Below are 57,671 nucleotides of genomic sequence, written 5' to 3'. Positions count from 1 at the left end.
ACCTTTTCTTCTACTTTCTCTTCAATCTGTGGTTTTTCTTCAGTTGGTGCTTTTACTTCTGCTCTTGGTTTGGCAGGTTGTCTTTTAGGCGCTGCTTTTTTTACAGGAGCCTTAGCAGGTTTGTCTGCCGGTTTTTCTTCAGTATCCATGCTGGTTTCTGTGGCGTTGAAATAATCTTTTGCAACTTTAGGGTTAGAAGCCTGAAAGTCAAGAACGGCAAAGATCTTATCATTATCATTGCTGTTTCTAGCAACTTTAACGCCTAAATCTTTTAAGATTTTAGTCAGTTCCGTTACGGATTTTGACCTTAACGTTTCTATGTTAAACATACTTAATGTAAAAATGTAATTAATTGTGAGTAAGAAAAGTAAGTCCGGTGACTTTTGTTTTCAAGTACATATGTATAATGCAAATCTACACTAATTTTTGAATTGTGCAAAATTTATGTTATTTTTGCCAGGTATTTAAGAATCAATGTTACAGAGAATACAGACTATATGGACTCTTTTGGCGGTTTTGGCTGCTGTTTCCCTTTTCGTTACAGGACAGGATGTTGACGTTTTCGGCAATATTCCGGTGATTGATATCAGTTGTATTGCCCTTGTTTTGGCAGGTGCATTAAGTATTTTCAGTTTCAAAAACAGAAAAAGACAAATTATGCTGAATACGTTCAGCATCGTTATAAACGCTTTGTTGATTGGTGTATTGGCGTACTGGTTACTAAACTTATCCGGAGGAATTCAGATTCCTGAGAAGGGTATTGAGCCGGTTTTCCCATTGATTGCAATCATATGTCTGCTTATTGCAAACGTATTGATCCGCAGAGATGAGAGGCTCGTAAAATCTGTAGACCGACTTCGATAGCCTTACAACGATTTTTTGAGTGAGAACAGTTCCGAAAGGAGCTGTTTTTTTTGTAGTCATTATATAAACCGTTTTGATTTTCATAATTAAATTGACACACACTTCGACTCCGCTCAGTGTGACAGAGTCTTTTTTGAAATAGTATCGGTGTGAATATCAACTGAAAGTCTGAAAATGTTTTAAAAATTAAATGATTTACTTAATTTCGCATTAGATCTTAAGTATCTTAATGGTTGAAATGCATTCCTGTCTGATTAATTTATACCATTTCATGCAACATTTCCGTTAAGAATACGACTGATCCTATTAAATTGTATCTATAATGAAAAAACTAACCTACCTTGCCCTGTCCTTCTGCTCCGTATTTACGCTGGCACAGGAAGTTTCAAAAGAAAGAGTAACCACCATCCTTTCTACACTGGCTTCAGACGAAATGAAAGGCCGTGAGATCGGAACTCCGGAAAATGACAAGGCAGCAGAATATATTGCAAAGCTTTTTAAAGAAAATAAACTTGACTACTGTACAGGAAATTCTTACCTGATTCCTTTTGAATATGAAGGAAAGAAAGTCTACAACGTATGCGGGGTTAAAAAAGGGAAAACGGATAAGTATCTGGGATTCTCAGGTCATTTCGATCACATCGGGACAAGTGACAAAACCGGAGATAATATCTATAATGGTGCAGATGATGATGCAAGCGGAATTGCCACTTTAGCAGGTATTGCCGATTATTTCAAAAACAAAAAACCTGAATTCTCAATGGTGTTCATGGCCTTTAATGGAGAAGAAAAAGGAATGCTGGGATCCAAAGCGATTTCTACGGATGCCAATCTGGATAAGATCTATAATAATATGACCGCACTTTTCAACTTTGAAATGGTCGCTACAGAATCTCAATTCGGAAAGAATGCTCTTTTTATGACCGGCGACGAGTTTTCAGATTTTGATGAACTATTTAATCAATATGCCGCCAACGGTTTAAAAATAAACCCGGACCCTTACGCAGCACAAAAATTATTCTACAGATCAGACAATGTAAGTTTTGTGAAGAAGAAAATTATTGCGCATTCATTCTCAACGGTTGATATGACGAAAGCTTCGCATTACCATAATGAAAGTGATGATGTGAGTGTGGTGGATTTTGATAATTTAACCGGTATTATCAACAATGTGGGAAAAACTCTTGAAAAATTAAATCCTAAGAATTTTGCTCCAAAATATAATGACAAAGTAAAATTTTAAAGAAATATAATCATAAAAACCGCCGGAATGGCGGTTTTTTCTTTAGCCTATAATCCCTAAGTGATATAAAATTAAACAAACGTTTGTAACAAAATAGGTCCGATTGAAACATATTAATTAAAGTAAAACAGGATTAAGAACGTCTTTTCCTTTAATTTTACGTAATTTTGCTATCCAATTTTTCATTGAATGAAACCATTACAAAGAATACTTTATTTCGCGAAACCGCATCAAAAATACCTTTTCGGAAGTATGTTTTTCAATATTCTGTACTCCTTACTCAATATCTTATCGGTAGGAACCATGCTTCCTATTTTGGGATTAATGTTCGGTACGATTGAAAAACAGGGTAAAGAGCCGGTATGGAGCGGAGCTTTCGGCGACTATTTCAATTATATAAAAGATAAAGCGTACTATTTTGTACAGATACAGATAGACCAGCACGGTGCCGTTTATGTATTGGCTGTTCTTTGTGCCATCACAGGAGTTTCATTTTTATTAAGAAATATTTTCAGGTACATCGGGTCTTTCCTATTGGTAAATTACCGAGTAGGAATTACAAAGGATCTTCGTACGGCGATGTATAATAAATTTCTTCAACTTCCGGTTTCTTTCTTTACAGAACAGAGAAAGGGAGATATGATGTCAAGAATTTCCAATGACATCGGAGGTGTAGAAGGTGGAATCATGGGGGTTTTGGTAGATATTATCAATGCTCCGTTTATGATCATCTCTTCATTGATCGCACTATTTTTACTGTCTCCTCAGCTTACCTTATTCTCACTACTTGTTTTCCCGATTATGGGCTGGCTGATTTCATGGACCGGAAAAAGTTTGAAAAAACAGGCTCATTTTGCTCAGGCTGAACTTGGAAATCTTTTCTCCTTGGTAGACGAAACATTGAAGTCGTCTAAGGTCATCAAGATCTTTAATGCAGATAAGATCCTTAAAAACAGATTCAACGAAACAACTACCAACTGGCAGAACTATGCGATCGATATGAGTAGAAGAAGAGAATTGGCATCACCTATGAGCGAATTCCTTGGTTCTATTACTATTCTTATCATTACATGGTATGCGGGAACACAAATTTTAGAGGATCAAACGATGAAACCTCAGGCTTTCTTGGTATTCATCGGAATGTTCTTCCAGATTCTTGACCCGGCGAAAAAGCTTTCCAGTGCGATTTCTTCCATCCAGGGAGGTATGGCAAGTTTGGAAAGAGTAGCTGAAGTTCTTGATTATGATCTAAAAGTGGAAGAAATTGCAGAACCTATTTCTATCTCTACCTTAAGCAATCAGATCGAATTCAAAAACATTGGATTCTATTACGATAAAGATAATGTGATCCTTAAAAACTTCTCACTGATCATTCCGAAAGGAAAAACCATCGCCCTTGTAGGCCAGAGTGGAAGTGGAAAAACAACTATTGCTAACCTTTTGGCAAGATTCTATGATGTGAATGAAGGTCAGATTTTAATTGACGGGGTTGACATTAAACATTTAAAATTAAAAGAATACCGTCAGCTTCTGGGAATGGTAACTCAGGAATCTGTACTGTTCAATGATTCAGTATACAACAATATCCTGATGGGTAAACCTGATGCGACGAAAGAAGAAGTAGTCGAAGCGGCAAAAATTGCCAATGCTGACAATTTTATTTCGAATCTTCCTGATGGATACAACTCTAATATCGGTGACGATGGAAATAAACTTTCCGGAGGTCAGAAACAGAGGGTTTCCATCGCCAGAGCAGTATTGAAAAATCCTCCGGTAATGATCCTCGATGAAGCTACTTCTGCACTGGATACGGAATCTGAAAGATTTGTTCAGGACGCCTTGGATAAAATGATGGAAAACAGAACATCCCTGGTGATTGCACACAGACTTTCAACAATCCAAAAAGCAGACTGGATCGTAGTAATGGAGAAAGGAATTGTAGTGGAACAGGGAACACACCACGATCTTATCGCTAAGAAAGGCATGTACCACAAGCTGGTAGAGCTGCAAAATTTTGACTAATCGTTTATTGAATTAAATTCATTTAAATGAATCCCATACAAGAGTACTTCTACAGAATTGACGAGCCTGAAAGAAGTACTCTTTTGTTTTTACGAAAAAAGATCCTCGAATCTGATACGGAACACATTACAGAGACATTAAGTTTCGGACTCCCCTTCTTTAAGTATAAAAAGAAAATGCTGTGTTATCTCTACTATAGCAAAAAGTACAAACAGCATTACGTCAGTTTTTATCATGGTGACAGACTTGATCATCCACTCCTGATCCAGGATGGCAGAAAGAAGTTTAAAATCCTTCTGATCAATATGGAAGAAGATTTGCCAGTCGAAACTATTTTAGAACTCACAGAAGAGGTTAAAAAGCATATAAAATAAAAGCTGCGGCATGGTTTCACCATGCCGCAGCCCATTTTAAGAATTTCTTTTTATTACTGTGTATTAATTCCGCTGAATTCTGCCTGCTTAACTGCCCATGCGATCATATTCGCAAACAGTATAGAGTTTTGCACCTGCATTCCTCCCGCTGAATAGCCATTTCCTGCAGATCCGTAGGTTGCTTTCTGAACAGGGAAATATCCGCCTGAGCTTGGTGCAACAAAAGGCTCAATGGTATTGCTTGAATAAGGATTTCCGTTTGCATTTTCATTACTTAAGAAACCTCCGTCTCCAAACCATATAAAGCTCACGTTACTGCTTCTCAGTCCGGAAATACCGGTTCTTGCTGTAGCATTGTTAATCGGCTGTGCATAACTGTAAGGAATAAATCCGCTGGTAAGGCCTGAAATATTGACCGTTGTAGAAGCGTCTTCACCCCAGTTTTTCCCTCTTACATCTCCGAAAGGACCATTCAATATTGGATCATCCGTATTGGAAAGTGCATAGACCGATCCTGCTCCCGATCCGTTGGACGCTGAAATGGTAGGATCTGAAAATATTCCTCTGAATAAATTCTGTGCGGTTCCCGTATCATCGGTAAGCGCAATGACAATTCCTTTTTTATTGAGATAAGAAGCTATATAACCTGCTTCAGTAGCATTCGGCGTATAATTATATCCAATAATGACAATATCCGGTTTAGCATTCAGAGCTGCCTGAAGTGACGCTGAAGAGGGTGAGTTCCCAAGAGAGGTATGCGTAAAGCCTTCATACTTTACAATACTGGAAGCGGTAGTTCCAAAGTTGGTCGGAGAATCCATAAGACTTCTGGAAGGTCCTGTAAAAGCGCTGTATCCGTAAGCTGATTCCAGGCCTATGTGGAGCACTGTTTTTTTAGGAACCACTACGATGATACTCACATTACATGTTGTAGGAACACCGCCCTGACTGTCTGAAGTAATGGTAATGGTTTTCACCGCAGTAGAAGAAGGCGTTCCCGTTCCGCCCAGGGTTATATTTTGGTTTCCCGTCGAAGTAAATGTACCTGAACCTCTGAATGAAATTCCATCCACCGTATTGGTTGTAATGGTATAACTTCCCAATGAAGAAACATTGATGGGTAATGTAATCGTATTGGAAGAATTAAGAGCTGTTCCCACTTTATACACGCCATTCGCGACAGCACTTCCACAACTCATGGTATAACTTCCTGCAGGGCTTAGAACATTAACAGATACAGCAGGTGTACAGGTCACATCATTTCCGTTAGCTGTCAGCGACACATCATCCGTCTGAACATTCTGAGGAGTGCCTTGTCCGGCAATTTGGATGGTTTGAACGCCCGTATTCAGAAATGTTCCCGTTCCGTAAAAATTGTATCCGTTGATCGTAGTTCCTGAAATGGTGTAATTTCCTATTTTAGTCACATTAACAGAAATATTAAGATAGTTTGAATTAGTTAGCTCTCTTCCTTTCACATACGTCCCCATTACTGTCGTGTTGGAACAGTCAACCGTAAACACGGCTTTTCCCAGCTGTCCGCAGACACTTTTCCATTCATCATCGGCAAGGCTCCAGTAATTAAAACAGTCTTCCGTAGTATTGTAAATAGTAAGACCGTCATCCTGTGGCCGGTTAATGATAATGGCATTTCTCTGGTTTTCCGTGAGACGGGGAATAAGTATTCCTTTATTGTTGTTTCCTGAGACCACATCCAGCACCGAGTTTGAATTGGGTGAAGAAGTATTGATCCCGACTGCGCCGTTCTGAATCTGTGAATAGAACTGTCCAAAAACCAAAATCAGCGCCAGAAGCAAAACTTTGATTTTTGCTGTTGTAGAATTTGTTTCCATCGTTTCGAAATAATTATGTTTGTTATGTTTTAAACTGACTTTTCAGCCAACGCAAAAATATCATCCATAATAGCATTTCAAATAAAAACAGCCTACGCAATACTACGCACGAGTAGTAAAACTCACAATCAATCAACATCTTACAAATAAACACTTAGAATAGACAGGAAACAGATCAGGATGCGGAATTAAGATAAAAAAGACTACAGTTTATACACAGATTTCCATCGGGCAATCGTATTCCGGCTGGTTTTGAAATGATTGGCAGTTTCTGTATTCGTGAGCCTGTTTTTCTTTTGATAATTGAGAATTTCACGGACGGAAGGTTCATCATAAGAACGGAGCCTCTGACTTTTACATTCAATGCTGTAGGTGGCCTGGCCAAAGATCAGGGCATTGAATTTTAAAATATCGGATGCCGTATGAAGAGCATTCAGCTTATTTCTGATCACCGGATTGTTTATTTTCTCCGGAAATTTTTCATTGATTATATCTGTATAAATCAGTTTAAAATCAGGCATGGTTATACTTTCTTAATCCATTTGTAAAGGGTCGTCTTGGGAATCTTGTATTTTGTAAGAACTTCGGTGGCAGTCATCTGTTTGGACAGGATTTTATTCAGTATAAAACATTTTACCTCTTCTGTATAAATACTTTTCCTGAATTCCAGCGTCGAACTCTCCATTTTAATAGCTCTATCTGTTTTTGAGGGAGGTGAATACAAGATAAGATGTCCCGTGTAGATTCTGAAAAAATCAAAGTGCAGAAGCTTACTCCATCTGAGCAGTTTTTTCGTGTCTATACTTTCCTGGCCATACATTTCCTGTATTTCCGCCTCGGTACAGTTAAAAAAATTCATGATCCTGGTATGATGCACTCCAAGTTCTTCTGCTTTCGCTTTTACTAAACTTCCAATATGTATATCTTTTAAATTCATAAGTACAGCAAAAATATTAACAACAGCAATCAATAACAGCTTGTTTTTCTACGCAATACTACGCGTATTGTGAAAAAAATTATATTTTAAGAATAAAACTGTTAATATTCATTTCAGAAGGGATATTCAGTTTTTTCCTGATCCTGTATTTTTTACTTTCCACAGCACGGATACTGCTGTTTGTGCACTGTGCAATTTTTTTAGTATCAAAATCAATCTTCATCAATGCACAGAAATATAATTCCGAATGAATAAGATTTGGATTGATGCTCAAAATCTCCGGAACAAAATGAGGGAAAAACATCTGGAATTTATCATAAAACAAAGGCGAATTACTTTCAGCAAGCTGATAGATCTCTTTGATATTTTCTTCGGTAAGATGATTGATCAGCATCTGCTGTTTCAGAAGTCCGGTATTGGTTTTCTGCAGGTCTACTATCGTGGAATTTTTGATTCTTGTATCTTCAATCAGTCCGTAAATAAGGTCATCTTTTTGGGTTATAAAAGAAATATCCATTAGAAACGAACCAACAGAGAACAGAATATTGAGCAGTTTCACCGTTTTGAAATCTCTGGCTTCAAAAAATTTGCTTTTAGGAAGAAAATCGAAATCTAAATAGAGGCAGGCAATAAAATTGAGACTGATCACAAAGGCAATAATCAGGATGGGAATAGATTCTTCTCTATAATTGAAGAAAAACGGAGTAGCAAATAATAGCGAGAAATAAAAATATTCCACCCCTGCATTTTTGAACGTATAAATATGAAAGAAACTGACAATAAAAGTCAGCAGAACAAATACGAAAATAACACTTGTTTTCAGAGCCTTCCGGTAACGGCCCGTTTTCCCTTTCATAGCCATTAAAAAAAGCCAGAAAAGCGTAATGATGGTCAGAAATATGGAGATCAGTGCATCCCCAAAAAAAATCACGATAAATACAGAATAAAATAAGAACAGCAAAAAAAGGAAGACCAGGTATTTATTAATGAGATTCAGATAGCTGCGCTCATATTCATTATCCAGTTTGTCAGGCTCTTCACTGATCGTTCTGAAGAAAAATTTAAAAATCATCGTATTTGTTTTATTTTTTTTTAATAATGCTCAGGTTGCTTTTTGTACAAATCAAGCCATCTGTATCCATATCAATACTCAATAAAGCATAACAGAAAGTTGCAGAGCACTTAGTTCTGCTGTTTTTTATGTTCAGTGAAAATTGTGAAAAGATGTGTTTTTTTTAATAAGATATTAAGCTCAATGAGACTTAATATACCCGTATAATTTTTCAGCATATTTACATAAAAAAACGATATGCTGCTCATTACAATTGATCAATTGGTTAAAAACTGTTATGCTTTGGATAAAATTGATTAAAAAATTAAATCAAAGTCAGAACATGTAATGGCAAAAATACCGGTCAGATTTGACATATGCTATGAAACCGCTACTCAATAGCACTCGTGCGTGTGAAAAATTGATGTAAAAGGAATTTATAAATGAAGAGTGAAGTATATACAACAAAAAAAGGAGAAAACTTAATTTCTCCTTTCTATATCTGATGATAAATATTCTATTAATCTTTCATTTTGGCGATCACATCCAGACCTCCTTTTGTAATATCTCCGATCTTGCAGATGATTTCTGTGTCTAAAGGCAGAAATACGTCCATTCTAGAACCGAATTTGATAAATCCGAACTCATGTCCGGCTTTTGCCTGATCGCCTTCATTACAGTAGAAAACAATCCTTCTGGCCACATATCCTGCGATCTGTCTGAATACCACTTTATGATTCGTAGCCGTTTCCACTGCTATCGTTGTTCTTTCGTTCTCTGTAGATGACTTTTCATGCCATGCTACCAGATATTTTCCGGGATGGTATTTTTTGTAGATCACCTTTCCTGATACCGGATATCGGCAGATGTGAACATTCAATGGCGACATGAAGATAGAAACCTGAATGGCTTTTCCTTTAATAAATTCAGTTTCATCCACTTCTTTGATCATCACCACCTTTCCGTCTACCGGCGCGATTACGTTTTCTCTGTGCTCCAGAATATCACGTTCGGGAACTCTGAAAAACCAGAATACTAAACTGTAAACAACCAATATTGGCATAATGATCAGTAACGACCACATTTTAAGAAAATAAATAGCCAACACGCTTATGATGATAAACAGTATCGTTGCTACGGTAATCGTTCCTTTTGACTCCTTATGTAGTTTCATGAGATTAAATAAATTTTTCTAAAATAAAGTACAAATATACGACAGGAACGCAAATTAAAAAACTGTCCAGTCTGTCCAGCACGCCTCCATGCCCCGGAATGATGTTTCCGCTGTCTTTTACGCCGAAATTTCTTTTCAGCTGGCTTTCCACAAGATCCCCTAATGGAGCAAATGCAGCTACCAGGAAACCTACTACCATCCAGTTCCCGCGAAGTTCCGGCTGATAATGCTCAATAAAGTAGGATAAAACCAACGTTAGCACTACTCCGCCACCGTAACCTTCCCAGGTCTTTTTTGGAGAGATTTTAGGAGCCATTTTATGTTTTCCGAAAAATTTTCCGGTAAGGTAAGCAAAGGTATCACTGCTCCAGATCAGAATAAACAGGAAAAGAACTTCCAGTGAGAATGTCCCGTCAAAGCTGGAAAACTTAGGCAGTCCCAATGCAAAACTAAAAGGCAATGCTACATAGATGACGGTAAATATCAGCTTTCCGCTGTCGAAATAAAGTTCGTTTGGGTATTTGAATAAAGTAACCACCGCAATCGCAATCAGGGAAATAGCCAGTATTTCATTCAGCCTGAAATCGAAAAAGAAGTCGTGGTGGAAATATCTTTTGGAAAAAACATAATAAATAAAAATCACCAGCGGGAGTACGATCCATTTTTCATAGCCTTTCCCGAATTTCATGATCTTAACGCATTCCCAGGTTCCTACCAGCAGCAAAAGAGTGATCATCCCATGATACAGGTATTCCTGTCTGATAAGGTCCGGATGGATCCTGTTGATCAGCTGGGCACCCAGCGGTGTTGTGCAAAGAATGATAACGGCAACGTAAACAAGCCCGGAAATGGTTCTTTGAATAAGGTTTTTGTCCAAGATGTAAAATTTATAAGTTGATGCTTAATCTTCAAGCAGCAATAAAAACAGTTTTGTATTCGTATTGGAGGAAGTATCTAAACTTGACTGTCCTCCACTGATGGAAGTAAGGTTTTTGATATTCCCGTTTCTTTTTATTTTTCCCATTGCATCATTCAGGTTGTTTACAATCTGCGAAACATTGGCCATGATAATAATCTTACCCGGCAGTCTTGAAGAATGGTAATGCAGGATGTTGTTATGCGAAAGCATAATTCTCCCGTCGTAGGCGATAAGATATTCACAGGTGATGAAGGCGGCATCGTTAGAATGCTCCATTTCTGAGGTATATGGTATTTTCACCACATTCAAAAAGTTCTGAAGCTCTTTGTCCCAGCAGAACACATTGTTTACTCCTTCTATTTTGACAATCTGATTTAAAGTCTGTAGAGCTTCCGCTTCATCTGCACAATAATTAAAAAATCCCCCTGAATGCGTAAATAATTGCGCAAACTTATAGTCAAGATCCGCATTTTTCAGCGAATCCCCGAGCTTCTCCAGACTCTGTTTTTCCTCTTCCTCAGGCTGGTTGGTAAGTTTGCTTACAATCCTCTTGAATAAATTCAACTTAATCTATTTTTAGTCAACTTTATACAAAAATAGAAAATAATTACAATAGATTCTAAAAATGTGGCTTTAAATATGAAAAAACCTGACAATTCTAAGATTGTCAGGTTTTTTTTGATATGTTTTGGAAGTATTTTAAAGTTGAGTCGGGCTTTCCGGAGCCTGAATTTCACTTTCTTCTTCCTTGTCTTTAATGATGATTTGCTCATCCGGTTCTTTCGCCGTAGCAATCGTGCTTGTAACAGGTCTTTCTGTTAACTCAGGATCCCATGCTCTTTTACCGAATATATCTTCAAGATCTTCACGGAATATCACTTCTTTTTCCAGAAGCTTATTCGCCAAAGCATCAAGCTTATCTTTGTTCTCAGTAAGAATCTGAACTGCTCTCTCGTATTGATTTTCGATAATTGATTTAATCTCAACATCAATCTTATTAGCGGTTGCTTCTGAGTATGGCTTTCCGAAATTATATTCAGACTGGCCTGAGCTGTCATAATAAGAAATATTACCAATCGTAGGGCTTAAACCGTAAACAGTAACCATAGCCTGCGCTCTTTTCGTTACTGATTCAAGATCAGATAATGCTCCGGTTGAAATATTGTTAAAGATAACCTGCTCTGCTGCTCTACCACCTAACGTTGCACACAATTCGTCCAGCATCTGTTCAGTAGTGGTCAGCTGTCTTTCTTCCGGAAGGTACCATGCTGCTCCTAAAGAACGTCCTCTCGGAACGATCGTTACTTTTAAAAGTGGTGCTGCGTGTTCTACCAACCATGAAATCGTCGCGTGACCTGCTTCATGATAAGCAACTCTTCTTTTTTCAGAAGGTTTGATGGCCATGTTTTTCTTCTCAAGACCTCCGATGATTCTGTCTACAGCATCAAGGAAATCCTGCTTAGTAACTGAGGTATGGCTGTTTCTAGCCGCGATCAACGCTGCTTCGTTACAAACATTAGCAATATCCGCTCCACTGAATCCAGGGGTTTGTTTTGCTAAGAAATCTCTGTCCACTGTATCGTCTAATTTGATTTTCAACAAGTGAACATCAAAAATTTCTCTTCTTTCATGTAATTCCGGAAGGTCTACATAGATGGAACGGTCAAAACGACCTGCTCTCATTAATGCTTTATCCAGGATATCAGCTCTGTTGGTAGCAGCCATAACAATAACGTTAACGTCTGTTCCAAAACCATCCATTTCTGTAAGAAGCTGGTTCAATGTATTTTCTCTTTCGTCGTTTCCACCGGAGAAGTTATTCTTTCCTCTAGCACGTCCGATAGCGTCAATCTCATCAATAAAGATGATAGCCGGAGATTTAGCTTTTGCCTGAGCAAAAAGGTCTCTAACTCTTGAAGCACCAACTCCAACGAACATTTCCACGAAGTCTGAACCTGAAAGTGAGAAGAACGGTACTTTGGCTTCCCCTGCAACAGCTTTTGCCAATAAGGTTTTACCGGTTCCCGGAGGGCCTACAAGAAGCACACCTTTAGGAATCTTACCACCTAGTTTTGTATATTTTTCAGAATTTTTCAAGAAGTCTACCACTTCCTGTACTTCTTCTTTAGCACCTTCAAGACCTGCAACATCTTTAAATGTCACCTGAATTCTTTCTTTTTCGTCAAAAAGCTTCGCTTTAGATTTCCCGATAGAGAAGATCTGTCCACCAGGGCCTCCGCCACCGCCCATCTTTCTGAAAAGAAGGAAGTAGAAAAGTCCTAAGATGGCGATCCATATCAATGCTGAAACCAGGATGTCCATGAACGGGTTTTTACCTGCTCCGTAATCTTTGGTCGTCTTGATATTAGCGTCTGTAGCTTTTATCTGATCAAATTTTTGAAGGAAAAGCTGAAGGTCTCCGTATTTCACAGAAAAATCTGCTTTTGGAGCCATTTCGAACGCAGAAAGAGGATTGCTTTGGTTGGCCGTTTTGCTGACCATTGCTGTCTTTGCTGCTTTTGTCAGGAAAACATCAGCTTTCTCTGTGTCTTTGTATATGATAACGTTTTGGACCTTTCCTGCCTGCATTTCCCTGAAGAAAGCATCCTCATCAATAGATTTTGCACTATCGCCTCCTAAAAAATTGGAACCGAAAAATAACAAAAGAGCCACGATTGCAATTGGAAAAAACCAGTTGAATCCTTTATTGTTCATTTATACTTTTTAAAATTTAAAATTAATTTTCTATTTTGGTAATGGCTGCATCGCCCCAAAGTTCTTCAATATCGTAATATTCACGAACTTCTTTCTGGAAAATATGCACTACCACTGTTACGTAATCTACCAAAACCCACATGGAGTTTTCGGTACCTTCTACATGCCAAGGTCTATCTTTAAGATCGTTTCTTACTTTTTTCTCCACACTCCCTGCCAATGCAGAAACCTGTGTATTTGAGTTTCCGCTACAAATTATAAAAGTTTCCGCTACAGAATTTTCAATTTTCGAAAGATCGAAAATCATAATATCTTCACCCTTTACATCCTGGATGGCTTCAACAATTTTATCTATTAGTGCCTGCTTTTCTGCTGTTTTATTCATTAAAATATCTATAATCTGCAAATTTATTGTTTTTCTTTTACTTTAGCCTTACTTTTAGCCCTTTAAAGTCTTAAAGTTTTCTTAAATGGATCAATTATTTTATTTAAAAGAGTGCTCTTCTACTAATGACGAAGTTTCAAAGTTTTTACTTTACGAAAATTCAGATTTTATTGGACTCTCTACATTCAATCAAACTAAAGGCCGCGGACAATACGGAAATACATGGGCGGCGGCGGCCGGAAAAAATGTGGCGTATACGCTGGCTGTTAAGGCTCAAAGCTTCCTGCTCTCAGATTTTATATTCAATTACTATACCGCAGTTGTAATCCGGGATTTCCTTGCCAATTTGACTGACAATGTGGTGAAAATAAAATGGCCGAATGATATGATCCTTAAAAATAAAAAAATCGTCGGGATTTTAATCGAAAAGAAAAAAATAAACCAAAATAATTATTTCATCATCGGTGCCGGCTTCAATGTTCTGCAAGATCAGTTTGATGAAATATCGCATGCAGGATCACTTCTGACACTCACCGGGCAGGTTTTTGATCTTGAAGATTTTGTCTTTCAACTCCATCAGTATCTGTCAGAAAAACTGAAAAACATTCCGTCTGAACAGGAGATTATCGATCAGTTTAACCTGAATTTATACCGCAAAGATGAGATCTCTGTCTTCGAAATCGGACAAGAGAGACAAAATGGCATCATCCGTCATGCTGACGAAAAAGGAGAACTGTGGATAGAGCTCGAAAAGGATGGTTTAAAGCCTTTTTATCATAAGGAGATCAAACTCCTCTATTGATTATTGATTCGCTCTTTTCAGGTATAGATATAAAGTAAGCGGGAAGAATACCATATTCGGAAGCCACATAGCTACCGCCGGTGATAAACTTTTGTTCTCCGACACTACTTTTAAAGCTTCAAAAGAGAAAACAAAAACAAACGCCAGGGAAATTCCTATGGCCAGATTGACTCCAAGACCTCCTCTTTTCTTCTGGGAAGCCAGAGACAGAGCCAGGAAGGTCAGAATAATAATAGCCACCGGCATTGCCGTTCTCTGATGGAGCTCATTAAGGTAGGAGTTCAGGTTACTGTTTCCTCTGTTCTTTTCCCTTTCAATGAATTTGACAAGTTCGGGAGTGGTTTTATTCTGGCCAAGAAGTTCGTTCGGGAAAAGTTCTTCAGGAGAATGCCCGTAGCTTTTCCTCATTTCAATTCCGTTACCGAGTTTTTCTGTGTTGTTTTTATTGATGGTTTTTTCCAGATAATTGGTGAGGATAAACTGTTTTTTAGCCTTATCCCAATATACTTCTGAAGCTTTCAGCTCGTATATCATTTTTCTGGTTTTATCAAACTTCTGATAAACGAAACCTGAACCTCTGGTTTCTCTTTTGTTCCAAGAGTTCACAAAAATATATTCCGTTTTACTGAATTGAGCTGATGCAGGACCTGTACCCAGAATTTTTTCTTTATTGGCCGCATTATAGGTATATGCCTCCAGTTGATTTTTCTTGATATTGGCCCATGGAAGCACCATATGATTCACCACAAGGGATATCATGGCAATTAAAACAGAGGTGTAAAGGTAAGGCTTTGCAAACCTGTGAAAACTGGCTCCACTACTGATTACCGCAACAATTTCGGTATTATTCGCCATTCTGGATGTGAAATAAATCACGGAAATGAATACGAGGATGGCCAGGAATGTCACGACAAGATTAATGATCCAGAACGGATAAAAATGGATCAGGAAATACACCAGATTCAGTTTAGGATCAAGTGCTTTTGCATTTTCAATCCTTGGAATTTTCTGTTGTACATCAATGACCAATACCACTATAGACAACAATATCAGCATGAAACTGAATGTTCCAAGATATTTTTTGATGATATACCCGTCTATAATTTTGATCATGATCGTTCTGTTTTTAAAGTCTTTGTTTAAGAACCGGCACTACAGATTTTTTCCATTCATAGAAATCACCTGCTAAAATATGTTCTCTCGCTACTTTTACAAGATCTAAGTAAAAGGCAAGATTATGTACTGATGCGATCTGCTTTGCAAGATATTCTTTTGATACAAATAAATGACGTAAATACGCTTTCGAATATTCTCTGTCTACATAGCTGGTTCCAAATTCATCCAAAGGCGAAAAGTCCTGCTTCCATTTTTCATTTTTCATGTTCATTACCCCCTGCCATGTGAAAAGCATTGCATTTCTGGCATTTCTGGTAGGCATTACACAGTCCATCATATCAATTCCCAGACCAATGGATTCCAGGATATTCCAAGGAGTTCCTACACCCATAAGGTATCTAGGTTTCTCTTTTGGAAGAATATCGGTAACCTCGTCGGTAATTCTGTACAGTTCCTCTTCAGGCTCACCAACGGAAAGTCCGCCGATTGCGTTTCCTTCAGCACCAGCTTCAGAAATTACTTCCGCTGAAATTTTTCTTAAATCCGAATAGGTAGAACCTTGAACAATAGGGAAAAATCGTTGTTTGTGACCGTATAATTCAGGATTTGCTTCATTCCAATCGATGCATCTTTTTAACCATCGGTGAGTCATTTCCATAGAAGCTTTTACCTCGTTGTATCCACTGGGATAAGCAACGCATTCGTCAAAAGCCATGAAAATATCCGCTCCGATCTGTCTTTGGATTTCCATTGATTTTTCAGGCGTAAACATGTGATAACTTCCGTCGATATGAGATTTGAATTTCACTCCCTCCTCCGACATCTTTCTGCTTTTGGAAAGTGAAAACACCTGAAAACCTCCTGAATCGGTAAGGATAGGAAGATCCCAGTTCATGAACTTATGCAGTCCTCCTGCCTTCTCCATAGTGTCCATCGCAGGACGAAGGTACAGGTGGTAGGTATTCCCCAGGATAATCTGGGCTTTAATGTCTTCTTTTAATTCTCTCTGATGAACTGTTTTTACACTTGCTACAGTTCCTACAGGCATAAAGATGGGCGTCTGGATCTTCCCGTGGTCTGTGGTGATCTCCCCCGCTCTTGCTTTTCCTTCAGAGGTTTTTTCTATATTAAAAAATTTCATTCGTCTATTCTTTTTATTCGCCGCTAATAACGGTTCTGCTTTTACAGACAGAACGCGTTTCCGCATCATATTTATTTGTTTAAAACAGGTGGAGGTAAAGTACCTTTCATTTTATCCTGAATATACTTTTCCGCTTTAGGATCTTTTTTCAATACTATTTTCTGCGCGTCTTCCGCAATATTTTTCATTTTGTCTTTGATGACATAATATTTAAAGCTTTCTACAAAATCTTCAGATTTTACTTTATGGGATTTAAGCACAAATCTTGTTCCCGCTTCCAGGTTTTTATTCTGATAGGTCATGATCGCCTGATCCGTAAGCGCAAGGTCAGCGAGGATCTCAGCCATAGCATCCGGCTCGATCAGATTTTTGGGTTTGTCGATATAATCGCCGCATGAGAACATGCACAGCATAACGAAAATGAAGACCAGCTTTTTCATAATCTGTTGATTATTGATTTCCACTTTAAATTTAAAACTCCGAATACAGCTTCATGAATGATGCCACCGTTCATTTTACTTTCTCCTAAAATTCTGTTCGTAAATATAATAGGAACTTCTACAATTTTAAAACCTTTTTTAAAAGCACGGAATTTCATTTCAATCTGAAAGCCGTATCCTTTAAGTTTTACATTATTCAATCCAATTTCTTCAAGAACTTTTCTTGAGAAACAGACAAATCCTGCCGTAGTGTCATGAATAGGAAGTCCTAAAATAAACCTTACATATTTGGATGCAAAATAGGAAAGCAGCACACGGCCCATCGGCCAGTTCACTACATTCACTCCTTTTGAATAACGGGAACCTATCGCCATATCTGCATTCAGACAGGCTTCAAAAAGTTTCGGTAAATCACTTGGGTTGTGTGAAAAATCGGCATCCATTTCAAAAATGTAGTCATACTTATTTTCTATGGCCCATGTAAAACCATGAATATATGCCTTTCCCAAACCGTCTTTTGTATGCCTCACAGACATATGAAGATGATGGGTAAATCTTTTCTGAAGGTCTCTTACTATTTCTGCTGTTCCGTCCGGGGAAGAGTCATCCACCACCAGAATATGAAAATCATCTTCCAATGCAAAAACCGCGGAAATAATATTTTCAATATTTTCCTTTTCGTTATAGGTAGGGATGATGACGAGTTTTTTCATTTCAGTTTGCAAAGATAGTTTATTTAACCTTTTTATTTTATACAAAATAATCTATAATTTTGCAAAAAATATTCCTTTGCCGTTATCACAAAACTTTATCAACCACGTAAGAATACCTGAGAACAATGACTGGGTAATCTTTATCCTGATAGGATGCATATTCCTGTATGTTTTCATGATGAATATCATAGAAAGAGATGCAAGCCTGAAAGATTTTCTACTTCAGAAGTATTTTGATGCCAGCAACAACCTTCCGAGCTGGATTATCACGTCCTGTGTAACGGCTTTGACCCTGTCTGTTCTGCTGTCTCAATATATTCCCATCGTTCCGAAATACATCGCCGATCTTCAGCTTATGGGATATCAGCTTAATAAATTCGGATATACATTATTGGCAGTCATATTTTTTTATGCATCAAAATCTGCATTGGGCTTTTTATTTTATCAAAGTATAGGTGATGGCAGAAAATGGACTGTTTTTTATTTTACCTCCACCAAATTTTACTTCATTCTGTCATTTTTGTTAATAATTCTTTGTGTAACCCACTATTATTTCCCCGTAGACAGAAATAAAATATTTTTATACTATTTCGGATTCTTCGCATTTGTCGCGGTTTTCAAGATTTTCTTCTATTTGTTTCACAAAAACAACATACTTCCCGAAAAATGGTATTATAAATTTTTGTATATTTGCACCCTCCAAATCGCACCTTTATTGTTGCTATGGAAGTTGTTATTTTTTTAATAAAAGTCAATGATGAGAATAAAGTCTATATTGGTTTCTCAACCAGCGCCTAGTGAGTCTTCTCCATATCTGGATATAGCAAAGAAGGAAAAAATAAAGATTGATTTCCGCCCTTTCATCCACGTCGAAGGAGTTGACAACAAAGAACTCAGAACTCAGAAGATAGATCTGACGCAGTTTACTGGGATTATTTTCACCAGCAAAAATGCAATAGATCATTACTTCAGACTTGCCGAAGAGCTGCGTTTCGCGGTTCCGGATACGATGAGATACATCTGCCAGTCTGAGGCGATTGCCAACTATCTTCAGAAACATATTGTTTATAGAAAGAGAAAGATCAGCTTTGGGGAGAAAAACTTCTCAGATCTTCTGCCTCTGTTCAAGAAATTCCCTACAGAAAAATACCTTCTGCCGTCTTCAGATGTGCTGAGCCCGGATATCGTGAAAACGATGGAAACAGCCAATGTCGACTGGACCAGAGCCATCATGTACAGAACCGTATGCAGCGATCTTACAGACATCAATGCTAAGGATTATGACATGCTGATCTTTTTCAGCCCACAGGGAATCAAATCTCTTCAACAGAATTTCCCAGACTTCAAACAGGAGGAAACCAAGATCGGTGTTTTCGGAAACACTACTTTGGCAGCTGCGGAAGAAGCAGGCATAAAGGTAGATCTGATGGCTCCTACAAAGGAAACTCCATCTATGACTATGGCACTTGAAAAGTATATTAAAGCACTTCACAAATAGTCTTTAATACATAAGATAAAAACGGCCGTCTTTTCAATACAGGAAAGATGGCTTTTTTTTACCTAAATTTGAACAAGAATTAATATTGAATGAAACGTTACTGTAAATCGGTTCTCCGAAAAAGAGAAAACAGATAAGTACGTTCCATCCGGCCCATTAAAAACTTAAAATATTCGGATGAAAGCTCCACAGGCAAAAAAAATAGAAAAAATACTAGAAATACACGGCGACAGAAGAACTGATAATTACTTCTGGCTTAACGAAAGGGAAAATCCCGAAGTCATCCAATACCTTGAAGAGGAAAATGCTTACGAAGAGGTGATGATGAAAGATACTGAAGCTTTTCAGGAAGAACTTTTCGAAGAGATGAAAGCCCGCTATAAAAAAGACGATGAGTCTCTCCCCTATTTCTTTAACGGATACTGGTATATTGTACGCTACGAAGAAGGAAAAGAATATCCTATCTTCTGCAGAAAACACAAAAGTCTTGATAACGAAGAAGAAATAATAGTTGACGTCAATGTATTGGCAGAAGGTGAAACTTACTTTGAAGTAGGAAGCGTTGCCGTCTCTCCGAACAATGAACTGGTTTCTTTTTCATCAGATAATGTCAGCAGAAGAATCTATACGATCAATTTCAAAAATCTTGTAACAGGAGAAGTTTTCGCAGATCAGATTCTGAACACGACGGGAAAAGCGGTCTGGGCGAATGACAATGAACACGTTTTCTACATCAGAAAAGATGAAAGTCTCCGTGCATTCCAGGTTTACAGACATAAGCTGGGTACAGATGCTTCAGAAGACATCCTGATCTTCCACGAAGAGGATGATACTTTTGACGTGAATGTTTTCAAGACAAAATCAATGGAGTATATTTTCATTGCAAGCTCCAGTACGATTTCTGATGAACACAGATTTATTCCGTCCAACAATGTTTTTGCAGAATGGAAAATTATTCAGCCAAGAATAGATGATCTGGAATATTCTGTAGAACATTATGAAGATGAATTCTATATCATTACCAACGCAGACGATGCCACCAATTTCAAGATTGTAAAAACCAAGATTGACAACTGCGGAATGGAAAACTGGACAGACGTAATTCCACACCGTGCTGAAGTTCTGCTGGAAGGTTTCGAAATTTTCAGAGACTATCTGGTTCTGGAAGAGAGAGAGGAAGGACTTCTTCAAATCAAGATTATTGATGAGAAAACTCAGGAATCCTACTATCTGCCTTTTTCTGACCCAACGTATACTACTTATATCGGAATCAATATGGAATTTGATACCGAGGTTCTCCGTTATGGCTATACATCACTGACGCAGCCAAGCTCAACCTATGAGTACAACATGAAGGAGAAAACAACTCAGCTTCTGAAACAACAGGAAGTACTGGGTGGAAAATTCCATGCCGAAAATTATGTATCAGAAAGAATCTGGGCAGAATCAAGAGATGGAGAAACAAGAATCCCGATCTCATTGGTTTATCATAAAGACACTCAAAAATCTGCGGATACTCCCTTACTGTTATATGGTTATGGAAGCTACGGACATACGGTGGATGCCAGTTTCTCCAATGTAAGACTTTCTATTTTAGATAGAGGATTTATCTATGCTATCGCTCACATCCGTGGTGGAGAATACCTGGGAAGAGAATGGTATGAAGATGGAAAAATGCTCTTCAAGAAAAATACATTCTTCGATTTCATCGATGCTGGAAAGCATTTGATTAAAGAAAACTATACATCATCCAACCATATGTATGCAATGGGCGGAAGCGCCGGCGGACTTCTGGTAGGAGCTGTGGTTAATTATGAGCCAAAGCTTTTTAACGGAATTGTAGCACAGGTTCCTTTCGTAGATGTGGTGACAACGATGCTGGATGAAACCATTCCATTGACAACCGGAGAATACGACGAATGGGGAAATCCAAATGACAAGGAATATTATGAGTATATGAAAGACTATTCGCCTTACGACAATGTAGAAGCGAAAGACTATCCTCATATGCTGATCACCACAGGTCTTCACGATTCTCAGGTTCAATACTGGGAACCGGCAAAATGGACGGCAAAAATGAGAGAGTTGAAAACAGATGACCATCTTTTATTATTCAAAACAGATATGAGCTCAGGCCACGGCGGAGCCAGCGGAAGGTTTGAATCATTGAAAGAAGACGCACTGGAATATGCGTTTCTGTTGAAAATAAATGATAATTTATAAATGATGATTGATGTGAATGCGGACAACAATTATAGTCAGGTATTTTCACAAAGAACCAAATCTTTGACAATCACTATTATGAATGAGTTGTCTGAAATTCCATATTCAGATAAGATATCAAATATCAGAAGACAAATTTTCAGATCAGCATCATCAACAGCCAGCAATTACAGAGCAATGTGCAGAGCCCGCTCTCTAAAAGAAAAATATTCCAAAATATGCATCGTCGTAGAAGAAGCTGATGAAACATTATTTTGGCTGGAACTGATTGATGAACTGAAGCTTCTTCCAACGGAAAAAACAAACAGTCTTCTCAAAGAAGCTGATGAGATTGTAAAAGCAACATCAGCCTATAAAAAGAAGCTGAGTGAAGACTTAAAACGTATTAACAATCAATTATAAATCATCATTGATCAATCATATGAATGAATCAGATTACTGGAAAAAAATAGAACAGTTCTTTGTAGATACTTTCGATACTGAAAAAAATCCACCGATTGAAACCCTTTTGTTTCTGATCGGGCTACAGGAACTTGGAAGCGGCCAACAAAAATATACAAAAGAAGACAAAGTAAATTTAATCCACATCGCAGTATGCAGATTGCTGGAGCCTTTCGGGTACTACAAATTTACACACTATGAAGACGGATGGCCACAGTATGACAAACTGGAAGAACTTCCGGAATTAAGACCCAACGAACAGTCTCTTCTGATGAAAAAAGCGATTATACAGTATTTTCAGGAAGAAGAATTGATTTGATGCAATGATGTGTTGATTTGAAGATTTGACAATGTGGTGAATAGAATGATGTACAAGGATGCAAATCTGAGGATTCTGTGAACAATCACATTATTTAAATTTCAAATGCATCTGCATATAAAAATTCAATAGGGACGGGCTTTAGCCCGTCTTTTCTTTTACAAAAAAAAACAAAGGCTTCAGCCAAAACATAAAAAAGACAACATCTCCGGCTTTGTCAAATTTTCCAATTTCACAATCATCTCATCAACACAGCATCAAATTATCACATCGCGAAGCTGTGTCAGTCCTGTTTTAAAACCTTCCTCAAAACCCATTTCCAATAGTTGTTTCATCGTTTCCTGAGACGGAAAATGGATATTGACAGTTACTTTCACTCCTTCTTCTATCCCTGTAAATCCGAACAGCCATTTGGCCTGTCCAAAATTTTCATTAATGTTTCCTTTTTCATCACAGAAAGAATCAAGCCCGTCAAAGCTCCGGTGTTCCATGATTTCGCCGTATTGAACCTGCGCATACATTTTCTCCCCATCCGGACCTACCATTGCGTAATGCCAGATTCCGCCTTCTTTAAAATCCTGGCTGACCGTTTCACATTTCCACGGTTTTGGACCCCACCATTGGTCCAGTAATTCAGATTGGGTAAAATAATCCCACACTTTTGAAACATCTGCATCATAAACAGTCATGACATAAACACTGTTCGAGTCAAAATCTTTGTTAAAAACGATATTAGATTCCATAAGTAATTATTTTTAACAAAGCTACCTAATTTCTCAGTTTGAAGGACTTTCCATAGGACAAGTAATTTAAAATTCATAAATAATTGTTAAAAAACTCACTTTTAAGAGAAATTAAACAATTTTTTGGCTCGTTTTTTGTTTATCAAGTCTTAAAATAATTAATTTTAACATTCATTTTTCCCAATATATATACAATTAAATAATGAATAATAAATTCATCCCAATAATTTCGGTGTTTATGACAATCTCACTGATTGTTTTTGTTACGCTCCAATTTTATTGGCTGAAAGGTTATTACGGTGCTCTGGAACAGGAATTCTCGAATAAAGTATACTCCGTTTTAGAAAATACTTCAAAAAACATTGAGGAAATTGAAGCTGATAAATACCTGAATCAAGGCTATAGTAATTTAAGAAACAATATCACTGCCAGCAAAGACCAGCCTTCTTTAACGACCATCCAACAGGTAGAAGATTCCGGTACACAACGCCAGATCATCTATTCTAAAAATATTATATCAAAGACACAGCTTCCGATCTCTCAAAAAGGGGATACTCTGAAGCTGACTACTTTATATACGGATAACGCCGCCTACAAGGTAAAAAAGGACACTACCAACCGGGAACTTCTTACTTCAGAACTTAATAACGATATTGAAAACGGAGATTATGCCGTAAAGGAATTCGTGAAAGTAGTAGGAACCAATCTTCCTATCGGTAAAAGAGTGGATCCGAAAATTCTTGATTCGGTCATCGCCAAAGAGCTGAGAATAAAAGGAATCACAGCTAAGTTCGGATATGGAGTCATTGACCAGAATAACAAACTCACCAGTGTTGCCAATAAAGCATACAAAGAGAAAAAGGATAACAATACCTACACCTACCCTCTTTTCACGGATATAAAAAACCGGACTTTGTACAGTCTGGCTTTGGTGTTTCCTAAAAAAGAATACTCGCTGGCCATGAACAACTGGCCGATGCTTCTCGGAACTTTCCTTTCCTTACTGACTATTCTTGGAATTTATATTATTTCCATTAATTATATGATGAGACAGAAGAAACTGGCCGAAGTAAAGACAGATTTCATCAATAATATGTCTCACGAGTTCAAAACGCCGCTGGCAACGATATCTGTAGCTACAGATTCTTTGGCCAATGACAAGATCGCGACCAATCCTGAGAAGGTAAAATACTACTCGGAACTGATTAAGCAGGAAAATTTAAGGATGAAGAAGCAGGTGGAAAATGTCCTGAATATGTCTAAACTTGAAAGAAATGAAGTAGAACTGTTCTTAAGGGAAACCAATGTTCGCGAACTGATCAAGAGAACAACGGAATCTTTCAATCTTATCGTAAAACAGAGAAACGGATCGCTGACCCAGGAATTCAATGCATCTAACTATACTTTTAAAATAGATGAATTCCACATCTCCAATATGCTGGTGAACCTGCTGGACAATGCCAATAAATATTCTCCTGAAGCACCTGAAATTCATGTGAAGACAAGAAATGAAGGAAACTGGTACATCATAGAGATTTCGGATAAAGGAATGGGAATGGAAACGGAGAACAGGACAAAAATCTTTGAAAAATTCTTCAGAGAAGAAACTGGAAACATTCACAATGTAAAAGGACAGGGACTGGGACTTTCTTACGTAAAGAAAATTGCAGAACTACATAAAGGGCAAATCATCGTAGACTCCCATAAAGGTAAGGGAAGTACGTTTATTATCAAACTGCCAATAACATAAATGATGAGTGATGAATGATAGATGATAATTATTCATCAGTTATAAAATATTGAACCAAATAACAAAATATAGAAGATAGAGTGAGAACGTTCATTCTTAATTTTTAATCATTAATTTTTAATTATTAAAATCATGAGCAACAGAATATTATTAGTAGAAGACGATCAGAGTTTCGGGGCAGTGCTGAAGGATTATTTAACGATCAATAACTTTGAGGTTACCCTTGCTACAGATGGAGAACAGGGTTTGAAAGAATTTACAGAAAATGAATTTGACATCTGTATTTTTGACGTGATGATGCCTAAAAAAGATGGATTTTCATTAGCGGAAGACGTAAAAAAAATCGATAAAAATACGCCTATCATATTCCTTACGGCAAGAAATATGAGAGAGGATATCCTGAAAGGGTACCAACTGGGCGCGGATGACTATATCACCAAGCCGTTTGATACAGAACTTCTTTTATACAAGATCAAAGCGATCCTGCAGAGAAGCTCTACGTTAGAAAATGAAGAACAGGAGCAGTTCAAGATCAGTAATATTTTCTTCGACTCTATGCTGAGACAGCTGAAAGTAGGTGATAAAGAATACAAACTTTCTCCAAAAGAAAATGAACTGTTGAAACTTCTTTGTATCCACAGAAACGACTTCATGCCAAGAGATCTGGCCTTGAGAAAGATCTGGAAAAAGGAAAATTACTTTACCGCAAGAAGTATGGACGTGTATATTGCAAAACTTCGTAAGTTATTAAAAGACGATGAAGGATTGGAAATTATCAACGTTCACGGGGAAGGATTTAGGCTTTTAGTTAAAAATTAGTCCTAAATACAGATTATAAATATAAAATTAGCAAAACAATTAAAAATGTTTTGCTAATTTTGTTTCATACCGATTGGATATGAAAAATACATTCTTTGGCGTTATCGCCATCTCTTTGCTCGCCGTTTCATGTAATAAAGACGAAAAGCCAACTTATTTAAAAGAAGAAGCAGGCGTACAGCAGCCCAATGTAGCCGTGAACGCAGCTCCTAAAGCATCCCTGATGGATCATGCAGGCGTACAGTCCAATCCAAATCCTGCTCCTATTGCAGCAGCGCCAGGAATCAAGAATCCTCCTCACGGGCAGCCAGGTCACAGATGTGATATTCCTGTCGGGGAGCCGCTTAATGTAAGCCCAACAGCCATACAGACAGCTCCGGGCCAAAACCCAAACAATCCCATTAAAATAGATGCTAATTCGTTGTCGGCAGGAAAAGTAGTGGTTGATAATAATGCAAAACAGGTGAAAACTTCGCCCGGCATGAACCCTCCACACGGACAGCCAGGTCACAGATGTGATATTCCGGTAGGTCAGCCGTTAAGCAGCAAACCAGCACCGGTACCAACACCTGCACCACAACCTGTTCAAAGTGCACAAAACGTTCCCGGTCCGGTAACAGCACCGGCTCCAACAGGCCCAAAACCCAAACTGAACCCGGCACACGGAGAACCTTGGCACAATTGTGCTTTAAAAGTTGGTGATCCATTGTCATAATTTTTGTATTTTTGCAGAGATGAAGCTGTTTCACATTCTTGCAGTTATTTTATGTCTAGGAATTTTTTTAGTTCCTAAAGACAGCTTCTACTCTCAATCTATGCAGGATACCTGCTGTAAAGAAAAGTCCGAAAAAAGCGACTGCTGCAAAAACCACACTGCAAAAGACAGCAAAGACCACAAAAATCACGATACAAAATCTTCATGCAATGACGACTGCTGTACAACGTGTGTGGCATGCTACACCTATATAGAAACACCGTTTTCTAAAAATCTACATTTCGAACTGTCTTATTACAAAGCCAATAAGAATCCTCAGTTCCATTATTCACCGCCTCATTTATCAGACCGTTTAAAAGAGATCTGGCAACCGCCTAAGATAGGTTAATTATCACATCGTAAGTCCGTTAAATATTTTAATGGACCGTTTTTAATTAATCAAAACTTTTAAACAAAATGAAATTATATATTTCCAAGTTTATTCTTGGTCTAATGATCCTGTCTGTACACTTTATATCGGCACAAAAACTTTCAAAAAACCAGTTCAAAGTCAAAGGAAACTGTGAAATGTGCCAGACCAGAATAGAAACAGCTGCCAAAAAAGCAGGCGCTAAAACTGCAGTTTACTCTATTGATCTGCAGACTTTAACCCTTGAAACCGACGGTAAGGTTTCTACAGACGAAATCTTAAAGAAAGTAGCCGATGCCGGTCACGATAATGAAAAATTCAAATCACCGGACAATGCTTATACTGGTCTTCCGGGATGCTGTCATTATGAAAGGGACCTTCAGCCTTCTCCTGCAGAAGCTCATCAGCAGCATGCTAAAAGTGAAAATGAGTTTTATGTAAAAGGAAACTGTGCTTCATGTAAAGCCAGAATAGAAAAGGCAGCGAAAACAGCCGGTGCAGATTCCGCAGAATGGAGCGCAGAAAAACAAACGGTCACTTTACATTTTGATCCTTCAAAAACCTCATCAGACAAGGTTCTGAAGGCCATTGCCGATGCAGGTCATGACAATGAAAAATATAAAACAACGGATGCGGTTTATAAAAATCTTCCGGGATGTTGTCTGTATGACCGGGATATTCCTCTTGGAGAAGCCAATCCGAATGTACATTTCGAGGAAGGAACAAAGCAGGACGATCACAAAGAACATCAGTCAGCTGCTCAGACTGAAGATCATCAACCGTCCGAAAAAAACATTGAAGGCGTTACCATTACCGGTTCAAAAGCAGCGACTGCATTAAGTAAGAAAGAAGCAGGTCTTGTCTTTAATATTGATAAAAAAGAATTACTGAAAGCAGCTTGCTGTAATCTGTCGGAAAGCTTTGAAACCAACGCCACAGTAGACGTTTCCTTCAGTAATGCGGTTACAGGAACCAAACAGTTGAAAATGCTGGGTCTGGATCAGAAATACACCAGTTTAACGAAGGAACTTTTACCGGAGATCAGAGGGCTTGCTTCTGCGTACGGACTGAATTTCATTCCCGGAAGATGGATTGAAAGTATTCAGTTGACAAAAGGGGGAAGTACGGTAACGAATGGTTATGAAAGTATCACAGGACAGATCAATACTGAACTTTTGAAAAATGCTAAAGAACCGGAAACTTCATTAAATATTTTCGCTGATTTCAACGGAAGAGCGGAAGCCAATATCACGAGCGTTTCTCCTATCAACGATAAATGGTCTCAGACCTTTTTACTGCATGGAAACGGAACTTTCGGAGATACGGATATGAATCACGATACTTTCCTAGACAGACCGAAAGGAACTCAGATTAACGCAGCTTATCTCCTTAATTATAATGATCTTGAAAAATCGGGATTCGGATCTCATTTCGGGATTAATTTCATCAAAGATGAGAGAACAGCCGGACAGATCGGATTTGATAAAAAGCTTCCTCAGGACGAGCAGGGTGCCTATGGTGTCGGAATTGATATCTCCAGATTTCAGGTTTGGAACAAAACAGGATATGTGTTTAAAGGTAAGCCTTACCAGAGTTTAGGCTGGATGAACCAGTATGTGTATCATCAGCAGGACAGCTTTTTCGGATTGAGAAATTATGCCGGAAAACAGCATACGTATTATTCAAATTTAATCTTTGAAAGCATCATCGGAAATACGAATCACAAGTATAAAGCCGGAGCCAGTTTTTTGTATGACGGCTATGAAGAAACGTATTTAAAGGATGATATGAAGCGAAATGAAATTGTTCCCGGAATTTTTGCAGAGTATACTTTAACAGGATTAAAATATACTTTAGTAGCAGGAGCCAGAGCGGATTTTCATAATCTTGCAGGCACTCAGTTTACGCCAAGACTTAATTTTAAATACGATTTCACGCCTCAGACGATCTTAAGACTTTCTGCTGGAAGAGGGTTCAGAACGGCCAATGTTTTTGCGGAAAACCAACAGTATTTCGCATCGAACAGAAGCATTCAGATCCTTCAGAACGGTGGAAATATTTACGGATTAAGACCTGAAATTGCATGGAACTACGGAGCCAGCTTACAGCAGGAATTCAAACTTTTCGGAAGAAAGTCATCCATTGTGGCGGATTTTTTCAGAACAGATTTCCAGGATCAGGTTCTTGTTGATCTTGACCGTTCTCCACAGCAGCTGACCTTCTATAATTTGGAAGGAAAATCTTTTGCGAACTCTTTCCAGACGCAGTGGGATTTTACGCCTTTCAGGAACTTTGATGTAAGATTGGCTTATAAATATTATGATGTTCAGGCAGATTATATCGATGGCAGAAGAGAAGTTCCATTCATGGCCAAGCACAGAGGTTTTGTGAATCTTGCCTATGCAACGAATAAAAATAACAATGGAGGATTCTGGAGTTTTGATACGACCCTGAACTGGGTAGGAAAACAGAGACTTCCGGACACATCAACCAATCCTGCTGAATTCCAGTTACCGGTATATTCTGATTCTTACGCGGTACTGAACGCACAGATCTCAAGAAACTTTAATAAAAAGATCAGAGCTTATGTAGGTGGCGAAAACCTTACGTCATATTATCAGAAAAATGCCATTGTTGATTTCAGAAATCCTTTTGGAAACTATTTTGATGGCGGAATGGTGTATGCGCCTATTATGAAGGCTAATTTTTATGTGGGTCTTGATGTGACTTTCTAATCATTAAGTTTTTTCAAACGCAAATTTGATTAGATGAAGGAGACTACAAACTGATTACAAACCTTATAGGTTTTCGAAACCTATAAGGTTGATATCTTCCCATAGTATAAAACAAAACCAGCATCGAATCGATGCTGGTTTTTGTATATTACCGAATGTATTATATAATCTGCTTTTTCATTATTTCAAAGGTTTTATACTGATCGCAAATCCTCCACCCGGAGCCACTTTTATTTTCAGTTTAGACCCTGAGTTGATGATCTGTTTAGAAATTTCATAGCTTTTAGGGTTATGATTCCAGCTTGCGTTTTTTCCATCCCTATAGATAACCGCTTCAAATTTTTCTCCTTTTGGTAAAAATGATACATCCACGGTAGCCTCTCTTGGGTTTTCGTCGGTAATACTCCCTACAAACCATTCATTCTTATTCCTAGCTTTTCTCGCTATCGTAATATAATCTCCGGGTTCCGCCTCAAGAATATATGAAGCATCCCAATCTACTGCAACATCTTTGATAAACTGGAAGGCATCCGGATATTTTTTATAGTTCTGAATTAAATCTGCAGCCATTTGAAGCGGACTGTACATCGTGACATACAATGCCAACTGTTTGGTCAATGTAGTACTTAATTGAGCTTTATTGTTTCCATATGTAGACAAATCTCCTTCAAATATACCCGGTGTATAATCCATAGGACCGCCTATCAGTCGGGTAAAAGGTAAGATCGTTGTATGATCGGGGCGGTTTCCGTTAAATGACTCGAATTCTGTTCCCCGTGCAGACTCCTGAGCAATCCAGTTAGGAAAAGTTCTATGGAGCCCGGTTGGTCTTACCGCTTCGTGCGAATTGACCATAATATGATATTGGGCAGCCGTTTCTGTCACATATTTATAGTGATTCACCATCCATTGGCTGTCATGATGTTCACTTCTGGGAATCATAGGACCTACATAGCCTGTCTTTACGGCATCATACCCATTATCTTTCATAAACTGAAAGCTTTCTTTAAGCTGACGTTCATAATCAACGACTGACGATGTTGTTTCGTGATGCATGATGATCTTCACCTTTTTACTTTTGGCATAATCATGAAGTTCTTTAACATCAAAATCCGGATATGCTTTTGTAAAACTGTAAATACGTTCTTTCCTGTACGCCTGATTATCTTCCCATCCTTCATTCCATCCTTCTACCAGAACAGCATCGAATCCGTTCTCTGCAGCAAAATCAATATATTCCTTAACGTGTTTTGTATTGGCTCCATGTCTGCCATTGGGCTTCAGGGTTCTGTAATCAGTCTCTCCGATCCTGATATCCTGATTGTCAGAATAGGCCCACGTAGAACCGCCTCCGGTGAAATATTCCCACCAGACTCCTATATATTTCGTAGGCTTGATCCAGGAAGTATCCTTTATTCTGCTGGGCTCATTAAGATTCACAATAAGATTGGAAGATAGAATTTTCTTTGCATCACTGCTAATAATCATCGTACGCCAAGGACTTACAGAACCTGTCTGGATAAAGCCTTTATCTCCGTTTTTATCGGGCGTTAAAGCAGAAGATAAAATAAAATTATTCTCATCAACATTCAAAGTCATAGCAGCGAAATTGACCAAAGCTGCTTCATGAATATTGATATACAGCCCATCCTGAGATTTCAGCATCAATGGAGTCTGCACCGCCAGATCCTTACTCGGAGCTTTTGCGGCTAATGATTCTTTTCGAACGTCATCAATCAATTTGGAAATTTCCGACAGTTTAGAAGTCGTTACCGGAAACTCGTTTGTATCGTAATCTGCAGGAATCCAAAAGGCTTTATAATCTTTCCCTAAATTGAAACTGGTCAATTCATTGTTTATAGTAAAATGCCTCAGCTCAGGCTGAACCGGAAATTCATACCGGAAACCCAGACCATCATCGAAAAGCCTGAACCTGATATCAAGTTTCCATCCCGTTTTATTCTGAACTAAATGGACCAGCATTTCATTGTAATGGTTCACGACTTCCCTGTTGGGTCCCCACACCGGTTTCCAGCTTTCATTAAAAGAAGACTGCTCTACAGCCTCTACCTTAAATTCTGAAAAGTAAGACATGGAGGGTTTTAAAATAAATCCCAGCTTACTGTCCTTTAAAACCTGCTTATCTTTATAATGCAGCGAATAGAACGGAATACCTTCTCGTTCCACTTTAAAGTTCAGTTTGAATTGGCCGTCAGGAGATGAAAAAGACTGTCCGCTAGTGATTACTACAATCAGGACACTTACACAAAAGCATAATAATTTTTTATTCATACGGTTTACTGTTAAAAAAAACTCTGTCCATCATTCTCTCAGGTGGAGAAGTGACGGACAGAGTCTGATATACTTATTTTAGAATTATCTTCCGAAATCGTCCTGTACTCTTACAATATCGTCTTCGTCAGAGGGATGGGAAGCATCGGTATGCTGCCAGATTTCAGCAACTACGCCCCAGCCTTCAAGTCCTATCAGCCTGTGTCTTTCACCCTGCTGAAGCTTGATCTGATCTGTTGGATGGTATTCTTTCAACTCGCCTTCTTCATCGGTATTGCTTGTCTTGATCCCAACGGTACCTTCCACTACCTGCCAGATTTCAGCTCTGCGGTGATGGTACTGCCAGCTTAGACGGGCATTTGGGGCCACCAAAAGGATTTTAGGGCTCAGCTTTCCGCCTATTTTCAAGCTTTCTACATCGATTCCGTCAAAATACTGATTGGCAAAATCCTGAGCCTGATTTTCATCAATCACGAAAAAGCCACCCCATGGTCTTGTATCATCTTTTGCCGCAATAGTGAAACCCTGGGTTTCCAGCATTTTTGTTACTTTCTCAAATATTTCTGTTTTCTCTGCATTCATAATGTATTCCTGTTCTAAAATTATTTTCAAATATAAAGTTTGTTGATCATTATTCCTTCGACATGGAGTATGGAAAATCCTTTTCCTGCGAGCCTCTTTCCTTGTTTGGCTTGCTGTCCATTTGGAATTCCAGTACGGCTCCATTCATCAGTTCTTTGTGACTGAGCCAGTTTTTTGAATAAGACCGAAGATTTACGTTTAACGATTTAACATATAGATTTTCAGCACTGTTGGCTGGTGCTTTTATTTCAATTTTCTTACCATTTTCCAGATGAATCACTGCTTCTTTGAAAAGCGGCGCTCCCAAAACATACTGATCTGTAGCCGGTGTTACCGGATAAAATCCTAAGGCTGAGAATACATACCATGCGGAAGTCTGTCCGTTATCTTCATCGCCACAATATCCGTCCGGTGTTGCATAATAAAGCTTATCCATCACGTGTCTTGTCCAGTACTGCGTTTTGTACGGCGCTCCGGCGTAGTTGTATAGATAGATCATATGCTGAATTGGCTGGTTTCCGTGAGCATATTGTCCCATATTCATAATCTGCATTTCGCGGATTTCGTGGATGACGCTTCCATAATAACTGTCGTCAAAAACCGGCGGAAGGGAAAATACCTCATCCAGTTTGGCTTCAAATTTCTTTTTGCCACCCATTAATTTAGACAAACCATTGATGTCTTGGAAAACCGACCAGGTATAATGCCAGCTGTTTCCTTCTGTAAAGGCATCGCCCCATTTAAACGGATTGAATGGCGACTGAAATTTTCCGTCTTTATTTTTACCACGCATTAAACCTGTTTCCGGGTCAAATACATTTTTATAGTTATCTGCTCTTTTTTTATAAATATCAATTTCTGAAGCAGGTTTTCCTAATGCTTTTCCCAACTGATAAATGGCGAAATCATCGTAAGCGTATTCCAGCGTTCTGGCAGCATTTTCATTAATTTTCACATCATAAGGAACGTAGCCTAAAGTATTATAATATTCCACTCCTCTACGGCCTACTGCATCTATCGGTCCTTCGTTATTGGCTCCATGTTTTACAGCCTGCCAAAGGGTTTCCACATCATATCCGCGAAGTCCTTTGATGTAGGCATCTGCTACTACAGAAGCTGAATTATTTCCGATCATAATGTCAGAATATCCTGGACTGCTCCACTCCGGAAGAAATCCTCCTTCCTTGAATGTATTGGCCAAACCTTCCTGCATTTCTACATTGATGCTTGGATAAACCAGATTCAGGAAAGGATACAAAGCTCTGAAAGTATCCCAAAAACCTGTTCCTGCAAACATTTTCCCATCGAGAATTTTTCCGTTGTAAGGGCTCCAGTGTTTTACTTTGTTGTCTGCATCTATTTCGTATAATTTCTGAGGAAAAAACAATGTTCTGTACAGAGAGGAATAAAATGTTCTCATCTGTTGATCTGTTCCTCCTTTCACTTCTATTCTGCCTAAAGTTTTATTCCAGATATTTTTAGCATCTGCTTTTACCTGTTCAAAATTTCTGCCTGCGATTTCTCTTTTCAGATTGAGTTCTGCCTGCTCGAAGCTGATGAACGAAGAAGCTGTTCTTGCATAAACACTTTCTTTATTTTTGAGTTTAAATCCAACAATTGCTCCTGCGTGATCGCTTGTAATTTCCAACTGGTTTTTCACAAAAACGCTGTCTTTCCAGGTCGTCGTTAAATCAAAATCTTTATCAAACTGAATGACAAAATAGTTCTTGAAATTACTGTATTTCCCTCTGGAATACTTTGTGGTGTACCCAAGGATTTTTCGTTCTTTAGGAATAATTTTAATATAGGATCCTTTGTTTAAAGCATCAATCACCACATAGGCACTGTCTGTTTTAGGGAAATCAAATTTGAAGAAAGCAGCTCTTTCCGTTGGGGTAAGCTCTGTCGTTACATTGATATCCGCCAGATAAACGCTGTAACTGTAAGGTTTTGCATTCTCTGCTTTATGGCTGAACCAGCTTGCCCGTTCTTCCTCCTTAAATTTTAGTTTACCGACTCCCGGCATGATGGCAAAAGCACCGTAATCATTCATCCATGGAGATGGCTGGTGGGTCTGCTTAAATCCTTTAATCTTGTCTGCATCGTAGGTATACGCCCATCCGTCACCCATTTTTCCGGTTTGTGGCGTCCATAGGTTCATTCCCCATGGAAGTCCTATGGCAGGATAAGTATTCCCATTGGACAGCGATGGCTTGGATTGGGTTCCCATTAAAGGGTTGACATAATCCGCAGGCGATATTCCCTGGCCCAGTGCAAAGATAGTGAGTACAATAAAAAAAGTTGAAAATAAAGACTTCATGATATCGTTTTGTTAATTTATCTGTTGCTTTTCTTCAAAGCATAACCTGCAGCACCCAGAATGGCCGCATCTTCAAAAATAGCGGAAATTTTAATAGGAAGCTTGATTTTATGCTCTTCCAGATGCTGATTTAACCTCTTCTTAAAATAGGGATAGACTTTTGCAATATTTCCGCCTATGACCAAAACTTCAGGACTGTAGTTTCTGACATACTGTACAATGAAGTCTGCAAAAGAATCTGCATAGTCATCAAAGATTTTCTTCTGGATGTCTTCCGGCTGGTCCAACAGGTCTTTCGTACCTGATATTTCTCCACCGGTTAAAGCTTTATAATGATTCACGAACCAGCGAGTGGCAAGGTAATCTTCACAGATAGAATCTTTGAAAGGTGAATCCCACAAATCTTCATCTGAGGCTACTTCTCCATTATAAAAAGCCGTTCCCAAACCTGTTCCCAGAGTAACTCCAAAAACTTTACGGTAATCCCGTACGCAGCCTCCGAAAACCTCTCCTTCGAGAAAAGCTCCGGCATCATTCACAAAATAAATCTGATCGGATGAAATGGCAAGTCTTTCAATCAGTTCCTGTTTAATATTGACCTGATACATATCGATAAATTTTCCCTGCTGCATCAGCGAGATTCCGTTTTCATAATCAAAAGGACCGGGCATCGCTATACCGATGAGAAGTTCACTTTTAACCAAATCATGGGTCACTTTTTCAATGGCAGAGATCCAGGCAGAAAAAATAGTTTCCTTCGCCCCGAAAGAATACACATGTTCTCTCACATATGTAGAACTGATGATTTCGCGCTTCTCCGGATCCACCTGCGCCATGGTAATATGCGAACCGCCAATGTCTATTCCTACTATATTTTGCATTCTTTTATGATATTTTTTTTCTTTCGTCAGATACTAGATTTCAGACGTCAGATATCAGACTGTTGTGCTAAGATCTAAAACGATATTATTAAATAATCTGAGTAGTTATTAACCATGTCAAGGTTTTGAACCTTGACATGGTTAATATAATTCCCGCCCTTCTTTTTCAGTCTTATCATCTCAACTTTCTTACTTCTATCTAATGTCTGACACCTTTTCTCTTTATTCTTTATTCTTTTCTCTTATCCCGAATATTACTTATCAATACTCTTTTTTCTATTAAAACAGACAGACAAGAAAGCCTGTTGGCTCCCTGTCTGCCCATCATAAAATCCCCTAATTTATTTTTACTTTTTATACGCCTAATGAGGATTACTTTTTTATTCTACAATCACTTTTCCGGAAGATGGTGTCTTGCTGTCTTTTGACTGTATGGTATAGATATAGGTTCCTGCAGATAAATTCTGGCTGCTGATTACCATATCATTTTTATCAATTTTCTTACTTACTATTAATTTTCCTGCCATATCATATAACGTGATTTCACTGGCAGATTTGTCTTTGATGGTAAAATGGATGTCATTTCCTTTTTTAACCGGGTTTGGATACACATAACCTACCTTATTTTTTTCCGAAGAAATATCCTGTGTTGACAGCGCAGTACAGGCTACATCTGTTCTCCAGTTCGTATTGGTCATATTGGTCAGCGTTGCAAAGTGCGTGTTTGCGGTAGCATCCAAAGCTCCGTTTCCGCTGCCTTCATTCATTCTCCAGTTCGCTTCAAGATTCGGTGAATTGGCCGGAACACCGCAGTTGTTGGCAAGAAGTTCCGTTGGAGTTAATGCTCTTTTCCATACTCTGAATTCGTCTAAGAATCCATTAAGGGTTCTGCCGTTCTCATAGTTTCTCGCCAGATAAAGAATACCGTTTGCGGTGAAATTACCTGTTGCAGCAACACTCGCATCCAGAACTCCATTAACATAGATTTTCATCGCAGAACCATCATAAGTAGCGGCTATGTGATACCATGTATTGGTGTTAAATGTGCTCACAGAATTCAATTTTATCTGAGAAGTTCCAAAGCTTAATATGAACTGCAGTTTATTACTCGCCAAATTTCCATCTCCAAACCTCAGCATTGCAGAATTACTGTCCCCTACTTCAATACCCATTACGGATGAGATATAAGGAAAATTGGGTTTGAATGCATTTACTTTCACCCATCCTTCGAAGGTCACAGCATTTCCGCTAAGGTTAAACTGTCCTGCATTCAGATAATTTGTGCTTCCATTGAACGAAAGTGATCTTGCACCAGGGCTCTGTACAGGAGCAAATCCACTGTTGAACGTTGATTCCCCTGAATATGTGCTCGTCGTTGTCCCTCCACATACAGCCTGTACTTTCCAGACATAGCTTGTATTTTCGGTTAAAGCCGGCAGTGTGTAAGAATTAGTAGCAACATTAGGGACATCAGTCCAGGTCGTTGCTGCAGATGTTTTATACTGTACATTGTAAGAAGTAGCAGTTCCTACGGCATCCCAGGATAATTTAGTTGTAGTTCCCAGGTAGCTTTCGGACTTCATGCCTGACGGCGTTCCGCATGTACTTCCTGAATTAAAACGGGGAGCAAACAGATAAGTACTTTTTATAGTTGCCGAACAGTTAGACTGTATTCTCCAGTCATATTCAGTATTCAGGGTAAGATTGTTGATGATGGTATTATTTCCGGACAAATTGGTCGCCACATTCACCCAGGTTGTTGAACTGGCTGGTTTGTAATCAATATTATAAGTCTGGGAAGCATTACCCGTCCAGTTTAATTTCGCTGAAGTTCCTGTAGTATTCGTTACTTCAAGTCCTAAAGGCGGATCGCAGGCATCACCCTGAGTCCAGGAATACAACTGGCCGCTAAGCAAAGTATTTTCACCGTACAGAATATTAGATCCCGTACTCAGGTAGCTAGCATTGTTCGCTGCATTAAGATCATACCACATAAATACTCCGTACCCATCATTTATGGTATTGGTAGCAAGCGTCGTAAGTGTTGCAGGAGACGTTGACTGTGGATTGCTGTTCTGAATCCAGGTAGCCGCGGCTGATAGTTTGGAATTGGTAAGTGGCGGTACTGAAGGAGCGCTATACGTCCCGTAATACGGATTCCAGGCATAATTGATATAATTTCCGGCTGCATCGCCATTGTAACTCTGTCTTGATATCGCCGGACCAATATAATAAAAAGTGATCAGCTTATCCGGCATGGCTAATTTGAGTTCTTGCAGAAGCATCACAAAAGAACTGTTGTTCGGCTGTCCTGTTCCGTTATTTCCATAGCCTGCATATTCATCATCCAGATCTACTCCGTCTAAACCGTAAGTGTAGACCGTGTGAGCAATCTGTTGTGCAAAATCACGGGCCGCTTCACGATTCGGGAAATTGGAAATACCTGCTCCCTGATGGTTTCCCAAGATATCGAGTAACACTTTAATTCCTTTTTGCTGTAAAGGTCTTACGTAAGTATTGACGTCATTCAATACTTTGGTTACATTGTTATTATTGGAAATATAAGCTCTGCTTTTTGAAACATCATAGTTGATGTTGGCTGCAAAAATAATGGCAACGTCAAAAAGCTGTCTGTTCGTGTTCTGTAAAGTATAAGATCCTGCATTCAGCATATTGCTGTTATTCACTTCCACATAGCATACGCCCAAAGGATTGAGCTGCTGTGCATGAAGTCCGGATGCCGCTTGAATGACCAGAGCGATCAGGGCAGTAAGAATGGATTTTTTTTTCATAGTCTATAAGTTTTAATGGCAGATAAAATCATCGGGCCGAAGCCCAATGACTGTTTTTTTATTTTATAATTAATTTTTCTGTCTGTTTCAAGCTACTATCCTGAGATTCGAACTGAATGATATAATTCCCCATCGAAAGCTTCGACAAATCATACGCGTGATCTCCGGCCTGCAGTATTTTGGTTTCCACAACACCTCCATTAAAATTATAAACCGATAATTTTCCTCTGTTATATTCTTCAGGAACAGAAACCGTAAGCGGTGACGATGCACTCACAGGATTTGGGTACAATCTGATCTGTTTTTTAGCTGACGTTAGTTCTGAACCTGTTGTTTTTTGATTTTTAGCATTTGCCGAAGCCTTCTGACTTCCTGCCGGACATGGAATATCTGTTGCCCAGTTGGAAGCATCCACACCTGTCAGCGTTAATGCCAATCCGTTTCCCGAACTGTCCTGAACTGATGAACCGCTCCCTTCATTAAACTTCCAGTACGCAGCAAGAGATGTAGCTGGCAGTGTTACATTACACATATTCTGACTGATTTCTGTCTGAGTTAATGCTCTTTTCCAAACTCTGACCTCATCTACTTTACCATTGAAATTCCTGGATGTATTGTATAAATATCCCACATTGAAAGCTCCGTTGGAAGCAACATTTCCGGTTTGGGATTTGGTAGCATCAAGAACGCCATTGATATAAATCTTCATAGCAGAACCGTCATACGTTGCAGCAACGTGATACCAGGTGTTGGCATTTAATGCTGTAACTGACGCCAGTTTTTGCTGAACATTATTGATACTTACCACAAACTGAAGCTTGTTGTTGGCAAGACTTGCATCTCCAAGTCTTAAAAATGCTGAATTGCTGTCGCTCACCTCTGTTCCCATTACAGAAGAAATGTAAGGAGCTGCTGATTTGAAAGACGACGGTTTGATCCAGCCTTCAAAAGATAATGCCGAACCGTTTAAATTCATACTTCCTGCCGAGCCGGATTCACTGGTACCATCCAATAAAAGAGAGTTTGATCCTGACGGAATTGTCCCGCCTACACTTTTGAATCTCGGAGCAAAAATATAAGTACTTTTCACGCTGCAGTTCGTTCTGATTCTCCAGTCATACTCTGAATTGGCTGTCAATCCTGATATGGTAACGGATGTAGCAGCCGTTGCCGTTGCTGCATTAGTCCATGTGGTAGCTGAAGCTAATTTATAATCTACATCATAGGTATTGGTTCCTACCGCTGACCAGTTCAGTTTTGCCCCTGTTCCGGTAAGGTTGCTGGTGAATAATCCGATTGGGGCATCACAATTGGCTCCAGCCGTCCATGACTGCAAAGGAGTGCTTAAAACCGTCTGTTGTCCGTATAAAGTTTGTGTTCCTGCAGAAAGCTGTGCGGTTTCATTGGTTCCGTGAAGGTCATACCAAAGGAAAAGTCCGTATCCACCGGTTTTGGTTTGGCTGGCTAAACTTGTTGTTGTAGAATTGGAAGTATTTCCCATCCAGACTGCTGCAGGAGAAATCTGTGCTTTCGTAAGAGGAGGAACATTGGGTGCAGAAAACGTTCCGTACATGGCGTTCCAGCTGTAATTGATAAAGTCGCCCACTCTTAATCCGTTCCAGGAAAGTTTTGAGGCTGCAGGACCATAATAATAAAAGGAAATGATTTTATCGGGAAGCAATGCTCTCAATTCCTGAACCAGCATCACAAAAGAGCTGTCATTGGGCTGGCCTGTTCCGTTTTGTCCGTAATCTGAGTATTCATCATCAAAATCGATTCCATCCAGACCGTAAGTATTTACCGTATGAGCGAGCTGCTGTGCAAAATCACGCGCTGCCTCACGGGTTGGAAAATTACAGAATCCTGCTCCCTGATGATTTCCAAGAATCGTTAAAACCACTTTCATGCCTTTATCCTGAAGCGGTTTTATATATGTACTGGCATTGGTGAGCACTTTGGTTACATTGTTATTATTGCTCAGATAGGCTCTTCCGCGGACAGCATCATAATTAATATTGGCAGCGAAAATATTCACTACATTAAACAGATAATTCCCTGAAGTCTGCAGCTTATAGGCTCCGGCATTCAGGATATTATTGTTATTCACCTCCACATAGCATATTCCCGTAGGATTAAGCTGCTGTGCACTGAGCACAGGCATCGCATGGATGATCATGAGGATCAAAGTAGTAATGGCTTTTTTCATAATGTTTTTTTTAAGTTATTTTGATGTATTTATATCTATTCATTCTCTTCCAAAAAAGAAGAAAAATGATCAGTTAATGCCTGAGAATTTCATAAGGTTTTCCCTCAATGAATTCTTTGTAAAACACTGCAACTAAAAAAACGGGAATAAAGGGCATGCTGCCGCCTTCTGCAAATATCGAGTCTAAGTCAGTAAATCCTGATTCTCGTTAAAGGTTTTCCATAACAGTTCTCCGAATAATGTATTGGCCCATGCAAACCATTCTCTGGTGAACTTTTTATCATTGTCTTTATGGAAGGACTCATGCATAAAGCCTGTTCCTCCATGGGTTTTCTGTAAAGTATCTATACACCATTTGATTTCCTTTCTGTCTTTCGTAGTAAGGGCTTTCATAATGATGCTCATTGGCCAGATCATATCAAGACCGATGTGCGGTCCACCGATTCCTTCTGCCAGTTTTCCTTTGAAAAAGAAAGGATTGTCTTCTGACCAAACGTAATTTCTGGTATTTATATAAACCGGATCATCGGCTTTTACAGCACCCAGATAAGGAAGGCCTAAAAGGCTTGGACAATTGGCATCATCCATTAAATTATAACTTCCGAATCCATTGGTTTCGAAAGCATAAATCTTTCCATATTGAGGATGATTGTAGATTCCGTATTTCTTGATGGCCGCGTCTACCTCATCAGCCAGACTGTTCAGCTGCTGAGCCAGTGCTTTTTCATTTTTGATCTGCGAAACCATTTCTGCTGCCTGACGTAAACTCACGACTGCAAATAAATTGGAAGGAATAAGGAAAGCATAGATGGTAGCATCATCGCTCGGACGGAACATAGAATTGATCAATCCTACAGGTTTTGTCGGATAACCGTAACCTCCCATTGGAATTCCATCTGTAGCCCAGGCCGTCGTACGCTCAAACTGGTAAGGGCCCAAACCTGTTTTTCTCTGCTGCTCTATGAAAGTCTGTAAGGTCAGTTTAATTCCCTGCAGCCAATTGTTATCAAAAGGTGTCGTATCTCCGGTAGTTTTCCAGAAGTGGTAAGCCAGACGGATTGGATAGCACAGTGAATCAATCTCCCATTTTCTTTCGTGGGTTCCGGGTTTCATATCCGTATGATCGTATTCTTTCCATTTGCTTATTTTATTGTTATCGTTATAAAAAGCATTTGCATAAGGATCCTTCAGGATGAATTCGGTTTGTTTGTGAATCACTCCGGATATCAGCTTGTGAAGTTTTTCATCCTTCTTTGAGAACTGCAGGTATGGGAAAACCTGTGCAGAACTGTCGCGAAGCCACATAGCATCAATATCTCCAGTAATCACATAAGTGTCCGGAGTTCCATTAATTTCTTTATAAAAAACGGTGGTATCTAAAGTATTGGGAAAGCAGTTTTCAAAAAGCCATGACAGCTCTTTATTCTTCACTTTCTTTTTAAAAGCTTCAATTGCACTTTCTACCGCTTCACTCGTAAAATGTCTTTTATCTTTCGGAACGCGGACTACAGGGAAATTTTCTACGCTCAACGTTTTTGCGAAAACATTTTGAGTAAACATCAATCCTGCTCCTGCCAGTGCACTTGTCTTTATAAATTTTCTCCTTTCCATTATACTTTTATATTTCGTTATTTTTTTGATCTATTTTACAGGCTTACTTCCCATCACAAATTTCAGTTCGCCACCATTCATAATATCGCTGTGATTGATTTCCCAGCTTTTGAATTCTTTTCCGTTCAGGAACATTTTCTGAACGTAGATATTTTTATCCGAGATCTTCTCTGCAATGACTGTGAAGGTTTTTCCATTTTCCAGTTTTAAGGCTACTTTCGGAAACTGTGGTGCACCAATGGCGTATACAGGTTTTCCGGGAGTCACCGGATAGAATCCTAATGAAGAGAAAATATACCATGCAGACATCTGACCGCAGTCTTCATTATTGACAATACCGTCTGGTTTTGCTGCGTACATGTTATCGCGAATGAATTTGATCATTTTCTGGGTTTTGTAAGGAGCTCCTGCGTAGTTGTACAGGTAAGGAACATGATGTCCCGGCTCGTCACCGAATCCCAGAGAACCGATGAATCCTGAAATATCTACATGCTGCTCACCGATCATTTTAAGTTCTTCGGTAAAGGTTTTATCCAGTTTTTCTTCAAATCCTTTTTTTCCTCCGTATAAATTCATCATTTCATCGATCTGATGAGGAACGAAGAAATCGTAAGCCCATATATTTCCGGACACCCAGTGCGGCTGAAGTTTTTTCCAGTCGTTGAGCGTAAAATCAGCCAGGAATTCTCCGTTTTTCTGTCTTGGCCAGAAATGTTTATTTTCTTTGTTAAACGTATTAAGGAAGCTCATGGAACGTTTTTTATACACTTCTGCTTCGTCTTTTTTACCTAATTTTTCAGCAAGCTGCTGAATGCACCAGTCGTCATACGCATATTCCAGCGTTGCAGAAACTGAAGCTCCGTTTTCTGATGGGGTGTAGCCTAATTTAATATAATCATTAAGGCCTCCTCCGCCATCGCTGCTGCTCATTTTGTCTGTTAAAGAAGCATCTTTCATCGCTGCAAATGCTTTCTCATTATCAATTCCCGGCACGCCTTTGGAAATCGCGTCCCAGATCACCGACACACTGTGGTAACCGAGCATACAGAAGTTATCGTATCCACACAATTCCCAGATAGGCATATGATCTTTACGGTCTGTGTATCTGCTGATCAGAGAGTTGGCGAATTCTTTTGTATGTTTCTGATCCATAATGGTCAGCAAAGGGTGAGTTGCTCTGAAACCATCCCAGTAGGAATATGTACTGTAGTTGGTAAACCATTTGGTGTTCATGTTTTCCTGAGCAGCGACATAATCTCCATTGGTATCCATATACAGATTAGGTGCAATGAATGTATGATACACTCCGGTATAGAAGATTTTTCTTTGATCATCCGTACCGCCGGTCACCTGGAATCTGTTGATAAGATCTCTCCATGTATTCTGAGCTGTTTCTTTAGCCTGTGCAAAATTTACATTCTTAGCTTCGGCATCAAAGTTTTCCTGAGCACCTTCCGTACTTACGGGCGATAAGGAAACTTTTACTTCAATGCTTTCATTCTCTTCAGTTGAAAATCTCACGAAAGCTTTGGCATCTTTAGCAAGAGCAATTTTTTCGTTCTCTTTTAATTTTCCTTCAGAATAAGTTCCGTAAGATTTAAACGGTTTTGAAAATTCCATTACGAAATAAGCAAAACGTTTTCCGCCCCAACCGTTGCTGTAGCAGTATCCTTTGATCTTATTGTTTCCTTCTATGCTTACCAGTGTATGGTAAATATTTCCGAAGATTTTATTAGTAGGATCAATGATGACATTGGCTTCCTCACTCTTTGGGAACGTATATTTATGGAAACCTACTCTCGGAGAAGCAGTCAGCTCGGCTTTAATTCCGTAGCTGTCCAACATCACGGAATAATATCCCGGTGAAGCGGTTTCTCTTTCGTGACTGAATGTAGAACGATAGCCACTTTCCGGTTTATCTTCCGAGCCCGGCAGCATCTTTATTTTCCCGACGGTTGGCATTACTAAAATATCTCCAAGATCTGCCCAGCCTGTTCCGCTGAGATGATTATGACTGAATCCCATAATGGTTTTACTGCTGTAATGATACCCTGAACACCAGTCCCAGTCGCCACTTTTGGTATTCTGATCCGGGCTGAGCTGGATCATTCCAAAAGGTGTAGTTGCTCCGGGAAAGGTATGGCCGTGCCCTCCTGTTCCTATGAAAGGATCTACCCATGAAAGGACATCATCCTTCCGTTGCTGGGCGTTTCCAACGTGAGAAAACAGGATCATTGATAAAAATATAAGCAGTTCTTTTTTCATAATCATAATAGGGAAATCTTAAAAATTTCTCAAGATAGGAGTTTATTTAACAATATAAAAACCGAAACAATGATTTCAACGAGCAGGAAAATAAAGTTGACCGGCATATTCTTTATATTTTGAATCAGCTTACAGCGAATTCTTTTTCATAAAATCAATAATTTCAGAAATATATCCAAACGCTATGGCCACAACGGTATCCGCTGCTCCATAATATACGGTTACCTTATCTCCTTCTGAAAGGGCAGCACACGGGAACACCACATTGGGAATATCTCCCGTAAGTTCATACAGTTCTGCCGGAGCCAGTAAATAAGGTTTCGTTCTGTACAGTACTTTCGACGGATCTTCAAGGTCCAGCAGCGATGCTCCCATAGAATAACGGAACCCTCTGCAGGTATTGATTACTCCATGATAAAAAAGCAGCCATCCTTCATCCGTTTTAATCGGAACAGGCCCTGCCCCTATCTTTGTACACTGCCACGCACTGTCTTCAAAAGGTGCTACTTTCATTACGCAACGGTGCTCGCCCCAGTATTTCATATCCGGGCTGTAGCTGATGTAGATATCTCCGAAAGGTGTATGTCCGTTATCACTCGGTCTGCTCAGCATGGCATATTTACCGTCTATTTTCTCAGGGAAAAGAACTCCGTTTCTGTTGAAAGGAAGGAATGCATTTTCGCACTGAAAGAATTCTTTAAAATCAAAAGTATAGGCTATTCCGATAGTCGGGCCATGATATCCGTTACACCATGTAATCCAGTAGCGGTCTTCTATAAAGGCAACACGGGGGTCGTATTTATAGTCAGATTCTATCATTTCAGTATTTCCGGCTTTCATATCAATAGGATCATGATTGATCTCCCAATTGATCCCATCCTTACTGAAACCTGCAAAAATATTCATCTGCACGGCTTTATTATCGCAACGGAAAACTCCCGCGAACCCATCTTCAAAAGGAACCACCGCACTGTTAAAAATGCTGTTGGACGTAGGTATTGCATATCTGTTGATAATCGGATTTGCAGAGTAACGCCACATGATATCCCGGCTGTCTTCCGGACGATCCTGCCAAGGGATCTTTGCTGGTTGAAATGTCATAAAGTATTTTTACTTTTATTTAATATGTTTAATAAATGATTTAGTGTTCTTTCGGCTGATCAGGATAAGAGAAAGGAACGAGTAATGTCACGACAAAAGCCGGTATGGTAGCGATGAGTACCCAGATAAAGAACATTTTGTATCCTATCCAGTCACTGATCATTCCGCTGAACATTCCGGGAATCATTACCCCAAGATTCATAATCCCGGTTGCAAAAGCATAATGAGCCGTTTTATGTTCACCCGGTGCGATCTGCTGCATGATGTAAAGCATCAGCCCTACAAAACCGAATCCGTAACCAAAATATTCCACCACCACGGCAATTCCTACCGGAAGCAGTTCTGTCGGCTGGAAATAAGCCAGTAATGCATAGACTACAAATGGAATATTAAAGGCCGAACACAGCCATATCAACGATCTTTTCAGTCCTCTGGCGGCAATGAAATAACCGGCCAGTACAGATCCTAAAATAAATGCCGCTGAACCGTAGGTCCCATAAATAAGTCCAATCTCTGAGGTAGACAATCCCAGTCCGCCTGAAGTTCTAGGAGCTTTGAAAAATAAAGGGGCAATTTTGATCGCAAATCCTTCCGCAAAACGGTAGAGGATAATGAAGAGGACGGCCCACATGATGTTTTTCTTTTTGAAGAAAGAAATGATCACTTCCAACAGCTCTTTACGAACGTTTCCAGCTTTTCTGGTTTCTTTTTCCTGTTTATTTTCTTTCGGTAAAACAGCGTAATGATAAATAGCCAGCAAAAAAAACAGAAGGCCATAAATCCCCATGATGATCATCCAGGCATTGACCACTCCTTTTGTTTTTTCTAAAACGCCGGCAAAATAAACCAGAACTCCGCTGCTTATGATTTTGGCCAGATTATAGAAAGCTCCCTGCCAGCCAATGTATTTTGCCTGTTCTTTGTTCGTTAAAAAATTGATATAGGTCCCGTCTGCAGCAATGTCATGCGTGGCGCCACAAAATGCAACCACCGCAAAAAGAGCAATGCTGTATTTGAAAAAATTCGGCAAAGGAAGCGTTAAGGCGACCAAAGCAAACAGAATTCCTATAGCAAACTGAGTGGCAACAACAAAGAACTTTTTAGTCTTATAAATCTCCAGAAAAGGACTCCAGAGAGGTTTTAAGGTCCAGGAAAACATAATAAGCGCTGTCCAGAATGTAATTTTGGAATCTGACACACCCATATCCTTATACATAATTCCGGAAACCGCATTAATGGTCACAAAGGGTATTCCCATTGCAAAATATAATGTGGAGATCCAGAAGATCGGCTTTACTGAGCGAGTTTCAGACTTATTATTTCCCATATTCAAATTAAAATAGTAAAGAAAAGAGGACCTCTCAAAAGTGGCATTCCGGATTGAAACGAAACTAAAATTGAAGAATTCTGAAACAAACGTTTTAAGAAATTTCTCCTTCCGGAATGAAAAAAACCAAATTAAATCTGACTTTTGAGATGGCCTCTCTATCTTTATCTTTGATCTGCTTAAAATTATTACTTTTTATCCCACCACAGCTTGGTGCCTCCGTTGTCAGGACCACCTAATTGCTGAACTGCCTGTGCGTAATTAAAAGTTGAATTTTTGGTATCATTGGTGAACGGAACTCTTCTGATCATCTGATCTGTATTGATTAATCCGCCACTATCATTTTTTCTGACTTTGAATAAAACCGGATATCCTGTTCTTCTCTGTTCTGTCCATGCTTCAGGACCATCCGGATAAAGAGCCAGCCATTTTTGAGTGATAATTCTTTCCAGTTTCTTTTCGTTAGAATCACCACTGTTCCAGGCAATTGTAATTGTACTTAATTGTGAATCCCCGGCAAGTACATTATTTTCTGCATTTTTAGGGTCAATATAAGGAGCTTCTGTAGAAACACCATCGGCAAGATAAGTAGCAACGTCAGAGCTTTTACCCCATTCCCCAAAGGATTGGCTGACACCCGCCTGATAATTGGCTTGTATATCGCCTGCCCCTGAATAACCTCTCAAGGCTGCTTCAGCTTTTAGAAACCAAGTTTCAGCAGCCGTAAACAGTTTGAACTTTCCATTTACACCGGAAAAATAATCTCCGCTGGCAGCTCTTGCTGCGGGTTGAGAATAACCACCGTATGTCGGTTGTCCATTTATTAAATTAATCCCTTGACGTATTCCTATGTATTGTCCTTTAACCGCATTATCAGTTGCCGGGTTGGCATACGCAGGAAGTCTTGGATCCTTGAAACCATTCATATAAGCCATGATGGGTGCCCCTATAGAACAGTCACCCCACGAATAGATAATAAAACTTAATTCGTGCTGCCCAACACTGATCAATGCATTGTCTGCATTATCAGATATCAATCCTGCGGATGATGCCAGCGCTTCTTCAGCATATTGTTTTGATTTTGCGGGATCAGCATAACTCATACGCAACGCAAACCTCAGTTTAAGAGAGTTGGCCAATTTTGCCCATTTGGCTATATCTCCACCATAAATCAAGTCTGATTTTTTCACAACACTCTTATCTTCTACGTTCTGTGTTGCTGAAGTATTTTGTACTTTTTGCAAATCAGCAATGGCAACGGTAAGATCATGAATAAAATTGTTGTAAGCGTCCTGCTGAGAATCGAAATCTGTAATACCGTTTGCATTAGGCGTGTCATATTTGCTGTATACTACGGGTCCGTGACGATCTGAAACTCTTGATGCTGTAAGAATTTTTAATACTTTTTTCATCGCAAAAGTTGCTGTGAAATCTATCCCGGCATAGTTGAATTTTGCAGCATTATCAATGACAATAGAATTATTAAAAACATCCCTCTGTCTTGCAATGATTCTATTGTTCCAGCCATCCATCATTAAATAAGTAAGATTATTTGTTCCCCCATTAAATTGTGATGCTGTACTGAACATTCCACTATACATATCTGCATTGAGGTTGGTCGCTAGCTGATAATCTGCCTGAAAACCTCTTTGTATGGCTTTCATAGGATCTACAATGGCTGTATAATCTGCATAAAAATTTTCCGGACCTCCCACTTTTTGCTGATTAAAGTCTTCAAAGTCTCCGATACAACTGGAGGCGGAAAAAAACACGGCTACTCCAAGTATATAAGTTTTAATATTAATTATTTTCATTTCAGTATTGTATATTTAGAAGTTAGCTTTTAATGATAATCCTATAGATCTGGTAATTGGTATACCAAAAGAATCCACTCCTACACCACCAGGTGTGTTTCCTGAAACCTGTTCAGGATCAAACGGTGCTTTTTTATAAAAGAAAAATAGATTTGTTCCCACTATACTTACAGTTGCATTTCTCAGGTAACTGGATTTAATATCAAAAGTATATGATATAGATGCCTGGCGCAGTCTTACCGTTGTTGCACTGTACATATAGGCTTCATCAATTCCTGCTCCTTCCTGGTTCGCTCCTACAGTTTTGTAATAAGCCTTAGCATCGGTTAGCCCTGTGTATGCAGCTCCTGCATTCGGAGTTCCCGGTGCATATACCGCGTTCGGGATAGCTACTCCGCCTGCATCTCTGGCAGAAGCACTGTTCTGACTTACCCCAAGCAGATCATTCGCTTTTTCTGTAAGAGACAGAACTTTTCCACCAAATTTCCCATCAACCAGAAAAGAAATTCCCAATTTTCCAATGTTAAAAGAGTTACCAAACCCTAACATAAATTTAGGATTCGGATTACCTAAATACCCTAGGTTTTTATCTGCCATAGGTTTTCCATCAGCATCAACTAAAATTCTCCCCTGGTCATCTCTTAGAAATTTAATACCGTATATGTCTCCGAATGATCCGCCCAATTTAAGTTTCGTATAAGCGCCACCACCTGTAAGTGCAAGAAGTTGATTTTCCGGAACACTTATGCTGGATGGAAATAATTCTACAATTTTATTTTTGTTGGTAGACCCATTTAAATTAGCCGTCCAGCCGAATTTTTCTGAATCAAATATTTTATAGGACAGAGAAGATTCAAAACCTGTATTTTGTATTTTCCCGGCATTTACATAATAGGAACCTGATGGTAAACCTCCTAAGTTAGAAGAAATATCAAGTGCCAAAAGCTGGTTGCTAGCATTTGAATTGTAATACGTGATGTCAAAACTTAAACGGTTTTTAAACAATCTTAATTCAGTACCCGCTTCAAAAGTTTTATTGAGTTCCGGCTTTACAAATAATTCCTTGAAAGCAGGATCTGTCACAAGTGAGTATTTAGGTTTTACAATCTGACCAGCATCCACGTTATATCCGTAAACAGTATCATATGGATTGGTTGCAGTTGTTAAATTGGCAGGCAATCCTAATCCTACGGTAGCGTAAGATCCTCTTATTTTCCAAAAATTAATGGTTTCAGGCAGTTTGAAGATGGAGGATAATACAGCATTAACCCCTACAGATTCATAATCGTACCCGTTAGTTCCTGTTAAAGCCAATGTAGAATCCCAATCATTTCTAAAGGTCATATCTACATAAACCATATTCTTATAACCCAAAGATGCACTTGCAAAAACCGACTGTATTTGTTTTTTTGTACTGTAGCTTATATTGTGAAACCCATCTCCTACGCTCCTGTCTACATTCCACAGCAGATTACTGGTGGTAAACAAATTCGGAATCGCCAAATAAGCATTATCAATTTCAGTTACTCTATTTCGTGAGGTATTAATACTTCCCCCAACTGTAAAATCTAATGAAATATCTTCGCTCAATTTTGGACTCCCTACTAATAAGACATCACCATAAGTAGAAGAGTTTTCGTATTTGTTTTGAAGAAGTCTTCCATTAATTCCGTTACTCGTAATAAGATTTGGATCTGAATAGGCTGAGACCCCTCTTTGGCTATCCGTAATATTCCAACTATAGTTCCCTCTTACCCTTGCAGATAACCACGGATTGATCTGATAGGCCAGGGATACAGCGGTATACGTGTTTTTGTTATTAACAGTAACTCTATCTCTGTTTAATATCCAATAAGGGTTTTGGGTTGCAGGATTTCCGTTGAATTTTCCGTCTGGTCCTATAGCCCACCAATTCTGAGCAGGTAATAATCTCGATTTATCTATATAAGAATAGTTACTATTATTGTATTGATCAAAATCTACTCCTCTCGGTAACCAATATAAACTGACTAGAGGTGAAAAAGAAATACCGGGAGTCTGTCTGTTGATGCTGTTTTGTAAAGAGCCAATAAAATTAGCATCCAACGTTAACTTATCATTCAGATATTTGCTGGAATTTCTGAAAGAAACATTGTATTGATCGAAATAAGAAGAAGGAATAATCCCTTTATTAGTCGTATTTCCTATAGAGAAATAATTCGTTGATTTTTCAGTTCCTGACTGGAAAGAAAGGCTGTTCACCCATGTCGTTCCATTTTGCAGGAAATCCTTTAGGTGATCCTTAGAAGTACCTTTTGCCCCCCAACTTTCATTGGAAACACCAGGAGTTTGACCAGAAACTGCAGGATCATAAGAAAGATAGCTATGTTGCAGCTTGGGAAGACTATAGGCCTGATCTACCGTCAGACTGGTATTGTAAGTTATAGAACTTCTACCCAATTTTCCTTTTTTAGTGGTAATCAGTATAACCCCATTACCACCCATAGAACCATAAAGAGCTGAAGCAGAAGCCCCTTTTAAGAAGTTCATGCTTTCAATATCATCCGGATTGATGGAGCTTAAAACATCTCCTGCATCCGGCATTGTAGAATACTGGCTGGCTTCCGCGGACTTTCCAACCCCGTTAATAATCGGTATGCCATCTATTACATACAGTGGCTGGCTGCTGTTGGCGGATTTATTTCCTCTCATTAAAACCCTCACCGAACTTCCTACACCATTAGTTCTATTGATCTGTACGTTGGAAACTTTTCCACTGATAGAGTTTAAAAAATTGGGCGTTTTCACTTCCGTCAGTTCATCTCCACCAATTTGCTGGCTGGAGTAAGTAAGGGAGCGAGCCTGCCTTTTAATCCCCAAAGAGGTCACCACCACCTCTTCTATTTTAGTTGTATTAGCGGTATCTGCCTTTTTAGTTTCCTGTGCGTAAGCAGACAAAGAAAAAACTAATAAAACCGGTATAACAGTTTTTCTCATAAGGTTAGTTTTATTAAGATTTATTTGAGAATCAACGACATCCCTTTAAATATTGGTAACTGTATAAAACATTATTTATCTTCTTTTTTCCGCAACATTCTGTTCTATACTCATCAAATAATTAAAGTTTTGTTAAGATTTAATTCATATTAGCAAATCTAAATTTTGTTAACAGCTGGATATAATGTTATTTTATCATAAAACGATATTATTTATTCAGGTGTTTTTAAAACATCCTATTTACCCTCTGATTTGCAGTAAAATAGACCATTTTACAACTTAGTGCCTTTCAGTCCTTCATATGACACTTTTTTAACACTTTTTGATTAAAATGCATCTGATATTCATAAAAAAATCCGGATAAAAGTATCCGGATTATGAGTATATAAACAATGTATTTCCTTAATTTAAAAAGTGTTACTCTATTTTCTTCACGCCTTTAAAGAGCTCTTTAAACTCAGTAGGCGTCGTTTTTTTAATAGATTTAAAAACTTTGTTGAAATTGGCAATATTATTAAAACCAGCTTCAAAAGCAGTCTCAAAAACGGTCAAATTCTTCTCCATGAGCCACCGTGCGGCATAGCTGATCCTTATTTCGTTCAGATAATTCACAAAAGTCTTACCCGTTCTTTTTTTGATGAATCTGTTAAAAGTAACACTGCTCATATTAATCAGAGAGGCTGCATCATGAAGTGTAATTTTACTTTCAAAATTCTTATGCACAAAATCGTGTACAATTTTCATTTTGTCATTATCTGCAAAGGTTTCCGATTCTATGCTGTACGAGGACAGAAGCGTTTTATCTTCGGCAATGGCCAGTTCATTCAGAATTTTCATGATCTCAATGAATGACTCAAAACTGTTCATTTTGGATAAATTGAAAAAGGAGTCTTTAAGCTTTTCCGCCGTTTCCTGAGAAAAAAGAATGCCCCGGATCGAGTCCTTCATCAGGTTACTGATGGGTTTCAGAATATTTTTATCCATCATCGACTGATTAAAAAAATCCTGATTGAACTGCACCGTAATCTCATGGGTTTTCCGGTTTTTGCACTTATGGTTGGCCCAGCAGTGCGGAAGATTCGGACCGACCAACACCAGTTCGATGTCACCGATTTCTCCTGTGTGGTCCCCGATCATCCGGCGGTATCCCTTTCCTTTGCTGATAAAATTGATCTCTATTTCCGGGTGATAATGATATGGGAAATCAAAAGATGCCTTTATCCGGTCAAACACAAGAAAACTGTCCTCGGGAGATAATGGCGTTATTTCTCTCAAAATATTTTCTAGCTTACTCATCTAATCTTTGAAGAAATTAAAGTTATAATTCAATACAGTACGTTTTTGCAAAATTGATAAAAAACCAATCAACTAATATATAATTTTTATTTTTTCTATGTTTTTGATTAAAAAACTGAAACGAAAACTGAAAATAAGCCCTGAAATGGATAAAAGAATCCCTGTTAACCTTATGAAATCCAGTCATCAGAAAACAGGTTTCTATTTATTAATACTGCCAAAACCTTCTTTTTTGTATCTTTAAGCTAAAGTAATTGTATGCAGCAGCAGCTTATTTTTGAAGATCACTACAAAAAACTCGGGCTCGAACTATTCTCTCAGAACAATCTGGAGAAGATCAATGGAACTCAATTCAGATATGATATCAAAATCCTTTTCATTCCGGAAGGCTATGAACTCACTGTAGATTTTAATCATTATCAGGTATCAAAACCTACTCTATTCTTTCTCACCAGCCAACATTTGAAAATAGAAAAAGGACTGGAGGAATCTATGCTTCTGTATTATAACCGTGATTTTTACTGCATCCAGATTCATGACAAAGAAGTAGCCTGTGACGGGCTTCTTTTCCATAATGTATTTGAAATTCCTTTCGTGGAGCTTACCGATTCGGAAACTTCCGACATTAAAAATTTATTCCAGCATATAAAAGATGAGCTTCAATGGAAAGATTCTTCTGCTGAGGAAATGATCCGCACGTATGTAAAACAGATCATCATCCGTGCGACCAGAAACTGGAAAAAGCAGCATCTTAATAATGATACGGTGAAAATTCCGGGCACTGAACTGGATGTCTTCAGAGATTTCAGCAGGTATCTGGAAATTCATTTCAGGGAAAAACATAATGTTGCAGATTATGCGGAACTCCTTCATATGGCTCCGAAAACATTAACGCATAAATTTAAAAGCCTGAATATAGAATCTCCCAACCAGTTGATCATCAACAGAATTTTACTGGAAGCGAAAAGACTTCTTTTCTACACTGATAAACCCGTGAAAGAAATCGCGTATGATCTTGGTTATGAGGATCCGGCTTATTTCAACCGGCTTTTTACCAACAAAACGGGAAGCACACCCGCCAATTTCAAGAAAAACTACCCGTCGGGAAAAAAGTACAATATTTAAGTCTTTTTATCTATTGAATCCGACTTCCGGCCACTCTATCTTTGTATCATCAAAATCAATATATTAAAAACAATAAAAAGCAAACATTATGAGACGTAACGCAACAGCCGTTTGGAACGGTAACATCAAAGAAGGTAAAGGACATTTAACTACTCAAAGTACGACTTTAAACGAAACCCAGTATTCTTTCAACAGCCGTTTCGCAGACGGAGTGGGAACTAATCCTGAAGAACTTCTTGCTGCAGCGCATGCAGGATGCTTCACGATGAAACTGAGTGCTGAACTTTCTCAGGCTGGTTTTACTCCTGAAGAATTAAAAACAACTTCCGTCATCACTCTTGATCCTAGTGTAGGAAAAATTACAAAATCTGAACTGACTTTAACGGCAAAAGTTCCAGGAATTTCAGAAGAAGAATTCCAGAAATTCGCTAAAATCGCTGAGGAAGGATGCCCGGTGAGTGCAGCTTTCAACTTTGAAATTACTTTGAATGCTACTTTAGCTTAATAATATTCAAATTTCTCTATTTAAACCATTAGGATTTTCTTAATTAGTCTTATCTGATTAAAAAATCTTAATGGTTTAATTCTTCACAGAAAATCTCTGATTTTTCAAAAAACTGATGTGATCTTTCTCCACATTATCAATTTAAACTTTATATCAATTTAAGCTGTCAAAAACTTTTGTGCCTTTTGTGGTAAAAAAAACAGTGACAAAATAAAATATACCAATCGGTATATTTTTGTATATTTGCATTGAAATTAAACACTTAAATGTCAAAAGCAGAAAAGACCAAACAGTTTATCATTGAGAAAACAGCGTCTTTGTTCAATACCAAAGGCTACACGTCTACGTCTTTATCTGACATCACGGAAGCTACAGGTCTGACCAAAGGAAGCATCTATGGAAACTTCGGCAACAAAGACGAAGTGGCACTGGAAGTTTACAAATACAATTCCAGCCTGTTATCCAAAAACATGGCCAGATCTTTAGGAGATGAATTTCCAACGACCATTGATAAACTTAATGCATTTGTTAATTTTTATCGAAAAAACTGGAAAACAGTCTTTGAAAACGGAGGATGCCCTTTGATGAACGCAGCCACAGAAGCTGATGATACTTTTCCGAGTCTGAAGAAACAGGTGACCCAATCGTTTGAAGGTTGGATCAAAAAAATAGCATCCGTCATTAAAGACGGGCAGGACAACGGAGAGATCCATCAGACCATAGATTCAGACGAATACGGATCGTTATTCATCATGATGGTAGAAGGCGGAATCCTGCTTGCCAAAACGACTGAAGAAGAAAAATATCTGCATATGGCTTTAGACAGGATATTATTCATGATCGACAAAGAATTAAAAATACTTCCCTCATAAATTTTTCAATATGGAAACAAAAAAAGTGGCTATCGTAGGATACAGCAGAATTCCTTTCGCAAGAATCAATACAGCCTATGCGGACCTGGATAATCAGGAGCTTCTGGAAGCTGCACTCAACGGACTGATCAACAAATACCATTTACAGGGAAAACTTCTGGGTGAAGTAGCCGGCGGAGCTGTGATCAAACACATTTCCGAGAGCAACCTCATCAGAGAAACCGTGATGAATACGGCACTGGATCCCGCAACGCCTGCATGCGATCTTCAGCAAGCCTGTGATACAGGAATTGAGGCTGCCGTTTATATTGGAAATAAAATTGCACTGGGACAGATAGAAAGCGGTATTGCCTGTGGTGTTGAAGCTATGAGTAACATCCCGTTTGAATCTGCTCCGAGATTAAGAAAAGCCCTGTTAAAAGCCAATAAAGAAAAATCAGCATTTGGAAAGTTAAAACAGCTTCTAAGCCCAAAACTTAAAGACTGGATGCCGATTCCCTACAAAGGACAGGAACCTAAAACCGGTCTTGTGATGGGTGGACATACAGAAATCACAGCCAAATATTACAATATTTCCCGTGAAGAACAGGATGAATTGGCTTTAAAAAGTCATCAGAATATGGCCAAAGCTTACGACGAAGGATTTTTCGATGATATGATTATTCCTGCTTTCGGCCTTGATAAAGACAATAATCTCCGAAGAGATACCAGCATTGAAAAACTTTCCCAGCTGAAACCGGCATTTGATAAAGAAAACGGCACATTGACCGCCGGAAATTCAACTCCTTTTACAGATGGTGCATCAGCCGTTTTAATGGGCAGCGAAGAATGGGCAAATGCCAACGGCCTTCCTATTTTAGCGTATGTGACTTTCTCAGAAGTGGCAGGAATTGAATATGTGGAAAACAAGCAGAATCTGCTTCTGGCTCCCGTTTTTGCAGCTGACAGAATGCTTAGAAAGGCTGGAATGAGTCTTGAAGATTTTGATTATTATGAAATTCATGAAGCATTTGCCGCTCAGGTTCTTGCTACGATTAAAATCTGGGAAAACGATGATCTTGCTAAAAAATTCGGTCTGGAAAAAGCATTGGGGAAAATTGACAGAAGCAAACTGAATGTAAAAGGCGGAAGCCTTGCCGTAGCGCATCCCTTTGCGGCTACAGGTGGAAGAATTATCGGTACTCTGGCCAAACTGCTCCACGAAAAAGGCAGCGGAAAAGGATTTATCTCTATCTGCGCAGCACGCGGACAGGGTGTCACTATGATTTTAGAAAAATAAAACAAAAAATATGGACAGATTAGCACAGCTGCAGCAATTCATCGGAAAGGAGTTTGACCAGTCACCCTCACCGTTTATGAAATGGCTCAATCCTATTGTACTTTCTGTAGAAGAAGGACATCTCGAGTTCCAATATACGGTAAGACCGGAATGGCTTAACCCGATCGGAAATCTCCATGGCGGAGTAACGGCAGCCATCGTTGACGACATCATTGGAGCCACGATGTTCTCTCTGAACGAAAATTCTTTCATAACAACCATCAATAATGTGATCGATTATTTTTCAACTGCAAAAGAAAATGATAATATTGTAGCCGAAACGAAAATTATAAAAAGAGGCCGGCAGTTTGTCAATGCGCAATGCGAGATATGGAACGCAGACAAAACAAGACTGATTGCCAGGGGAACCTCTAATCTATTCAAAATTAATAACTAGATATGAAAAGAGTTGTCATTACAGGACTGGGCGCTGTGACGCCTTTGGGGAACAATGTCGAAGATTTTTGGCAAAACAGTATTAACGGGGTGAGCGGAGCAGGTTTAATTACCCATTTTGATTCAGAAAAATTTAAGGTACACTTCGCCTGTGAAGTGAAAAACTTTGACCCGAAAGTTCACCTGACCCACAACGAAATAAAAAGAAGCGACCTGTTTTCACAATATGCGATGTATGCTTCCACAGAAGCTATTCAGGATTCCGGACTGGAACTGGAAAAAATGGATCCGTTTGATACCGGAGTGATCTGGGGAACCGGACAGGGAGGTATGATCACCTTTGAAACCGAGGTTATGAATTTTTCAGAAGGCGACGGGACACCAAGATTTAATCCTTTCTTTGTTCCTAAGTTCATCGCCAATATGGCTTCGGGAATGATTTCTATGAAGTTTGGTCTTCAGGGAATCAACTATACCACTATTTCAGCCTGTGCAACGGGAAATACAGCATTAATGGATGCTTTCAACTATATCCGTCTTGGAAAAGCCAAAGTAATCATCAGTGGTGGCTCTGAAGCTGCTGTGACACCG

Annotated in this window: 49 protein-coding genes (2 of these 49 cut by a window edge); 21 read left to right on the top strand and 28 right to left on the bottom strand. The window is 38.9% G+C overall.

Annotated features, from left to right (window positions below; genetic code table 11):
* Positions 1 to 329, bottom strand: partial view of a transcription termination factor Rho gene (gene rho / locus BUA72_RS19405; protein ID WP_072924663.1) — the 5' end (the start) only. It extends 1,549 nt beyond the left edge of the window; the window shows 329 of its 1,878 coding nt (coding positions 1-329); its start codon is at positions 327 to 329; the stop codon falls past the left edge of the window.
* 145 nt (positions 330 to 474) lie between these two features.
* Here rho and BUA72_RS19400 point away from each other — a divergent pair, with 145 nt between their 5' ends.
* The 4 genes from BUA72_RS19400 to BUA72_RS19385 all read left to right on the top strand — a co-directional run bounded on the left by BUA72_RS19400 (position 475) and on the right by BUA72_RS19385 (position 4,503).
* Positions 475 to 864 carry a DUF4293 domain-containing protein gene (locus BUA72_RS19400; protein WP_047450796.1) on the top strand — a complete coding sequence of 130 codons (390 nt, stop codon included), beginning with the start codon at positions 475 to 477 and terminating at the stop codon, positions 862 to 864.
* A 322-nt stretch (positions 865 to 1,186) separates the two neighbouring features.
* Positions 1,187 to 2,107, top strand: a complete 921-nt coding sequence (locus BUA72_RS19395; protein WP_072924661.1) for a M28 family peptidase — start codon at positions 1,187 to 1,189, stop codon at positions 2,105 to 2,107.
* Positions 2,108 to 2,296: 189 nt separating this feature from the next.
* Positions 2,297 to 4,129, top strand: a complete 1,833-nt coding sequence (locus tag BUA72_RS19390) for an ABC transporter ATP-binding protein (protein ID WP_047450800.1) — start codon at positions 2,297 to 2,299, stop codon at positions 4,127 to 4,129.
* 26 nt (positions 4,130 to 4,155) lie between these two features.
* Positions 4,156 to 4,503, top strand: a complete 348-nt coding sequence (locus BUA72_RS19385) for a DUF1801 domain-containing protein (RefSeq protein WP_072924660.1) — start codon at positions 4,156 to 4,158, stop codon at positions 4,501 to 4,503.
* Between the two features lie 53 nt (positions 4,504 to 4,556).
* Here BUA72_RS19385 and BUA72_RS19380 read toward each other — a convergent pair whose 3' ends face one another.
* The 9 genes from BUA72_RS19380 to rsfS all read right to left on the bottom strand — a co-directional run bounded on the left by BUA72_RS19380 (position 4,557) and on the right by rsfS (position 13,537).
* Positions 4,557 to 6,356 carry an autotransporter outer membrane beta-barrel domain-containing protein gene (locus tag BUA72_RS19380; RefSeq protein ID WP_072924659.1) on the bottom strand — a complete coding sequence of 600 codons (1,800 nt, stop codon included), beginning with the start codon at positions 6,354 to 6,356 and terminating at the stop codon, positions 4,557 to 4,559.
* A gap of 203 nt (positions 6,357 to 6,559) precedes the next feature.
* Positions 6,560 to 6,877 (bottom strand): transposase, encoded by a 318-nt coding sequence (locus BUA72_RS19375; RefSeq protein ID WP_072924657.1) that lies wholly within the window; start codon positions 6,875 to 6,877, stop codon positions 6,560 to 6,562.
* 2 nt (positions 6,878 to 6,879) lie between these two features.
* The gene (locus BUA72_RS19370) at positions 6,880 to 7,293 is read right to left on the bottom strand and encodes a transposase (protein ID WP_072924656.1); all 414 of its coding nucleotides are present in this window, start codon (positions 7,291 to 7,293) and stop codon (positions 6,880 to 6,882) included.
* A 79-nt stretch (positions 7,294 to 7,372) separates the two neighbouring features.
* Positions 7,373 to 8,365, bottom strand: coding sequence for a helix-turn-helix transcriptional regulator (locus tag BUA72_RS19365; RefSeq protein WP_083544255.1), 993 nt, complete (start codon positions 8,363 to 8,365; stop codon positions 7,373 to 7,375).
* 499 nt (positions 8,366 to 8,864) lie between these two features.
* A complete protein-coding gene (locus BUA72_RS19360; protein ID WP_047450808.1) occupies positions 8,865 to 9,518 on the bottom strand; it encodes a phosphatidylserine decarboxylase family protein in 654 nt (217 codons plus the stop codon).
* 4 nt (positions 9,519 to 9,522) lie between these two features.
* Positions 9,523 to 10,395 (bottom strand): phosphatidate cytidylyltransferase, encoded by an 873-nt coding sequence (locus tag BUA72_RS19355; RefSeq protein ID WP_072924654.1) that lies wholly within the window; start codon positions 10,393 to 10,395, stop codon positions 9,523 to 9,525.
* Positions 10,396 to 10,419: 24 nt separating this feature from the next.
* Positions 10,420 to 11,001 carry an LUD domain-containing protein gene (locus BUA72_RS19350; RefSeq protein ID WP_034724042.1) on the bottom strand — a complete coding sequence of 194 codons (582 nt, stop codon included), beginning with the start codon at positions 10,999 to 11,001 and terminating at the stop codon, positions 10,420 to 10,422.
* Between the two features lie 135 nt (positions 11,002 to 11,136).
* On the bottom strand, positions 11,137 to 13,152 hold the full coding sequence (gene ftsH, locus BUA72_RS19345) for an ATP-dependent zinc metalloprotease FtsH (RefSeq protein ID WP_072924653.1): 2,016 nt from the start codon (positions 13,150 to 13,152) through the stop codon (positions 11,137 to 11,139).
* A 22-nt stretch (positions 13,153 to 13,174) separates the two neighbouring features.
* Positions 13,175 to 13,537 (bottom strand): ribosome silencing factor, encoded by a 363-nt coding sequence (gene rsfS / locus BUA72_RS19340; RefSeq protein WP_034700760.1) that lies wholly within the window; start codon positions 13,535 to 13,537, stop codon positions 13,175 to 13,177.
* 85 nt (positions 13,538 to 13,622) lie between these two features.
* On the opposite strand from rsfS, the gene BUA72_RS19335 reads away from it, so the two are divergent.
* Positions 13,623 to 14,339 (top strand): biotin--[acetyl-CoA-carboxylase] ligase, encoded by a 717-nt coding sequence (locus BUA72_RS19335; RefSeq protein ID WP_034724046.1) that lies wholly within the window; start codon positions 13,623 to 13,625, stop codon positions 14,337 to 14,339.
* Here the strand turns inward: BUA72_RS19335 and BUA72_RS19330 are convergent, their stop codons facing one another.
* The 4 genes from BUA72_RS19330 to BUA72_RS19315 all read right to left on the bottom strand — a co-directional run bounded on the left by BUA72_RS19330 (position 14,340) and on the right by BUA72_RS19315 (position 17,749).
* Positions 14,340 to 15,449: an LptF/LptG family permease gene (locus BUA72_RS19330; RefSeq protein WP_047451295.1), complete on the bottom strand. Its 1,110-nt coding sequence runs from the start codon at positions 15,447 to 15,449 to the stop codon at positions 14,340 to 14,342.
* 16 nt (positions 15,450 to 15,465) lie between these two features.
* A complete protein-coding gene (tgt, locus tag BUA72_RS19325; protein WP_047451297.1) occupies positions 15,466 to 16,596 on the bottom strand; it encodes a tRNA guanosine(34) transglycosylase Tgt in 1,131 nt (376 codons plus the stop codon).
* Positions 16,597 to 16,667: 71 nt separating this feature from the next.
* Entirely contained in the window at positions 16,668 to 17,036 is a 369-nt protein-coding gene (locus BUA72_RS19320; RefSeq protein WP_047450815.1) for a DUF4296 domain-containing protein, read from the bottom strand.
* Positions 17,033 to 17,749: a polyprenol monophosphomannose synthase gene (locus tag BUA72_RS19315; RefSeq protein WP_047450817.1), complete on the bottom strand. Its 717-nt coding sequence runs from the start codon at positions 17,747 to 17,749 to the stop codon at positions 17,033 to 17,035. The genes BUA72_RS19320 and BUA72_RS19315 overlap by 4 nt, the downstream gene beginning before the upstream one ends.
* 76 nt (positions 17,750 to 17,825) lie before the next feature.
* Between BUA72_RS19315 and BUA72_RS19310 the strand changes: the two genes are divergently transcribed.
* The 5 genes from BUA72_RS19310 to BUA72_RS19290 all read left to right on the top strand — a co-directional run bounded on the left by BUA72_RS19310 (position 17,826) and on the right by BUA72_RS19290 (position 22,230).
* A complete protein-coding gene (locus BUA72_RS19310; RefSeq protein WP_052202334.1) occupies positions 17,826 to 18,494 on the top strand; it encodes a DUF4271 domain-containing protein in 669 nt (222 codons plus the stop codon).
* A 12-nt stretch (positions 18,495 to 18,506) separates the two neighbouring features.
* Positions 18,507 to 19,247: a uroporphyrinogen-III synthase gene (locus tag BUA72_RS19305; RefSeq protein ID WP_047450819.1), complete on the top strand. Its 741-nt coding sequence runs from the start codon at positions 18,507 to 18,509 to the stop codon at positions 19,245 to 19,247.
* 177 nt (positions 19,248 to 19,424) lie between these two features.
* On the top strand, positions 19,425 to 21,470 hold the full coding sequence (locus BUA72_RS19300; RefSeq protein WP_072924650.1) for a S9 family peptidase: 2,046 nt from the start codon (positions 19,425 to 19,427) through the stop codon (positions 21,468 to 21,470).
* Positions 21,471 to 21,872: a four helix bundle protein gene (locus BUA72_RS19295; RefSeq protein WP_317043250.1), complete on the top strand. Its 402-nt coding sequence runs from the start codon at positions 21,471 to 21,473 to the stop codon at positions 21,870 to 21,872.
* 19 nt (positions 21,873 to 21,891) lie between these two features.
* Complete coding sequence (locus BUA72_RS19290) at positions 21,892 to 22,230, top strand: hypothetical protein (protein WP_072924648.1); 339 nt, start codon at positions 21,892 to 21,894, stop codon at positions 22,228 to 22,230.
* A gap of 257 nt (positions 22,231 to 22,487) precedes the next feature.
* Here the strand turns inward: BUA72_RS19290 and BUA72_RS19285 are convergent, their stop codons facing one another.
* Entirely contained in the window at positions 22,488 to 22,973 is a 486-nt protein-coding gene (locus BUA72_RS19285; protein WP_072924646.1) for an SRPBCC family protein, read from the bottom strand.
* Between the two features lie 202 nt (positions 22,974 to 23,175).
* Between BUA72_RS19285 and BUA72_RS19280 the strand changes: the two genes are divergently transcribed.
* The 5 genes from BUA72_RS19280 to BUA72_RS19260 all read left to right on the top strand — a co-directional run bounded on the left by BUA72_RS19280 (position 23,176) and on the right by BUA72_RS19260 (position 29,401).
* The gene (locus tag BUA72_RS19280) at positions 23,176 to 24,723 is read left to right on the top strand and encodes a sensor histidine kinase (protein ID WP_072924645.1); all 1,548 of its coding nucleotides are present in this window, start codon (positions 23,176 to 23,178) and stop codon (positions 24,721 to 24,723) included.
* A 132-nt stretch (positions 24,724 to 24,855) separates the two neighbouring features.
* Positions 24,856 to 25,542, top strand: a complete 687-nt coding sequence (locus BUA72_RS19275) for a response regulator transcription factor (RefSeq protein ID WP_002982671.1) — start codon at positions 24,856 to 24,858, stop codon at positions 25,540 to 25,542.
* A 79-nt stretch (positions 25,543 to 25,621) separates the two neighbouring features.
* Positions 25,622 to 26,257: a hypothetical protein gene (locus tag BUA72_RS19270; protein ID WP_072924643.1), complete on the top strand. Its 636-nt coding sequence runs from the start codon at positions 25,622 to 25,624 to the stop codon at positions 26,255 to 26,257.
* 19 nt (positions 26,258 to 26,276) lie between these two features.
* The gene (locus tag BUA72_RS19265; RefSeq protein ID WP_052202335.1) at positions 26,277 to 26,645 is read left to right on the top strand and encodes a hypothetical protein; all 369 of its coding nucleotides are present in this window, start codon (positions 26,277 to 26,279) and stop codon (positions 26,643 to 26,645) included.
* Between the two features lie 68 nt (positions 26,646 to 26,713).
* Positions 26,714 to 29,401, top strand: a complete 2,688-nt coding sequence (locus BUA72_RS19260) for a TonB-dependent receptor domain-containing protein (protein ID WP_083544254.1) — start codon at positions 26,714 to 26,716, stop codon at positions 29,399 to 29,401.
* A 180-nt stretch (positions 29,402 to 29,581) separates the two neighbouring features.
* On the opposite strand, the gene BUA72_RS19255 is transcribed toward BUA72_RS19260, so the two are convergent.
* The 13 genes from BUA72_RS19255 to BUA72_RS19195 form a co-directional block, all read right to left on the bottom strand.
* Positions 29,582 to 31,693 (bottom strand): glycoside hydrolase family 97 protein, encoded by a 2,112-nt coding sequence (locus BUA72_RS19255; protein WP_072924642.1) that lies wholly within the window; start codon positions 31,691 to 31,693, stop codon positions 29,582 to 29,584.
* 84 nt (positions 31,694 to 31,777) lie between these two features.
* Positions 31,778 to 32,305: a cupin domain-containing protein gene (locus BUA72_RS19250; protein ID WP_228407922.1), complete on the bottom strand. Its 528-nt coding sequence runs from the start codon at positions 32,303 to 32,305 to the stop codon at positions 31,778 to 31,780.
* Between the two features lie 19 nt (positions 32,306 to 32,324).
* A complete protein-coding gene (locus BUA72_RS19245; RefSeq protein WP_072924639.1) occupies positions 32,325 to 34,595 on the bottom strand; it encodes a GH92 family glycosyl hydrolase in 2,271 nt (756 codons plus the stop codon).
* A 17-nt stretch (positions 34,596 to 34,612) separates the two neighbouring features.
* Complete coding sequence (locus BUA72_RS19240) at positions 34,613 to 35,476, bottom strand: ROK family protein (protein WP_072924637.1); 864 nt, start codon at positions 35,474 to 35,476, stop codon at positions 34,613 to 34,615.
* 380 nt (positions 35,477 to 35,856) lie between these two features.
* Positions 35,857 to 38,268 carry an endo-beta-N-acetylglucosaminidase H gene (locus tag BUA72_RS19235; protein WP_072924636.1) on the bottom strand — a complete coding sequence of 804 codons (2,412 nt, stop codon included), beginning with the start codon at positions 38,266 to 38,268 and terminating at the stop codon, positions 35,857 to 35,859.
* 58 nt (positions 38,269 to 38,326) lie between these two features.
* A complete protein-coding gene (locus BUA72_RS19230; RefSeq protein WP_083544253.1) occupies positions 38,327 to 40,474 on the bottom strand; it encodes an endo-beta-N-acetylglucosaminidase H in 2,148 nt (715 codons plus the stop codon).
* A gap of 183 nt (positions 40,475 to 40,657) precedes the next feature.
* A complete protein-coding gene (locus BUA72_RS19225) occupies positions 40,658 to 42,085 on the bottom strand; it encodes a glycoside hydrolase family 125 protein (RefSeq protein ID WP_047450841.1) in 1,428 nt (475 codons plus the stop codon).
* Positions 42,086 to 42,115: 30 nt separating this feature from the next.
* Positions 42,116 to 44,350: a GH92 family glycosyl hydrolase gene (locus tag BUA72_RS19220; RefSeq protein WP_072925054.1), complete on the bottom strand. Its 2,235-nt coding sequence runs from the start codon at positions 44,348 to 44,350 to the stop codon at positions 42,116 to 42,118.
* A 129-nt stretch (positions 44,351 to 44,479) separates the two neighbouring features.
* Complete coding sequence (locus BUA72_RS19215; RefSeq protein WP_034724069.1) at positions 44,480 to 45,451, bottom strand: glycoside hydrolase family 130 protein; 972 nt, start codon at positions 45,449 to 45,451, stop codon at positions 44,480 to 44,482.
* A gap of 40 nt (positions 45,452 to 45,491) precedes the next feature.
* Entirely contained in the window at positions 45,492 to 46,778 is a 1,287-nt protein-coding gene (locus BUA72_RS19210) for an MFS transporter (protein WP_072924633.1), read from the bottom strand.
* A gap of 188 nt (positions 46,779 to 46,966) precedes the next feature.
* Positions 46,967 to 48,592: a SusD/RagB family nutrient-binding outer membrane lipoprotein gene (locus BUA72_RS19205; RefSeq protein ID WP_072924631.1), complete on the bottom strand. Its 1,626-nt coding sequence runs from the start codon at positions 48,590 to 48,592 to the stop codon at positions 46,967 to 46,969.
* Between the two features lie 15 nt (positions 48,593 to 48,607).
* Positions 48,608 to 51,568 carry a SusC/RagA family TonB-linked outer membrane protein gene (locus BUA72_RS19200; RefSeq protein ID WP_083544252.1) on the bottom strand — a complete coding sequence of 987 codons (2,961 nt, stop codon included), beginning with the start codon at positions 51,566 to 51,568 and terminating at the stop codon, positions 48,608 to 48,610.
* A 417-nt stretch (positions 51,569 to 51,985) separates the two neighbouring features.
* Positions 51,986 to 52,864, bottom strand: coding sequence for an AraC family transcriptional regulator (locus BUA72_RS19195; RefSeq protein ID WP_034724073.1), 879 nt, complete (start codon positions 52,862 to 52,864; stop codon positions 51,986 to 51,988).
* Between the two features lie 258 nt (positions 52,865 to 53,122).
* Here BUA72_RS19195 and BUA72_RS19190 point away from each other — a divergent pair, with 258 nt between their 5' ends.
* From BUA72_RS19190 to fabF, 6 genes are all read left to right on the top strand, one after another.
* On the top strand, positions 53,123 to 53,989 hold the full coding sequence (locus BUA72_RS19190; protein WP_072924630.1) for a helix-turn-helix domain-containing protein: 867 nt from the start codon (positions 53,123 to 53,125) through the stop codon (positions 53,987 to 53,989).
* A gap of 88 nt (positions 53,990 to 54,077) precedes the next feature.
* A complete protein-coding gene (locus BUA72_RS19185; protein WP_047450849.1) occupies positions 54,078 to 54,494 on the top strand; it encodes an OsmC family protein in 417 nt (138 codons plus the stop codon).
* 266 nt (positions 54,495 to 54,760) lie between these two features.
* Positions 54,761 to 55,366 carry a TetR/AcrR family transcriptional regulator gene (locus BUA72_RS19180; RefSeq protein ID WP_047450851.1) on the top strand — a complete coding sequence of 202 codons (606 nt, stop codon included), beginning with the start codon at positions 54,761 to 54,763 and terminating at the stop codon, positions 55,364 to 55,366.
* A gap of 10 nt (positions 55,367 to 55,376) precedes the next feature.
* Positions 55,377 to 56,645: an acetyl-CoA C-acetyltransferase gene (locus BUA72_RS19175; RefSeq protein ID WP_072924628.1), complete on the top strand. Its 1,269-nt coding sequence runs from the start codon at positions 55,377 to 55,379 to the stop codon at positions 56,643 to 56,645.
* A gap of 10 nt (positions 56,646 to 56,655) precedes the next feature.
* On the top strand, positions 56,656 to 57,081 hold the full coding sequence (locus tag BUA72_RS19170) for a PaaI family thioesterase (protein ID WP_072924627.1): 426 nt from the start codon (positions 56,656 to 56,658) through the stop codon (positions 57,079 to 57,081).
* 2 nt (positions 57,082 to 57,083) lie between these two features.
* Positions 57,084 to 57,671, top strand: partial view of a beta-ketoacyl-ACP synthase II gene (gene fabF / locus BUA72_RS19165; protein ID WP_072924625.1) — the 5' portion only. 654 nt of this gene lie beyond the right edge of the window; 588 of the gene's 1,242 nt are visible here — the first part of the coding sequence; its start codon is at positions 57,084 to 57,086; its stop codon lies beyond the right edge, outside the window.

This window comes from Chryseobacterium sp. OV279 (assembly GCF_900128945.1).
Lineage (GTDB): Bacteria > Bacteroidota > Bacteroidia > Flavobacteriales > Weeksellaceae > Chryseobacterium.
This window is presented reverse-complemented; position numbering and strand designations above follow the sequence as displayed.

Coding starts and splice junctions, on each gene's coding strand:
- BUA72_RS19175 (WP_072924628.1), top strand. CDS start 55,377: ATGGAAACAAAAAAAGTGGCTATCGTAGGATACAGCAGAATTCCTTTC.
- BUA72_RS19245 (WP_072924639.1), bottom strand. CDS start 34,595: ATGAAGTCTTTATTTTCAACTTTTTTTATTGTACTCACTATCTTTGCA.
- BUA72_RS19370 (WP_072924656.1), bottom strand. CDS start 7,293: ATGAATTTAAAAGATATACATATTGGAAGTTTAGTAAAAGCGAAAGCA.
- BUA72_RS19295 (WP_317043250.1), top strand. CDS start 21,471: ATGATGATTGATGTGAATGCGGACAACAATTATAGTCAGGTATTTTCA.
- BUA72_RS19300 (WP_072924650.1), top strand. CDS start 19,425: ATGAAAGCTCCACAGGCAAAAAAAATAGAAAAAATACTAGAAATACAC.
- BUA72_RS19335 (WP_034724046.1), top strand. CDS start 13,623: ATGGATCAATTATTTTATTTAAAAGAGTGCTCTTCTACTAATGACGAA.
- BUA72_RS19170 (WP_072924627.1), top strand. CDS start 56,656: ATGGACAGATTAGCACAGCTGCAGCAATTCATCGGAAAGGAGTTTGAC.
- BUA72_RS19185 (WP_047450849.1), top strand. CDS start 54,078: ATGAGACGTAACGCAACAGCCGTTTGGAACGGTAACATCAAAGAAGGT.
- BUA72_RS19380 (WP_072924659.1), bottom strand. CDS start 6,356: ATGGAAACAAATTCTACAACAGCAAAAATCAAAGTTTTGCTTCTGGCG.
- BUA72_RS19265 (WP_052202335.1), top strand. CDS start 26,277: ATGAAGCTGTTTCACATTCTTGCAGTTATTTTATGTCTAGGAATTTTT.
- BUA72_RS19275 (WP_002982671.1), top strand. CDS start 24,856: ATGAGCAACAGAATATTATTAGTAGAAGACGATCAGAGTTTCGGGGCA.
- BUA72_RS19195 (WP_034724073.1), bottom strand. CDS start 52,864: ATGAGTAAGCTAGAAAATATTTTGAGAGAAATAACGCCATTATCTCCC.
- BUA72_RS19215 (WP_034724069.1), bottom strand. CDS start 45,451: ATGACATTTCAACCAGCAAAGATCCCTTGGCAGGATCGTCCGGAAGAC.
- BUA72_RS19385 (WP_072924660.1), top strand. CDS start 4,156: ATGAATCCCATACAAGAGTACTTCTACAGAATTGACGAGCCTGAAAGA.
- BUA72_RS19205 (WP_072924631.1), bottom strand. CDS start 48,592: ATGAAAATAATTAATATTAAAACTTATATACTTGGAGTAGCCGTGTTT.
- BUA72_RS19230 (WP_083544253.1), bottom strand. CDS start 40,474: ATGAAAAAAGCCATTACTACTTTGATCCTCATGATCATCCATGCGATG.
- BUA72_RS19285 (WP_072924646.1), bottom strand. CDS start 22,973: ATGGAATCTAATATCGTTTTTAACAAAGATTTTGACTCGAACAGTGTT.
- BUA72_RS19400 (WP_047450796.1), top strand. CDS start 475: ATGTTACAGAGAATACAGACTATATGGACTCTTTTGGCGGTTTTGGCT.
- tgt (WP_047451297.1), bottom strand. CDS start 16,596: ATGAAATTTTTTAATATAGAAAAAACCTCTGAAGGAAAAGCAAGAGCG.
- BUA72_RS19190 (WP_072924630.1), top strand. CDS start 53,123: ATGCAGCAGCAGCTTATTTTTGAAGATCACTACAAAAAACTCGGGCTC.
- BUA72_RS19315 (WP_047450817.1), bottom strand. CDS start 17,749: ATGAAAAAACTCGTCATCATCCCTACCTATAACGAAAAGGAAAATATT.
- BUA72_RS19200 (WP_083544252.1), bottom strand. CDS start 51,568: ATGAGAAAAACTGTTATACCGGTTTTATTAGTTTTTTCTTTGTCTGCT.
- BUA72_RS19260 (WP_083544254.1), top strand. CDS start 26,714: ATGAAATTATATATTTCCAAGTTTATTCTTGGTCTAATGATCCTGTCT.
- BUA72_RS19360 (WP_047450808.1), bottom strand. CDS start 9,518: ATGAAACTACATAAGGAGTCAAAAGGAACGATTACCGTAGCAACGATA.
- BUA72_RS19270 (WP_072924643.1), top strand. CDS start 25,622: ATGAAAAATACATTCTTTGGCGTTATCGCCATCTCTTTGCTCGCCGTT.
- BUA72_RS19365 (WP_083544255.1), bottom strand. CDS start 8,365: ATGATTTTTAAATTTTTCTTCAGAACGATCAGTGAAGAGCCTGACAAA.
- BUA72_RS19395 (WP_072924661.1), top strand. CDS start 1,187: ATGAAAAAACTAACCTACCTTGCCCTGTCCTTCTGCTCCGTATTTACG.
- BUA72_RS19280 (WP_072924645.1), top strand. CDS start 23,176: ATGAATAATAAATTCATCCCAATAATTTCGGTGTTTATGACAATCTCA.
- BUA72_RS19180 (WP_047450851.1), top strand. CDS start 54,761: ATGTCAAAAGCAGAAAAGACCAAACAGTTTATCATTGAGAAAACAGCG.
- BUA72_RS19390 (WP_047450800.1), top strand. CDS start 2,297: ATGAAACCATTACAAAGAATACTTTATTTCGCGAAACCGCATCAAAAA.
- ftsH (WP_072924653.1), bottom strand. CDS start 13,152: ATGAACAATAAAGGATTCAACTGGTTTTTTCCAATTGCAATCGTGGCT.
- BUA72_RS19375 (WP_072924657.1), bottom strand. CDS start 6,877: ATGCCTGATTTTAAACTGATTTATACAGATATAATCAATGAAAAATTT.
- BUA72_RS19235 (WP_072924636.1), bottom strand. CDS start 38,268: ATGAAAAAAAAATCCATTCTTACTGCCCTGATCGCTCTGGTCATTCAA.
- BUA72_RS19290 (WP_072924648.1), top strand. CDS start 21,892: ATGAATGAATCAGATTACTGGAAAAAAATAGAACAGTTCTTTGTAGAT.
- BUA72_RS19210 (WP_072924633.1), bottom strand. CDS start 46,778: ATGGGAAATAATAAGTCTGAAACTCGCTCAGTAAAGCCGATCTTCTGG.
- BUA72_RS19220 (WP_072925054.1), bottom strand. CDS start 44,350: ATGAAAAAAGAACTGCTTATATTTTTATCAATGATCCTGTTTTCTCAC.
- BUA72_RS19255 (WP_072924642.1), bottom strand. CDS start 31,693: ATGAATAAAAAATTATTATGCTTTTGTGTAAGTGTCCTGATTGTAGTA.
- BUA72_RS19305 (WP_047450819.1), top strand. CDS start 18,507: ATGAGAATAAAGTCTATATTGGTTTCTCAACCAGCGCCTAGTGAGTCT.
- rsfS (WP_034700760.1), bottom strand. CDS start 13,537: ATGAATAAAACAGCAGAAAAGCAGGCACTAATAGATAAAATTGTTGAA.
- BUA72_RS19240 (WP_072924637.1), bottom strand. CDS start 35,476: ATGCAAAATATAGTAGGAATAGACATTGGCGGTTCGCATATTACCATG.
- BUA72_RS19320 (WP_047450815.1), bottom strand. CDS start 17,036: ATGAAAAAGCTGGTCTTCATTTTCGTTATGCTGTGCATGTTCTCATGC.
- BUA72_RS19225 (WP_047450841.1), bottom strand. CDS start 42,085: ATGGAAAGGAGAAAATTTATAAAGACAAGTGCACTGGCAGGAGCAGGA.